Source organism: Alphaproteobacteria bacterium (assembly GCA_035625915.1).
Classification (GTDB): Bacteria; Pseudomonadota; Alphaproteobacteria; order JACZXZ01; family JACZXZ01; genus DATDHA01.
This window is the reverse complement of sequence record DASPOR010000006.1, coordinates 1-51,118: the sequence shown is the minus strand read 5'-3', so window position 1 is coordinate 51,118 and position 51,118 is coordinate 1. Positions and strand designations below refer to the sequence as shown.

Sequence of the window (51,118 nt, the reverse complement as noted above, 5' to 3'; positions counted from 1 at the left end):
CGACGCAATCGGTTGCTTCGAGCGCGCCTTGGCCCTTCAACCTCACTCCGGTAATGCATTGCGGCTCTTGACCTATCTAGCCAAGCAAATCTGCGACTGGTCGGCATTCGCGGATTTGGACCGGCGGATCGTCGAAGCGGTTCGGCGCGACACAGCCGGTATTACGCCCTTCACGGTTGTGGTCGGACCGAGTACATCGGCCGATCAGCTGCGCGCCGCACGCACCCATCTGCGCGGGATGAAGATCGACAAGCTTTCACCGATCTATCGCGGCGAGCCGCGCCGGCACGAGCGGATTCGCCTTGGGTATCTCTCGGCGGATTTCCACGACCATGCAACCTCGTATCTGATGGCCGGCCTCTTCGAGCGTCACGACCGCGAGAAATTCGAGCTATTCGCGTACTCCTTCGGCCCCGATCAAAGGGACAGCTCGCGCGCCCGGCTCAGAAAAGCCTTCGATCGGTTCTTCGATCTCCGGCCGATGCGCGACGCCGAGGCGGCTCGGCTTCTGGCGGAGCACGAGATCGATATTGCGGTCGATCTGAAGGGTTACACGGGCGGGGCGAGGCCCGCCATACTGGCGCGCCGCCCAGCACCGATCCAGGTGAATTACCTTGGATATCCGGCAACGATGGGTGCTCATTTCATCGACTACGTCGTCGCCGACCCCATCGGCGTACCCATTGACGAGCAGCCCTATTTCACCGAGAGGATCGTGCACCTGCCGAATTGCTATCAGGCGAACGACCGTGAGCGACGGATCGCCGAGCGCACGCCGACGCGTGTGGCGTGTGGGCTGCCGGAGCGTGGTTTCGTTTTTGCCTCGTTCAATAGCGGCCTGAAGCTCACCCCGGTCTTCTTCGATATCTGGATGCGCCTTTTGAAAGCGGTGCCGGAGAGTGTGCTGTGGCTGCTCCGCGACAATCCGTGGGCGGAGGCGAACCTGCGCAAGGAAGCGGAGGCGAGGGGTGTGTCGGCCGGCCGCCTGGTGTTCGCACCTCGGGCACCGCTCGCGGAACATCTGGCGCGTCAACGCTGCGCCGATCTTTTCCTCGACACTCTTCCCTGCAACGCGCACACGACCGCGAGCGATGCGCTCTGGGTCGGACTGCCGGTCCTGACCTGCGTCGGCGGAACCTTTGCGGGCAGGGTCGCGGCAAGCCTGCTGAATGCCGTGGGGTTGCCCGAACTCGTGACGCGAAGCCTCGAGGAATACGAGGCGATAGCCTTCGGCCTGGCGAGCGATCCGGCGCATCTTGCGGGCATTCGCGCCAAACTCGCTCGCAATCGGCTGACGACACCGCTTTTCGACACGGGCCTGTTCCGGCGTCACCTGGAAGCGGCCTATTTCGAAATGTGGCGGGTTTGGCAACGGGGTGAGGTGCCACGCCCCTTCGCGGTCCGTGACGTCGATGGCTGAGGGATTACCACCGAGCCCGCTGCTGATCGAGGGCATGCGCCTTCACCAAGCGGGCCGTCTCGCCGAAGCGCTCGAGCGATACGAGCGAGTGGCCGGGAACGAGCCCGGCAATTTCGCGGCGTTCCATCTTTCCGGTGTCCTGCGTGCCCAGCAGCGGAATTACGAGGACGCGCGTCGCCGCCTCGAAATCGCGCTGCAGATCGGCCCGCGCTCGGCCGTGGCGCAGGGCGACCTGGGCCGGGTGCTTAGGGCTGAGCGGCGATACGGGGAGGCCGTCGAATCCTTCAAACGCGCATTGCAAATGATGCCGGAGCGCAAGGAGACCTACGTCGACCTCGGAGCCACGTTGACCTTGGCGGGCCGGCTTCAAGAGGCCATCGACTGCTATCGTGAGTCCTTGCGGCGTTGGCCCGATCTGCCGGCCGCGCACAACGCGATCGGCAAACTCTCCAAAGCGCTCGGTAAGCACAATGAAGCGATCGCCGCCTTTGCGTCCGCGTTGCGGCTGGCACCGGACAACGTCGAGGCGCACTTCCAAATGGGCATAACCTTCGCGGGGCTCGGCCAATATGACGCGGCGATCGCGTGCTACGGCCGCGTCGTGCGCTTGTCGCCGCGGTTCGCCCAAGCGTACGCCTACTTGGGCGGGGTGTTGATCGATGTCGGCCGTTGCGACGAAGCGATTTCTGCGTGCCGGGCGGCCGTCGTGATCAACCCGGACTTGGCGCCGGCGCACAACAACATGGGTATCGGATTCGCGAAACTGGGGAAGCGTCGCGAGGCGATTGAGTGTTACCGTCGCGCCTTGGAAATCAGCCCCGGGTGGGCTGCCGTGCACAAGAACCTCGGCAACACGCTGATGGAGCTTAAGCGGTTCGACGAGGCCATCGCGTGTTTTGGCCGTGTGCTCTCGCTCAAGCCAGGCGATGGTTACGCGTTGACCATGCGCACGCACCTCGAAATGCACATTTGCGATTGGTCCTCTTTCGACAAGACCGACCGCGATCTTGTCGAGGCGGTCAGGGAGGGGGTTGCGTCCATCTATCCCTTTCCGGTCCTCTACACGTCGAGTACGCCGGCGGATCAGTTGCGCGCGGCCCGGATGTATATCGACGAAAAACGCGACCTCTCGCTTCCCGCAATTTGGCGGGGCGAGCGATACCGCCACGAGAAAATCAGGATCGGGTACGTCTCCGCCGATTTTCACGAGCATGCGACCGCTTACCTGATGGCGGAGCTTTTTGAAAGTCATGACCGCGAGCGCTTTGAGCTGTTTGCGTTCTCGATCGGTCCCAATCAGCAGAGCCCCATGCGTGCAAGGCTGACCGCTGCGTTCGACCATTTCATCGATGTGAGGCTTCACAGCGATCGCGATGCCTGGCGGGCGATCGCGCGGAATCAAATCGACATTGCCGTCGATCTCAAGGGATTCACGAGGGACTCCCGCATCGCCATCCTGGCGGCTCGGCCCGCCCCAATCCAGGTGAATTACCTTGGCTATCCCGGCACGATGGGGGCGGATTTCATCGATTACATCATTGCCGACCGGTGGACGATCCCGGTTTGCGAAGCATCCTTGTATGCCGAAAAGGTCGTGCACCTCCCGGATTGCTATCAGGTGAACGATCGCAAGCGCATGATTGCCGAACGCACGCCGACCCGCGCTGAGTGCGGCTTGCCCGAGCGCGGGTTCGTCTTTTGCTGTTTCAACAACAGCCTCAAAATCACCCCGAGATTTTTCGACATCTGGATGCGCCTTTTGAACGCGGCACCGGGTAGCGTTCTCTGGCTGATGGGCAGCAATCCTTGGGCCGAGGCGAATATTCGCAAGGAAGCGGAGGCGAGAGGTGTACCGGCAGCACGTCTTGTGTTTGCACCCCACGTAGCACCCTCAGAGCATCTGGCGCGGTATCGCGTGGCAGACCTCTTCCTCGACACGCTCCCCTATAATGCCCATACCACGACGAGCGACGCCTTGTGGGCGGGCCTGCCGGTATTGACTTGCGAGGGGACCACCTTCGCCGGACGCGTGGCAGGCAGCTTGTTGCGCGCGATCGGCATGCCCGAACTCATCGCGCGAGACCTCTCGGAATACGAAGCCCTGGCGCTGCGCTTGGTGACCGACCCGGCACGACTTAGCGGGATCCGCGCCAAGCTCGCTCGCAACCGATTGACGACGCCGCTTTTCGACACGGATCGGTTCCGCCGGCACATCGAGGCAGCCTATCTCGAAATGTGGCGCACCTGGCAGCAGGGCGAAGCGTCGCGCTCCTTCGCGGTCAATACCGATCCGGCGGCCACCATTTCCAGGCTTGAGGAATAGAACGGTCTCAACAATCCAGTGTGCGTTCGCGCTCCCACGCGGTGATATGCGCGTTGTAGCTGCGCCAGTCCCTCAGCTTGAGCTTGACATAGCTCTCGACGAATTCAGCGCCCAGACCCTCCCGCACGGTCTTGCTCTTTTCGAAGAGGCGGACGGCATCGAGCAGGTTCCCGGGCAGGCGCCGGATGTGCGAAAGCTTGTGCCCATCCGTGTACATGTTGATGTCAAGCCGCTTGCCGGGATCGCGTTTCTCGGCAATTCCGTCGAGCCCGGCGAGCAATACCGCCGCCTGGAGAAGGTAGGGGTTGGCCGCACCGTCCATCAATCGCAGTTCGAAACGGTCCGCGTCGGGGATGCGGATCATGTGCGTGCGATTGTTGCCGGAATAGCTGATGGCGTTCGGCGACCAGGTCGCACCGGAGAGCGTTACCTGCGCGTCGATGCGTTTGTAGCTGTTCACGGTCGGGTTGAAGACGGCCGCGAGCGCGTCGGCGGAATGGAGAATGCCGCCGAGAAACCGGTAGGCGAGCGCGGACAATCCAAGCTCGCCCTTGGGGTCGTGAAAGAGGTTCTTCTTGCCCTCCTTGTTCCACAGCGATACGTGGGCGTGACAGCCATTGCCGGTCAGGGTTGGAAAAGGCTTTGGCATGAACGTGGCGCGCAGGCCGTGTCTTTCCGCGATCGCTTTCACCATGTATTTGAAGAAGGCGTGCCGGTCGGCGGTCACCAGGCAGTCGTCATAGTTCCAGTTCATCTCGAACTGGCCATTTGCGTCTTCGTGATCGGCCTGATAGGGCCCCCAGCCAAGCGTGATCATCGCGTCGGAAATATCGCGGATCACGTCGTAGCGGCGCATCAATGCGGCCTGATCGTAGCAAGGCTTTTCCTGAGTGTCGCGTACATCCGCGGGTGCGGAACCATCGGGTGCGAGGAGGAAAAACTCGCACTCCACACCGGTTCTCATGCGGTACCCGAGCTGCGCGGCTTTGGCGACCTGGCGCTTGAGGGCGGCCCGCGGCGAAGCCTCGACTTCCTTCCCGTCCATCCATAGATCGGCGGCCAGCCAGCCGACTTCCGGCTTCCACGGCAGGATCATGAGACTCTTGGGGTCGGGGATCGCGAACATGTCCGCGTTTGCGGGGGTCATGTCGAGCCATGTCGCGAAACCGGCAAAGCCTGCACCCGTGCCTTGCATGTCGCCGATGGCGCGCGCGGGCACGAGCTTTGCGCGCAACACGCCGAAGAGATCGACGAAGCTCACGAGGAAATATTGGATCTTCTTGGCCTTCGCGATTTCGGCCAGGTTCTCGGCCATGTTTGCCTCCCCCGAAACGTTCTTGCCGTGTCGCCGACATTCGCGTCGCGATGTGTCGCGACCTGTCGGGACTATCCTAATGGTTTTATCGACCCGGTATCCAATTCGTTCCCGCGAGCGGAACACCAGCCATCGCGGCTGCCTCGACCGTCAACGCAACCAGGTCCTCGGGTTCCAGATTCAGGAGGTGCGACTTGCCGCAGGCGCGCGCAAGCGTTTGGGCTTCGAGCACCATGGTCGTCAGATAATTCCGCACACGTTTGGCCGCGAGTGCCGGGTCGAGGCGCGCTTCGAGGACCGGGTCCTGGGTCGCGACACCGACCGGGCAGCGCCCGGTCTGGCAGTGATGGCAATAGCCGGGAGCCGTGCCGAGCTTTGCGTAATCGGCCTCGAAAAGCGGGGCGTTGCAGTTGAGGGCGATGAGGGCTGCGGTGCCGATCGCAACCGCATCGGCGCCGAGTGCCAATGCCTTCGCCACATCCGCGCCACTTCGAATACCTCCCGATACAATGAGCTGGACCTTGCGGTGCATGTCGAGCTCCTGTAGCGATTCAACCGCCTGCCGCACCGCCGGCAGGGTCGGAATACCCACGTGCTCGATGAACACGTCCTGGGTGGCGCCCGTTCCGCCTTGCATGCCGTCAACCACGATGGCATCGGCGCCCGATTTGACCGCGAGGGCCACGTCGTACTTCACGCGGGTGGCGCCGACCTTGACGTAGATCGGTTTTTCCCAATCGGTTATCTCGCGCAGCTCCCGGATCTTGATCTCGAGATCGTCGGGTCCCGTCCAATCCGGGTGCCGACAGGCGCTGCGCTGATCGATGCCGATGGGAAGCGTGCGCATGGCCGCGACGCGCTCGGTCACTTTGAGACCGAGCAGCATCCCGCCCCCTCCCGGCTTGGCCCCTTGTCCGACCACGACTTCGATCGCGTCGCATCGGCGCAGATCGTCCGGATTGAGACCGTAACGGGACGGCAGCACCTGATAGACGAGGATATCGGATGCGCGCCGCTCTTCCTCGGTCATGCCGCCGTCGCCTGTCGTCGTGCTGGTGCCCATCTCGCTCGCAGCACGGCCGAGGGCCTCCTTGGCATTGGCGCTCAGCGCACCGAAGCTCATGCCGGCGATCGTGATCGGGATCTTGAGTTCGATCGGTTTCCTGGCGAAGCGCGCGCCGATCACGACGTCGGTCGCGCATTTCTCACGATAACCCTCGAGCGGGTAGCGCGAGATCGAAGCGCCAAGCAGGAGGAGATCGTCGAAGGTCGGCAAATGCCGCTTGGCGCCGAGGCCGCGAATCTCATAGAGGCCCTCGCGTGCGGCGCGCTGGATTTCCGCGATGACGGCGGGCGGAAAGCCAGCGCTCGCCGAGAGGCCGGCGGAATCGCCGGCCGATCGCGCCGGGTTTGCCGGGCGCTTAGTACTGCGCGGCATGATCGACCTTGAAGTTATAAAGCTTGCGTGCCGAACCGTAGCGGCGAAACTCCGCCACGTCCGCGTCGATATTGGCGCTTTCGAGGAGTTGGGAGAGCTTCGTGCGATGCTTCTGCGTCAATTCCTTCTCGATGCAATCGGAGCCCAGGCTCGCCACTTTACCGCGCACGAAGATCGCCGCCTCATAGATCGAATCGCCGAGATGCGGGCCGGCGTCGCCGCAAACGACAAGGTGGCCGGCCTGCGCCATGAAGGCGCTCATGTGCCCGACCGAGCCGCCGACAACGATATCGACGCCCTTCATTGAGATGCCGCAGCGCGAACTCGCATCCCCTTGGATCACGACGAGGCCGCCGCGACCGGATGCGGCCGCCGATTGGGACGCGTTGCCGCTGACCCTGACGGTCCCCGACACGATGTTCTCGGCAAGGCCGGGCCCCGCGTGGCCCTTGATCGTGATGGTCGCCGCCTTGTTCATCCCGGCGCAATAGTAGCCGACATGGCCGGCAATCTCGATTTCAATCGGGCGGTCGAGGCCGACGGCCAGGGCATGGGCACCCTTGGGGTTGACGATGCGCCACAATCGTTCGTTGGTGTCGGGAGGAAGCTTGTGGAGCCGATCGTTGATCGCGCGCACGTCCACTTCATCGAGATCGATCTCGATCATCGGCTCAATGCTTTGTCCAACTATAGACGGTCGCGGGTGCCGGCTCCCAGATCGCCGCGCTATCGGCACCCGGCAAATGCGCGATCGCGCGATACTCCGAGGCCATCGCGACCCAGTCGTCGGTTTCCGCGAGCACAGCCGGCTTGCACGCGATCGAATCGCGCAGCACGGCGAAACCGTCGCGCGTGCCGATCGCAAACGTATAAAAGCCGTCGAGATCGACGAGACCCGCCTCCAGCGCTTCGGCAAGCGAGGCCCCCTGGCTCAATCGGTAGGTGAAATATCCGGCCGCTACCTCGGTGTCGTTGTCGGTTTGAAATTCGACACCCCGGCGGTTCAGCCACTGGCGCAGGCGATTGTGATTCGAGAGCGATCCGTTATGCACGAGGCAAAGATCGAGGCCAGTCGAAAAGGGGTGCGAATGTTGCGTCGTCACAGCGCTTTCGGTCGCCATGCGCGTGTGGCCGAGTGCATGGGAGCCGGAGAAGCCGTCAAGCTTGAAGCGGCGCACGACCTCGGCCGGCAGACCCTTCTCCTTGTAAAGCTCGATCGTCTGGCCGATGCCCATGATGCGAACGTCGGGGCGGTGGAGGGCGATCCAGCGCCGCGCGGTCTCGGTCGCCGTTGCGGCGATGAGGACAAAATGGCTCGCGCGCGGGGTACCTTTGATCTCCACGCCGAGGGAAGCGGCCATGGCACGGGTGAGTTCCGCCCAGTCGTAATCTTCGTCGGAATGGAAGAGCGTCAATTTGACCGCACCCTCGGGGACAGGATCGCGATAAATCGCGAAGCCTGCGCTGTCCGGGCCGCGGTCGCCGAGTGAGGCAAGCATCGCGGAAAGATGGCGGCCGAGCGAGGGCTCGAGCGCCGGATTTTTCAAGTAAAGCCCGACGATTCCACACATAAGATTGTCCACCACCCCAATGGTCCGATGCGATGAGCCTAACGGATAGGCTCACCCGCTTCAACGACGGCGAAGCAGGGGTGCCCTGTAAATCGAAAGACGAATCGTCCTGTGGTTGCACTCGACCTTTCGAGAGCCAGTGGTATCGATCTTGGCGAGTAGCTCGGCGCGCATGTCCTTGGATGCATTTCGTCCGGAACGCTCGTCTTTTGCGACCTTGGTGGAACGAGGTGGGGCAGGGATGTCCCGAAAAGAAGACGGGCCGGACTCATGTGTCCGGCCCGTCTCTTATGTCGTTCCCATTGGGACGACGTTTTCGCCTACTCAGCTTGCTGGTGTTGCCGGCGCCACGCCGATGTACTTGTATTGATGCAGCATGTCGTCGTCAGGAAAGTTCTTGTCGTGCTTGATCTGGAACACGCTGATGACCCGGTTGACGATGTCGCCATTTTCATCGAACGCGACCTCGCCCTGTAGGGTTTTCAGTTTGGTCGATTGGATTGCGTCGCGCACGTTCGCGTGATTGACCTCCTTGCCGCTCGCCGCGACACGCTTGATCGCGTCGATGACGACGAGTGCGGCGTCATAGGCGGTGATCGCGTAGTCGTCAGGTTGCGTGCCGTAGCGCTTCGCGTATTTCTCGACCCACGCCTTCATTGCGGGATCGTCGAGGACGTGCGGCGATGCGATCGTCGCATACCAGCCGTCCGCAGCCGGGAAGCCCGCTGCACCCAGATATTCGGGACCATAGACGCCGTCGCCACCGGCCCGAATCATCGCGGGCGGCATCACGTCGGCGGCCTGCTTGACGACCTTGACACCCGCTTGAGCGACGCCGCCGTAATAGATGGCGTCCGGATTGAGCGCCTTGATCTTGGTCAGGATCGTGGTGTAGTCGGCCTCTTTCGGATTGAGCTGGTCGTGGCCGAGCACGTTCATGCCGATCTTCTTCGCCTGCCCTTCGAAGGCGTTCGCGATGCCCACGCCATAAGCACCCGAATCGTCCAGAATGTAGACGGTCTTCACCTTCAAGTTGTCCCGCATGTAGTTGGCCATGTTCGGGCCTTGGAAGGCGTCGGTCGTGACGGTGCGGAAATATACGGCCTTGCCCTTCGGACGATATTGCCCGGAAAACTTCGGATCGGTGATGTCCGGGTTGGTCGAAGACGGTGTCACGGTTGCAAGATCGCCGGAAGAGAGGATCGGCGACATCGCCTTGCCCTCGCCGCTCATCTCGGGGCCGATTGCGGCCACGACCTTGGGGTCTGAGATGAACTTCTTGGCGTTCGTCGCGGCTTGCGCCGGATCGTATTGGCCCGCCGATGCCGTGCCGCTATCGAGGGTCATCATGTCGAGTTTGTATCCGGCCACGCCGCCCGCGGCGTTCGCTTCGTCGATGGCCATTTCGGCGCCGTATTTGATCCGGGTGGCGCCTTCGGCATCGGCACCCGTAAGCGGAAGCTCGATACCGATCGTCACGCTCTTATCGGCGGCCTGAATTGAAGGGATTCCGCCCAAGGCCAAGGCGGCAAGTACAAGAGTTGCGCCGACTGCGCCGGTCAGCGCCGCTCTGCGTTGAGTGTGGTTCATGTTCCAGCTCCCTGTACGTAAATGCCCCGCAGCGGTTTGCTGCTTATACCTATAGATTAGCGACCGCTAATGATGATGACCTTCCGGGGGAAAGTCCAGAAATACTGTGGGAAATTGGCTACCGGGCGCTTGTCCCCAAGGCCGGCCGGACCCTCATCGTAAGAGTGCGCTGAGATCGATTGAGGAATGAGCGATCAGGTCGAAGTTCCTGGATGAATTACTACGGACGAGACGGATCGTTTCGGGCCTTGGCGAATAAGTGAGCGCCTTGGCCCAATTCGGGGGCGTCCAGGTCGGGCGTCTTTTTGCTCCAATGGGCTTCTGCTTGCTGGGCCGGATATCGCGACAGCTTGCGATTATCGGCGCCGACAATCTCGACAATCCCCAGTTGAGATCAAGCCTTTTTGGCCCGCACCCGGTCGTCGATCGCCTTGACTGTCGCATGGGCCGAGAGGATGGCGCCCTCCTGCCATGCGGTCACATAGCTCATGTGCTCGCCCGCGAGGTAGACCGGCGGCTCGCCGCGGATGAGGGTTTCATAAGCGCTTGCGCGCGTTTCCTTGGTCCACTCGACCCAAGCACCGCGATTGAAGGGAATCTTGTGCCAAGCAACCGAGATGCCGCGGGCAAGATCGCGCGCATAGGCCGGATGAAGCTTTTCACCGCTCTTGAGCGATGCCGCGAGACGCTCGGCGGGGCTGAGTGCCCCCATGCGCTCCGCCCTCTCGTCGCTCCAGATATAGGCGCCGAGCAGAATTCCGCGCTTCGCGTGGAATCCGGTGGAGGGATACCAAATCTGGGTCACGTCGTCGTCGATCCAGGAGATACCGCCATAGATCTGCTCGTCCTCCTCCCAGAAGCGGCGCTTGGCCTCAAATCCGATCTTGACCACGGCACTGTAAGGGGGTGCGGCGATCGCCTCCCTGAACGCGCTCGAAAGATCGGTCTCGATTCCGCGAAGCACGCTCAACGGAATGGCGCAGATGCAATAGTCGGCCACGAGCGCCTCACGCGCCTTGTCGGCACCCCGTCGATAGTGGATGCGCACACCGTCGCCTTCCCGCCTGACGGCCAGCACCTCGGCACCGTAGTGGATCATGGGATGAACCCGCGCCTCGAAAGCCTTGGCGATTTGGTCCATGCCTCCCTTGGGCTGCAGCATCGTCGGCGCGAAATCGATAAGCTCGCTCCAATTAAGCTGGAAGTATGCGAACACCGGCTTCAACAGCTCCGGCAGCGGCAGGGGCTCGAGCTGCACGCCTTTCTGATCGCCGGCACCCGGCCATTCGCTATTGCCGAGGCGTGACGAGCCCTTGAACTCGTATGCGCGGTCGAGCGAGCCGAATTCGCGCAGCATTTCGAGAAATCGGTGCTGGTCCTCTTCGCTGAGCGCTTGATCGAGGGCGCGTTGATTGACCGCTTTCGCCAGCAACTCCGCGATATAGCCTCGGCTGCTGCTGATGAACTGGCGCTGGCGAATTGGTTTGCCGCCGAATGCCTGATCGCTTTGAAAAAAGGCGTTGCGGTTCTCGTTCACCATCGCCTCGAGGGCGACGCCAAAATGTCGGCAATAGCCGAGCAATGCTTGGTGATGTTGCGGAATCCGCGCGGGGCCGGGGTTGAGGTACATCTCTTCGCCTGGCGAAAACCCGCATCGTTGTCGGCTGTCGGCCTCCTCGACCAGGTCGCCCCGACGGAGGGTCCATGTGCGACCGCCCGCACGGTGCCGCGCCTCGAGAATGGTGCAGCGGTAACCAGCGCGCGACAGCTCGTAGGCGGCCGTCATTCCGGCAAGCCCAGCACCCAGGATCGCCACATGCGTCCCGCGTCCCGAATGCGGCGCTAGCGACGGTGGCCCCGCATAGGCCCCGGGCACGCGTAACAGCCCCATTGCCGACATGGTCTCGTAAACCGCGGCGGCACCCCCCATTCGCCCCACCAGATCGATAAATCCCCGCCGTGAGATGGACTGCGTCACTGTTGCACTCTTCGGTAAAAATTCCAGACAGCCCCGACTTGGCGGCCTTCGGGCCGCGATTTTGGCCTTCCTCGAGCCTTTGTCGCAAGCAGCTTCGCCCGCGAATGATTGGGATCGCGGGTATCCCAGGGCATAGCCGGCCGTGCAACCCTGGCATCTCCGCGCAAGACGCGATAGATAACGATTCGGGCTCGGGCGAGGCTTGCAATCTTTACCGTGTCTCCCAAGCCCGCGGCGAACGGGAGTATCGCGATGCAACAACGGAAATTCGGTGCCACGGGCGTGCAAGTCGCCGCGGTTGGCCAAGGGACTTGGAACATCGAAAGGGATCGCCGTCCGAGTGCCGTTGCAGCGCTCCGCCGCGGAATCGATCTTGGCATGACCCATATCGATACGGCCGAAATGTATGGTTCTGGCCGGGCGGAGGAGATCGTCGCCGAGGCCATCGCCGGCCGGCGCGACGGGTTGTTCATCGTCTCGAAGGTTCTGCCAAGCAACGCGTCGCGCAAGGGCACGATCGAGGCCTGCGAAAACTCTCTGAAGCGACTGAAGACGGACCGACTCGACTGTTACCTTCTCCATTGGCGGGGCAGCTATCCGCTTGCCGATACCGTCGCGGCACTCGAGACTTTGCAGGCCGACGGCAAGGTCCTCTCGTGGGGTGTGTCGAATTTCGACGTTTCCGACCTCGACGAGGTGCTTGCGATCGCGGGCCCCGGGAAGGTCGCCTGCAATCAGGTGCTGTACCATTTGCGCGAGCGCGCGATCGAGCACGGCGTCATCCCGTGGTGCGAAAAGCACGATGTTGCCGTCGTCGCCTATAGTCCCTTCGGCCAAGGAGACTTTCCCGCCCCTCGCTCGTCGGGTGGCAAAGTGCTCGCCGAAATCGCCAACGCCCGTGGCGCCACCCCGCGTCAGGTGGCGCTCGCCTTTCTTATCCGCCATAAGGGAACGTTTGCGATTCCAAAGGCAGCCAGCGTCGAGCACGTGGTCGAGAACGCGGGCGGCGACGGCTTAAAGCTCAGCGCCGCCGAGATTGCGCAAATCGACCGGGCTTTTCCGCGTGGCGCCCGCCAGGGCTTGCCGATGCTGTGATGTCCCGCACGGGCAGGCATCGGCGGCCGCGCGCCGATGCACTTGCCCGGAAAGGAACGACGAAGCGTTCACCCGCGCGCGGTCGGGAAAGAAGCAGAGGCTCAGGCGGCGAGGGCTTCCTCGAGGGAGCGCTCCATGATCTTGAGACCCTCTTCAACGATCGCGTCGCTTGCGGTGAGCGGCACCAGAACGCGGGCCACGTTTCCATAGACGCCGCACGTCAGGAGGATAAGCCCGTTCTTGAGGCTTTGCGTCGCCCAGCGTTTGGTGAGTGCCGCCGCGGGCGTCTTCGTCGTGCGGTCCTCGACAAGCTCGATTGCGACCATGCCGCCGAGGCCTCGTACTTCGCCGATGCACGGGAAACGGTTGGTCGCCGCAAGCTCGTTCATCCGTCGCACGACGCGCTCGCCGATCTTCGTACTGCGCTCGAGTAGTTTCTCCTCCTCGAAGACCTCGAGAACGGCGAGGGCCGCGGCACAAGCAACCGGATTTCCCGCGTAGGTGCCGCCGAGCCCGCCCGGCTCGACCGCATCCATGATCTCGGCACGGCCCGTGACCGCCGAGAGCGGCATGCCGCCGCCGAGGCTCTTGGCCATCGTGACGAGGTCCGCTTGCACGCCGGCATGCTCGATCGCGAACATCTTGCCCGTGCGGCCGAAGCCGCATTGGATTTCGTCCGCGACAAGCAGGATGCCGTGCCGGTCGCAGACCTTCCGCAGCTCGCGAAGGAACTCGAAGGGTGCGATGTAAAAGCCGCCTTCGCCCTGCACGGGCTCGATTAGCATCGCCGCGACGCGGCTCGGCTCCACATCGGCCTTGAAGAGAAACTCGAGCGCCCTCAAAGAGTCCTCGGCTGAGACGTCATGGAAGCGGTTGGGGTAGGGGAGGTGGTAAACCTCGCCCGGGAACGGCCCGAAGCCTTTCTTGTAGGGGTCGACCTTGCCGGTAAGCGCCATTGTCATGAGCGTGCGGCCGTGAAAGCCGCCGACGAAGGAGATGACGGCGGGACGTTTGGTGGCACCTCGTGCGATCTTGATCGCGTTCTCGATGGCCTCCGCACCCGTTGTCAGGAAGATCGTCTTGTTCGGGCCTTTGCAGGGCGCCAAGCGGTTCAATTTTTCCGCGAGCGCGATATAGGGCTCGTAAGGGGTGACCTGAAAGCATGGGTGCGTGAAGCGCTCAAGCTGCTTTTGAATGGCGTTCATGACCTTCGGGTGACGGTGCCCGGTATTGAGCACGGCAATGCCGCCTGCGAAGTCGATGTAGCGCTTACCCTCGACGTCCCAAACCTCGGCATTCTCCGCGCGCGCCGCGAACACGCCTGTCGCCGTTGCGACACCCCGCGGAACCGCATTATTGCGCCGCTCCAAAAGTTCGTGGTTCGTAGTCATGATCACCTCTCCTTGGCCCGACGCCGATTCCGCCGGATGAGAACTTGAAAAAGGCGAGCCGACGGCCCGTTGTCTTGCGCGGTAATGGAGCGCATCGATGCCGAGCAGGTCAAGAAAATCCCGCCTAAGGGTCTCCGCCGGTGCCGCGCCGGCAGGGAGGCCACATGTCCCAAAAGTTGCGGCTATCAGGGTATCTCGTAGATCGGTATCCGGTCGCTGATGCCGCGCAGCGGTCGCTTCTGCTCGAGTGGGGTGATCCCATTTGTGCGGAGCACCTGAGACGCTTTGGCGTTCTCGATCACTGGTTGGGTGGCGAGAATGGCATGAGAATCGGCAAGCCCCTGGACGCGCGAGGCGATATTGACGGTTTGCCCAAAGAAGTCCTGGCGCTCGTTGAGCACGACGGCAAGGCAGGGCCCCTCGTGAATCCCGATCTTGACCAATAAATCCTCATCGAGCTTGCGGATCTCGTTGCGCATGCGCAACGCCGCGGTAACGGCCCGGTCGGGCGTCGGGAAGGTCGCCATCATCGCGTCTCCGATCGTTTTGACGACGGCTCCGGACTCGTTCGAGACGATATCGTTGAGGACGCGGAAATGCTGGTTCACCAGATCGAATGCGGCGAGGTCGCCGACCCGATCGTAGAGTGCCGTGGAGTCCATCAAATCGGTGAAAAGGAAGGTGAGGCTCGTGATCTTGAGCCGCTGATCGACATCCAGGGTGTTGGTCCGGTAAAGGTCGCGGAAAGTCTGGTTGGTGAGAAGTTGCTTCGCCGTGAGGAAAGGCCGACGTGCCGACAAGAGCGCGTTCAGCGCCTCCCCGGCAATCCACACGGTCGGAATCGTGCGCTGGTTGGTCCGGTTTTCGATTGCGATGCGGACAGCGCCCGGATGAAGCTCCGCCTTACCGACGGGTCCCATTTCCTTGGTCAGGATGTAGCTCAAATTCTGCCGCTCTTTGGCCAAATCCCCCTTGACGGCGATGAATTGGCTTGTGTGCACGACCGGTTCGCACAAAATGACCGGCGCCTCGGGCAGTTGAAATGACAGGATCGCCTTCCCGCCCGCCGGCAGTTCGACCGCATCCAGGACGGCTTCGGCGATGACCTTGCTGAAATTTGCGTCGTCGGGAAGATCGATGCCGGAACTCCAGAAAATTTGCCGGTAATACTCCCAGACGGGGAGCAAGTGCGGATCATGAGCGGCAATCCGGCGCACGCGCGGGCTGACGCTGAACGTCACTTCGACGACCTCATCGAGCTTCGGCTCGTAGCTGGCATCGCAGAAGGCGCACATATATTCAGCGCGCTTGATGGCCTTTAGGGTAGCGGTAGACTCGAGTACCCCGCTGCAACTCGGACAAAAGACGTTCCAGGAAAGCTCGAAGATGCCGATATGCGCCGCATGAAGGAATGCCGCGATCACCTGATCGGCATCGAGGCCATGACTGGTCGCGAATGCCAGCGGATTGATGCGGCAAAGTTCGCGGTCGGATGCCTTCTGGACATGGGTTTCGATCGCCTGGGCCACATCCGGCCCGGCCGATTGACTTAGCGTCGCAAAAAGGGTCGCGACTTCAGGTGCATAGTTCATGATAGCTACCTTGTGGCTGGGCTCGCTGCAAAGCGGGCTGTTTTGCGAGAGACGGCTCCAAAGGCCCCGATGGCATTCATCTGGGGCCTTTTTGCAGGTGCGACAAGAGAGGGAAATCGAAGGAACATATCAAGAACATATCTCTGAAGAAAAAGCAAGGATTTTCTTCGACCTCCCCCGATAGGGGATGCGCGAAACCTCCTATGCGGTGTAACGACGATGGCGGTCTTATTGGATGCCTGCTGCGTCGACTGCCTCCTAAATTAGTCGACAGGCTTCGCCGTGATCAGTCATGCTTCCACCGGCCACATTGGCATCCGCCTGAAATGAGAGCGCCTGTCGAGGCGACGACCCGTCCGATGCAACAAACCCGCGAGGAGGGCCGACATGCGAACCAATCCCGTCCGCGAACGGCTCATGCGCGGCGAAGCGGCTTTCGGGCCGATGATCATGGAATGCGCGAGCCCGGGGCTCCCGCAAATCTTCGCCGGTGCCGGTGCGGACTTCATTATGTACGACCAGGAAGCCGGGTGCCTCGACATCGCGACAATCAAGGCACAAACAGCACTTTGCCGCGGCCTCGGTATCGTGCCGATGGTCAATGTGCCCTGGCACGATTATCACCTCCTGGTCCGCCCGCTCGATTGCGGCGCCATGGGCCTCCTGGTCCCGGTGGTCGAGACGCGCGCCCAGGCGGAGGCGATCGTTCGCGTCAGCCATTATCCGCCGAACGGCGTGCGCGGCGTTGCGTTCGGCATCGCCCATGACGATTACGCCGGCGTCGATATCGCCGAGGCGATGAAAATTGCCGATGAGCGCACGCTCATCGCGGTGAAGATCGAGACCGGGCGCGGGGTCGAGCACATTGAGGAGATCGCTTCGGCGCCGGGGGTCGACGTGGCGTTCGTCGGTCATATGGATCTCTCGGTGTCGCTCGGCGTGCCCGGTCAATATGACCATGAAATATTCGTCGCGGCGGTCGATCGGGTCATCGGCGCGTGCAAGGCACACGGCAAGACCGGTGGTTGCCTGGTCACGACCGTCGATGCGGCACGCCGATGGATGGCAAAGGGTTTTCGCTTCGTCATCTATTCGACGGACGTGATCTTGCTGTCGTCGTCCTTTCGGGCGGCGATGGATGGCCTCAAGTCGATTTGACACGCGGTCCGATTTTGAAACGAGCCGAGGTGCGCTATGCATGACGATAATTTCTCTCTCCGCGAAAAGGTTATTCTCGTGACGGGCGGGACACGCGGCCTCGGCAAGGCCATGGTGGCGGCGATGGCGCGTGCCGGTGGCCATGTCATCGTGAATGGGCGCACACCGGAAAATCTCGCCAAGGTGGCGACCGATCTGAGGCAGGCCGGGCACGAGGTCGATACGGCGTGCTTCGACGTTACCGACGAGAAGGCAGCGACCAAGGCCATCGGCGATATCGTCGCCCGCCACGGCCGGCTCGATGTCCTTGTCGGCAATGCCGGTATTCAGCACCGGCGACCGCTCTTGGAATTCGAAACCGAGGATTGGCGCCGCATCATCGACACCAACCTGACGGCGTGCTTCGTGCTCGCGCGTGAGGCGGCACGGTCGATGGTGGAGCGCGGCAGCGGGCGCATCATCCTGACCGCATCGGTCGCCGGGCCGGCGATCGCACGGCCCACCATCTCAGCTTATGCCGCTTCCAAGGGCGGGCTGGTTGCCCTCACGAAGGCGCTTGCCGCCGAGCTGGGCCCCAAGGGCATTACCTGCAATGCCATTGCCCCCGGCTTTTTCGCAACCGAGATGAATACGGCACTTCTCGAGAATGAGTCCTTCAACGCTTTCGTCAAGCAACGCACACCCTTGGGGCGCTGGGGCCGGGTCGAGGAGATCGGCGGCGTCGCCGTGTTTCTTGCATCGGCCGCCGCGTCCTACATCAATGGTCACACCATCTACGTGGATGGCGGCTTGATCGTCGGAACGTAAGTCGGGCGCAATTCGCCTGCCTGTCGGTCGGGGGGTCGATTGACATACCGAATGGCAAGCCCGATGATATTCGCCGTTCCGAAGGCACTGAATATGCGGTCGAGGCGCCGGGCGGTCAAAGCGGCTCGTCGGGAAATTAGTCGAATGTAAACGGCGCGGCCACTTTCACGTGGCAGGGAAGGAGAACCGCCGCGGGGGCGCTTCGCGGAGCCGGCGAGGTGACGAGGTACCGATCCAAGAACACACATTCAATCGGGGAGGACGAGGCTATGGGTATCGGAAAGTCCAGCAGTCAAAAGCTTAATCGTCGCACCGTTCTCAAGATGGCCGCGAGTGCGGGATTGGTCGGCGTCGGGGGTCTCGGTTACGGACGTAGGGCTAAGGCCGCGTCGGATGTCACGCTCGACATTTGGACCGGGTTTCCGGAGGTGCAGCCATTCTACCAGGCGGTCGCCGCGGACTATGCCAAAACGCATCCCAACGTCAAATTCACGTTTTTCACAACGTCGCTGCGCGAAACGGAGCAGAAATTATCGGCCTCCGTGCCGACCGGTACCGGTCCCGACATCTTCGATATCGGCACCAACATCAGCTACAATTTCATCGACAATAACCTGATCGAACCGAATCCGCCCGCCATCGACAAGTATCTCAAGAGCGGGGCGTGGAACAAGTTCGTGGTCGAGTTCTGCACCGTGAACGGCAAGACATACGGTCTGCCGATCTGGGAAGGCAGCAAGGCGTCGATGTTCTACAACAAGGCGATGTTCAAGGACGCCGGCATCGCCAATCCGCCGGCGACCTTCGAGGAACTCGTCGCCGCGGCGCAAAAGCTCGTCAAGACGGATTCCTCGGGCAAAATGACCCGCAGCGGCATCAGCCTGCGCCTCTCGGGCCAAGGCAGCGGCGTCACCGAGAAATTCCGCTATATGCTGGAAGGGGCCGGCGGGTCCGTCGTCGAGAGAACCGCGAGCGGCAAGTACCACAACAATTTCGATAACGACAAGGGCCGTGGTGCCCTCCAGTTCTACGTCGATGCGGTGCAAAAATATAAGATCGACGACCCGAAGGTACAGCACGATGCGGACGCCTTCGCCTCCGGCGCCACCGCCATGCTGTTCCGGGAAGCATGGGTGATCGGCGAGGTGCAGCAGAAGAATCCGTCGCTCGATTACGCTACGGCGCCGATTCCGAAATGGACCTCCTCGAGCCCGAACCGGATGTTGCTCCAGCCCTGGCCGATCTATGTCAACGGCAAGAGCAACAACAAGGACGCGGCGTGGGAGTTCGTCCAATATGTGACCAATCAAGAGAATTCACTGCGCCTGACCACGATGACGGGGTGGGTTTCCGAACGGCAGGATGTCGACTGGAAGCCGCTCCTCGACAAGGTCCCGCAGTTCGGCGTTTTCGTCTCGCCGCCCAAGGACATGGATTATTACGTGGAACCCATCCTCGGCCCGTGGGACGAGATTCAGACCAAGATGGCGGACCGGCTCGTCAAGGCTTACGTCGATCCAAGCCTGAACGGCAATCCGACCAAGGTCGCGGATACGATCCACGAGATGGCGGTCGAGGCAGACAACCTTCTGAAGGACGCCAACCTCTACGGAACGACGTAAGCGCGCTCGCCGGAACCTGACATAAGTCAGGTCGAGAGGGGTCGGCCGAGAGTCCGAACATGACCGCCTACGCCATCGAGGGTAAGCGAAGGAGGGTGTGGCGCCTGTCGCGCGGCGGTAACTGGCGCACCATCCTCTTTTGCTATGTCGCCTTGGCGCCGGTTCTCGCCATATTCGCCTACGCCCGGGTCTATCCGATCGTGTGGAGCGTCGTCCTCAGCTTCTACGACTGGAACCTCATTCGAGCGCGCAAGCCCTTCATCGGCCTTGCCAATTATTATCGTCTCTTCGAAGACCCGAACTTTCTGGTGGCGCTCAAGAATACGGCCATCTATTCGATCTCGACGGTCGTCCTCAGCACGCTGCTGGCGCTGCCGCTCGCCGTGTTCCTCGCACGCAAGAGCCGCTTGTCCGTGTTTTACCAGACGGTCTATTTCCTGCCGGTGATCACGCCGCTGGTTCCGATGGCTATCGCCTGGAAATGGATCTACGATTACAACTACGGCATCCTGAACTATGCGCTCTCGCTCTTCGGGATCAGCCCCATCGCCTGGCTCACCGATCCGAACATCGCCCTTTGGGCGCTCATCATCATGAGCGTGTGGAAGGTGCTCGGCTACAACCTCGTGCTGTTCATGGTCGGGATCCGCAATATTCCGGCGGTTTACATGGAAGCGGCCAATCTCGATGGTGCTTCCGCCTGGCAACGATTCCGTTTCGTGACCTTTCCGCTGCTCAAGCCGATCCTGCTTTACGTTCTCGTGACCGCTACGATCAACGCCTTCAACGTGTTCACGCAAGTCTATGTGATGACGCTCGGCTCGCAGGCCGCACCCGGCCACGCGGTGAGGGTTCTCGTCTTCGATATCTATCAGAACGCCTTTCAGTATTTCAAAATGGGCTATGCCTCCGCCGAGGCCGTGACGCTGACGCTCATCGTGCTCGGCTTCACGTTGATCCAGTTCCGCTTCGCCCGTTCGCAGGAGGTGTAAGACGAGACGCTCATCGGAACGGCCAATGCGAACGTCGCTCGGCATGCGGATACTCGTCCTGTGCGTGCACGCCGTGCTGCTCGTCGGCGCCCTCTTCATGGTGCTGCCGATGCTGTGGATGCTGGCGACTTCGTTCAAGCCGCCGACGGAGATTGCGGTCTGGCCGCCGCAGCTTTTGCCGCAAGCGCCCACGCTCGACAATTATACCGGCATGTTCGTCGTGGCCCCCTTCGGGCGGTTCTTCCTGAACAGCTTGGGCGTTTCCTCCGTCGCCACGTTAAGCGTGGCCGTGACCTCCGTGCTGGCGGGGGCCGTCTTCGCCAAGTACCGTTTCCCGGGTCGAACGTTCCTCTTCATGCTCATCATTGCAACGGCGATCGTGCCGTCCGAGAGCTACATGGTGCCGCTTTATATCCAGCTCATCCCGATCGGCTGGATAAATACCTATCAGGGCTTCATCCTGCCCTACCTGATCATGAGCTTCGGCATCTTCCTGCTCCGCCAGCACGTATCATCGGCGGTACCGACCGAGCTGCTCGAGGCGGCGCGCGTCGACGGTGCGTCGGAATGGTGGATTCTCGGTCGCGTGATTACCCCGCTCTCGGGACCGGCGTTGAGTGCCATCGGGATATTCGCGTTCATCCAGGCTTGGGGTGCGTTCATCTGGCCCCTCCTCGTCGTGAACAACCAGCTCTATTTCAACATGGAAGTGGGCTTGACCGCGTTCCAGTTCAAATTCAGCGCCGACTACGGCAAGCTCATGGCGGGATCGGTGATCAGCGTCCTGCCCATGCTGGTCGTCTTTCTCCTTCTGCGCCGGCGCATTGTCGATAGCATGGCATTGACTGGGTTAAAGGGCTGAGAGCGATAGAAATGGATTGGGTCCAAGGGTCGGAATGCGGACCGGCCCCCGTCGTGGCCCCGGGAAGTTTGGGGGTATTTCGGAGAAAGCGATATGGCATCGGTCGAGATCAATGGTGTGACGAAAACCTTCGGCAATGTCGAAGTCATTCATGGCGTCGACATTTCCATCGCGAACGAGGAATTCGTGGTGCTCGTCGGCCCGTCGGGTTGCGGAAAGACGACCCTCCTCCGCATGATCGCGGGTCTGGAGCAGATCACCGACGGCGAGATCGCGATCGGCGACAAGGTCGTGAACGACCTGCCGCCCAAGGATCGCGATATCGCCATGGTGTTCCAGAATTACGCGCTCTATCCCCACATGACGGTGTGGGAAAACATGGCCTTCAGCTTGAAAATGCGCCGCGCCAATCCGGGAACGATCACGAGCCGGGTCAATCAGGCGACGGGCATTCTCGAGCTGATGGGTTATCTCGATCGCTTTCCGCGCCAACTTTCAGGCGGCCAGCGCCAGCGCGTCGCCATGGGGCGGGCCATCGTGCGCGATCCACAGGCCTTTCTGTTCGACGAACCGCTCTCGAATCTCGATGCAAAACTCCGCGTCCAAATGCGCGTCGAGGTCAAAGCACTCCATCAGCGGCTTCGGACCACGTCGATCTACGTCACCCACGATCAGGTCGAGGCCATGACCATGGCCGACCGGATCGTCGTGATGCATGACGGTCGCGTCGAGCAAATCGGAACCCCGCTCGAGCTTTACGACAAGCCCGCCAATCTCTTTGTCGCGGGGTTCATAGGATCGCCGGCGATGAACTTCATCAAGGGGACGTTTCGTCGCGAGGGCGGGCAGGCCTGGGTCGAGGCAGCGGATGGCGTGCGCGTTCCCGCCAGCGCCGATGTCGCGGCCCGCAACGGCGAAGAGGTCGTCTATGGCGCGCGACCCGAACATCTCGACGTGGTCGCCGAAGGGGAGGGCATTCCGGCCGAGGTGGCCGTCGTCGAGCCAACGGGTGCCGAGACGTACATATACGGCAAGCTCGCGGGCGTCCAAGTCTGCGCCGTGTTCGCGGAGCGCTACGACTTCAAGCCGGGCGAGATCATTCATCTTCGGCCGAAGGTCGCAAAGGCCAATTTGTTCGACTCCGGTAGCGGGAAACTTCTCAACTGACGACGGGAGTCCGGCTCAACCGCAAGGCTCGAAAGCACAGCAGGGGATTCGATGGCGCAATATCCGGTCGAGTGCGTGCTCGATATCAGGGCGGCACTCGGCGAGTGCCCGGTTTGGTGCGGGCGCAGTCAAACGCTCTATTGGGTCGACATCTATGAGGGCAAGCTCAATCGCTTCGATCCGGCGAGCGGGGAAAATCGTGCGTGGCAGCTTGGCGAGCCCATTGGCTCCTTCGCCCTCTGCGAAGACGACGGGATCCTGGTCGCGTTGAAGTCGGGAATCTATCGCTTCGACCCGTCGAGCAGCGGCATGCGGCCCGTCGCCAGCCCCGAGCGGGATAAGCCGGACAACCGTATGAACGACGGGCGCTGCGATCCCGCGGGCCGATTTTGGGTCGGCACGATGCGCGATCCGTCCGACCCCCGGCGCAAGGAGGGCGCACTCTATCGCCTCGATCCGGATGGGCGCTGCGAGGCTGTCGTGGACGGCTTGGTGGTGTCGAACGGCCTCGCATTCAGCCCCGACGGCCGCACCCTCTACCACTCCGACTCCCATGTTTCGGTGCGAACGATCTGGGCCTGGGATTTCGACGTTGCCGAGGGCAGAATTGCCAACCGCCGGGTGTTCGTCGACACACGCGGAATGCCCGGACGGCCGGACGGGGGGTGCTGCGACGCCGATGGCTGCTACTGGATGGCCGGTAACGACGGATGGGAGCTTGTGCGATTCACGCCGGCGGGCAAGATCGATCTTCGTATCCCGCTGCCGATCGCGAAGCCGAGCATGCCGGCCTTCGGAGGGCGGGAGCTGGACACGATCTACGTCACTTCGATCCGGCCGCCGGCGGCCGATCTTACGGACCAGCCCCTCGCCGGCAGCCTCTTCGCCGTAAGGCCGGGGGTCAAGGGAATACCCGAGCCGCGCTATCGCGGTTGAAATCGCCGCCGGCCAGGCTCGGGCGTGGCTGGATATCATAGGAGGGAGCCGCCATGGCCGCATCATCCGCAAGCGTCGAACTTGGCTCGCCCGCTGCCGCGTTTCGCCTTCCCGCCACGGACGGCAGAACCTATGCGCTGAGCGATGTCGCGGGCGAAAAAGGTACGGTGATCGTCTTCATTTGCAATCACTGCCCCTATGTGAAGGCGGTGATCGACCGCTTGGTCGCGGATGCAAGCGTTCTCATGGCGGAGGGCATCGGCTTTGCCGCAATCTGCTCGAACGATGCGGCCGCCTACCCCGACGATTCCTTCGACAATATGAAGCGCTTCGCGCGGGCCCACCGCTTCACATTTCCATACCTTCACGATGAGGACCAATCGGCGGCGCGGGCTTATGGCGCCGTGTGCACGCCCGATTTCTTCGGGTACGACGCCGGGCGCAAGCTCAAATACCGCGGACGCTTGGATGAGGGCCGCATCGATCCACCGCCGGCGGGCGCGCGCCGGGAGCTGGTCGAGGCGATGCGGGCGATCGCCGGGAACGGTGCCGCACCCGCTCTGCAAATTCCGTCGACCGGTTGCTCCATCAAGTGGAAGACCGATTAGGGCCGGCCCAGATGGCGGGCAACCAAAATTACAGGAACTTCAAATCCACCACGCTAAGTCTCGGAAGTTGGGGGCAGCAACGTTCCTTCGCTTGGGAAGGTACGGAAGCGGGGAAGACCGTCGCGGATCTTGAGCCAGTTCACGCACTCGGTCGCGAACACGTGGACCTGGGGCTGGAAATCCTCGGGGCTTTCGAACGCGGCGACGTGAAGATGAACATCGCCGGGCCAGCGCTCGCCTTCGTAGCTCAGGCTGCTCCCGCATTTTGCGCAGAATCCGCGATGCACGCCGGGCGAGGATTGGTAGATCTGACGCGGCTCGCCTTCGAATTGCACGCGCTCGCGCGGGTAACCCGCGACCGCGGCCACGAATCCCCCCGTGGCGCGGCGGCAACTCTCGCAATGACAGATCGCGACCCAATCCGGCTTGCCTTGCGCGCCGAAGCGAACCGCGCCGCAGAGGCACCTGCCGCGACGAATGTCGGTCATGACCATCCCCCTCCGTCGAAAATCCATTGGCCCGCTCATGCTGCCCCCTATCGACGCGATAGGCAACCCGATGGGGAGCGTGTCGAGCGAAGGTGGATGACCGTGCGGCCGGCGCGCCCTACGGTCAGTCGTCCTTGTTACGCTCGGCCAATCGCCTGATCGCGTCGAGATCGAGGTGGCCGGCGGCACCCCAACCGGTTACGCCGGCCGGAACGCTCGGCCTGAATTTTTCATAAAGGCGGAAGGCGTCCGTGGCGAGGCGGCCGGGCGGTATGGATTTCGCGAGTTTCCGCATGGCATCGCGGGCCTCGGCGTAGGCTTCGCCGAACTTGCTCTCGAGATAGCGTTCCACGCTTGCCGGCGAAGTCGGCCGGTCCTTGCTTAGCGCGCGAATTCCGTCGGGCGTGTGTGCGGCAGGCACCGCACGCCCGAGGAGATCGATGTGCAGCTCCTTGCCGGGGGCCGCCTTGCGCTTCGCCTCCTTGACGTCCTTCGGCGTCGGCGTGAAAAGCCCCAACCGCACGCCCTTGGAATGTGCGTTGAGGCCGGCCACGGCCCGTCCGAGGGTAAGGGCCTCGTCCCAATCGAAGCCGAGACGCTCGGCGACGACAGCCGCCCAAAGGGTGAGCACCGGTGCGCGGTTGATCTTGATCCCGTGTCGCGTTTCGCTCATGGTGCCGGGCTCCTGGCGCACGAGGCGTTGGCGCGTCGCGGCCGCGAGACGACGTCATTCAGCGTGCAGCGCCATATGCTGATACAAGCTCACGGTCTCTCCGTTGATCGTCTGCACGAGTTCCCACTCGCGATGTATCTCCAACACGGTGCCCGGCACATCGAGCACAATGTCGCCTGACTCGAGGTTGACGCGCCGGCTTTGGCCTTTAGGTGTCGGAATCACCAAAAAGAATTTATTTTCCCTAAGCTCGATCCCGCCGGGCTCCGTAACGCTCCCAGGTCCAGGTCCAGGAACAGCATCGCCGACGGGCTTGACGGAAACATCGAGCAGTTCGACGACTTCCGGCCTGTCCAGTGCGATTTTCGGAATGAAGATGTGAAAGCGGGGCCAGTTTTTCTGATTCGAGATAAGCACAAGGGCACAACCACTGCCGTCTTTGGGGTCTCTCATCTTCAGCGCGGTAATGAATCGGCCCTCGAATGGAAAGCGAAAGACAGAACCCGGGGCCAAGTCTTCAAAGGTCGTTCCCCGCGCGTTATGTAGCATCTTCATGGCATGTCCTCGCGAGCTAGCAACCGTCTGCCGTGGCTTGCATCGTAGCCTATTGGAAAGCCCCTTTTGACCGAATGAGGGATTCTTGGCGCCTGGCGAATGATTTTGATGGTGCCGCCGGAGTGAATTGAACACTCGACCCCGTCCTTACCAAGGACGTGCTCTACCACTGAGCTACGGCGGCAGCAATCTGGTTATTCTTTCATTCTAAACCCGATCGGACACTCGCATATCCAAAATTCGCGAGGCCCGCGGTGAGCCCGGCCGAACAGGGCCGGCGGAGAGAAATAAAGTAACCCGCCGCGTCTGGCAAGCGCGCCTTCCACTTCATCGAAGGGGGGAAGGGTGGTTCAATCTTCTCCGGCCAAGTTTTAGGCTCCCGCGATTCCGCTCTTGGCCAGGGGAAGCTGGCGAATGCGCTTGCCGGTCGCCGCGAAAATCGCGTTCGTCACCGCCGGTGCAATCGGCGGCGTGCCCGGTTCTCCGATGCCGCCGATCTCGGCACCACTCTCGACGATATGGACATCGACCGCCGGCATCTGGGCCAGCTTCAGCATTTCATAGCTGTCGAAATTGGATTGCACGACGCGGCCGCCTTCGAGCGTGATTTCGCCATAGAGTGCCGCCGTCAGGCCGAAAACGATTCCGCTCTCCATCTGTGCCTCGATTGTGCTCGGGTTGATCGCAACCCCGCAGTCGAGCGCGCACGTCACTTTGTGAACGCGAAGCATCTTACCCTGTTCGACGGATATCTCGGCGATTTGTGCTACGATCGTGCCCGCCTCCTCATGGATCGCGACACCCTGAAACCGTCCCTGAGGGAGCGCTTTCCCCCATCCGGCCGCCGATGCCGCCTTGTCGAGAACGGCGCGATGGCGAGGCGAATCCGCGAGCAGTGCGCGTCGAAATTCGATGGGGTCGCGTCCTGCCGCGTGCGCAAGCTCGTCGACGAAGCATTCGACGAAAAAGGCATTGTGGCTATTTCCGACCGAGCGCCAGTACCCGACGGGCGCTCCCTCCCGCGCCATAGCGTATTCGACGAGGCGATTGGGCACCGCGTATGGCATGCTGGCGATGCCGTCGATCGCGACGGGGTCGACGCCTCCACTCACGGCCCCCGGAAACACCCGGGAAAGGATCGACTGAAGCGCCAGCTTCGCCTCGAACGCAATCGGGCGAGCGGCGTCATCGAGTCCCGCGCGAAGGCGCGCCATCGCCGTCGGGCGATAGAAATCGTGCTGCATGTCCTCCTCGCGCGACCAGATCAATTTGACCGGTCGCCCGCTGGCCTTCGCGGCGTGCGCGGCGTAGAGGACGAAATCGACCTCCGAACGGCGGCCGAAGCCGCCGCCTAGGAACGTCGTATGCACGCGGACCCGTGCAGGCTCAAGGCCGAACAAACCGGCCACGGAGTCTCGCGTCGCACTTTGGAACTGCGTCGGCGCCCAAACGTCGGCGCCATCCGATCCAAGGCGCACGGTCGCGTTCATCGGTTCCATCGTCGCGTGCGCGAGGTAGGGCACCTCGTAGACGGCCTCGACCTTTTGCGCCGCCGCCTGCATGGCGGCGCGCACGCTGCCGGAGCTGTGAGCGACCGCCCCATCTCCATCGAGCAGCGCGCGGAGATTGGCGCCGATGCGCTCGCTCGACATATCCGTCAGGGCGCTGCGATCCCATTGCGGGCTAAGCAAATCGATTGCCTTGCGCGCCGGCCAATAGCCGTCGGCGAGCACGATCACTGCGGCGTCGAGCTTGACGACGGAATGGACACCGCGAACTGCGAGAGCGGGCTTTTCATCGATTGATTTGAGCTTGCCGCCGAAATAAGGGCAAGCCGCGACGGTTCCGACGAGCATGTCGGGCACTTTCACGTCGACGCCAAAAGTCGCAGCACCCGTCACCTTGGGCGGTGTGTCGAGGCGAGGGCTGGACTTGCCGAGCAGGGTCCAGTCCCTCGGACTCTTGAGCGCGATGTGCCCGGGCGGTTCGAGTTTCGCCGCGGCTTCCGCAAGCGCGCCGTACTGGAGCCCCCGCCCGGTTGGCGTATGCGCGATCTGGCCGTTTCGGGCTACGCATTCGCCAATCGGCGCACGCCAGCGCGACGCGGCGGCAGCGCGGAGCATCTCGCGCGCTTGAGCGCCCGCCAGCCGCAAACCGTCGAAGGAGTCGGATACGCTCGTGCTGCCGCCGGTTCCTTGCGAGCCCAGAGCGCGGTCCGTGTAGACCGGGTCGACTGGCGCCATTTCGGTGCGCACTTTGCGCCAGTCGACTTCGAGTTCCTCGGCGATCAGCATGGGCAGGGACGTCAGAACCCCCTGGCCCATCTCCGAATGCGCCACGAGTATCGTAACCGTATCGTCGGGCGCAATCCTTAGCCAGGCATTCATCGAGGTTTCCGTTCCCTCCGCGGCCATTGCCCCGCGCCAGCCGAAAGCGACCCGACAGCCGAGAATGAGCCCACCCGCGGCGGCGGTCGACTTCAAAAACCGGCGGCGGGAAAGGGTTGTCGCGTCGGTCATGGCAATGCGTGCGCGCTCAGACGCCCGAGGCGCGCTTGATCGCGCGGCGGATGCGGTTATATGTGCCGCAGCGGCACACATTGGTGATCGCGTCGTCGATTTCCGCGTCGCTCGGTCTTGGCGACTTCGAGAGCAGTGCTGCAGCCGCCATGATCATGCCCGGCTGGCAGTAGCCGCATTGGGGTACGTCCTCCGCGATCCACGCGGCCTGCACGGGGTGCGAGCCGTCTGGCGAGAGCCCTTCGATCGTCGTGATCGATTTGCCTTCGATCGAGGAAACGGGTGTGACGCATGCCCGCGTCGCTTCCCCGTCTATGTGAACGGTGCACGCACCGCAATAGGCGACGCCGCAGCCGAATTTGGTTCCCGTCATTCCGAGCGTGTCGCGCAGAACCCAGAGGAGTGGCGTGCTCGGATCGACGTCGACTTCGCGATCCTGGCCGTTCACCTTGAGACGGAGGGCCACCGCGGCGTCTCCTGTAATACGATCGATCGAAGAGCTTAGACCCTTCGGCAGATCCGCGGCAATCGTCCGCGCAGTCTCCGATTTGCTTTCGCTGAGACGTGACCGACTCGCCTGCCGGCGGGGGCCGAAGGTCGATTTGGATCGCTAGTGTGGTGGATCTGAAGTTCCTATGATTTTGGTGGCGGCCGCGTCTAGGAACTTCAAATGCGAATACCACATTAGGCTGGTGCGGATGTACGTGGATGCCCGGGTCAAGCCCGGGCATGACGGTTTTGAGGTATTTTGCGCAGAGCGCTTAATCGCTGCCGATACGCCAAAATCTGACTAGAATCGCACAAGACGTCTCCCTTCGTCATGCCCGGGCTTGACCCGGGCATCCAGGCCTTTCAACGCCCGGAGCTTGATGAGCGGAGATGTCCGGAATCAATTGCCGGACACAACGCACTACCGTGTCTTGAGTCCGAAACTCGCTCACGGTCAGGCACCCAAATGTGACGAATTTCGGTTTCGCCACACTAGCCCGTGTGCCGCGGGCTATAGGGGGCGTTCGGCCGTGTTATTGTTGCCGCGTTTGCGCACCTGATAGAGATCGGGGGGTGGATCGGTCAGGCAATCGACGAGCTGATCCCGGAGGTCGCCGAGCGCATCGTCGTATACATCGCGATTGGGGCCCATTTTGCGCGCAAGGGTCAGCACGCTGGTATAAGCATAAAGTTCGGCCATGCAATCGCCATCGTCCGCTTGGTCGGGAGAGCCTGCGCCCACCGCCTTCGACGACGCTTGAATTGGTTTATCCGGCTCGACGGAGGTGCAACCGGTAACGGCAAGAAAAGCGAAAACCAAGAGAATGCGCTTCACGGACATGTGAAGGAACCTTCTGCTAAATCTCGCGGCTTGCCGCTCGCTACCATACGTTCCGAAGCGGGTCAACGACTGACTGCGTCGACGCAAGGCCGTGCGACTGACAAATCTCGCCCAAGCTCGATTAGATGGACCGATTCACGCTTCCCTATTGTCTATTTTGGTTGTTTTCACCGCCACGGCCGCCTCCACCCCACCGGCCATGCCTCCGTCCTCCCATAGGACGGTCGAGTACCGCCTTCTGTTCGGGTGTAAGCGACTTATAGAGGGTCTCGAGCGCGGGCTGGGCCGCTTTAAGGCTTTCAGCCTTTGTCGCGAGAACTTGCTCGTAGTGCGCCAGCCGGTCGACAGCCGTCCGAGGCTGGCCGGCAGTCGAAGCATCTTGCCGACAGACGTCACGATTCTTTGCAGCACCTGCCGTCATCGCCTGGGACCATTTATCCCAAAGCGGCTGCTGTTCGGCGGTGAGTTCCAGCCTTGCCCCTAAATAGGCCAAATGACCGACGACATGAGCGTATCGCTCCGTGCATTTTTGCTCCGGGGATAGACGAGGCACTGACCGTCGCCCCGCCGGGCCGGTCGATTGAGCCAAAGCCGACCCGATCGCCAGGACTGCAGCCGCCACGCCGACCAAAACGAATTTACGGTTAACGAATGTTCTATTCATCTCCATCTCCCCCGTGACCGATGTCGCCCGAATTGAAAGTCCCGTTATCCCCACCGCCTCGTCGATCGCGCACGTGGCGCGGCTCAAAATAAAACGCCAGTCATGAACCCCCCCCAGTATCCACGTAAACGCTATTGGGTAAGTGCCCAGGTTCCGTTCGGCCGAAGGCAGGCGACGCCCGAGACGAACGCGCGAGCCTCTGCGGATCCGGCTCCAAGCGCCATTGCAAAACGAACCGCCCAGCCCAAAGGCCAAGGGCGCATCCGCGCGCCAAGCGACGCCATGACGCTCCTCCTGAAACACGAGCGCTTGTCAGCCAGAAGAATGTACGGACGAATTTGGCCAGTCCTGCGCAGGTCCGATGCGCCTTTCGCGTATAAGCCTTCGCAATGCACGAAATTCTTGGCAGTGTTCGCCGCAACCGAGGAGAATCACCGCATGAAAATGACCCGTCGTGGAACGCTCGTCACCGCAGGAACGGTGGTACTTGGGGGATTGACGATCGCTGCCGGGCTTGCTGAAGCGCAGGAGCATCACCCCGAAATCCGCAGGGCGATCACGGCACTCGAGAAGGCCAAACAATACATGCAGAATGCGGCGCACGACTTTGGAGGACATCGGGAAGCCGCCCTAAAGGAGTGCGACGCCGCAATCGGCCAGCTTCGCGAAGCGCTCAAATACGACCAGAACTAGTGTGGCAAATCCGAAATTCGCCACATCTGGGTGCGACACCGTGAGCGAATTTCGGGTTCAAAGCCACACGAGGCTGCGGCTGCAGGGCGGCGTGCACCCGGCAACTTTTGCCCGAGGGTGAATAATGCCGACAGGGTGCTAGCCGCGCGCCGGACAAGGGCCGGAAATTCCAGGACATTTCGATGGCCTCGATTTTGCTTCGATGCGTGTCGGCATTCTTTTGCACCGGGAGTTTTGCGCGAGCTCGATGCGCGGCGGTAACGGCTTAACGGCTATCGGGCCGCACCGGTCGCGCGCTGGACGGACTGAACATGAAGATCCATTTTCTACCACCTCTGCCGCCGGCCCCGCCGGCGCCTCCGCCAAAGCCTCTCAAAACGGCCTTTGAGGTCGAGCTGGCCACGCAAGAGTTGATCCGAACAGCGCGGCAGCAGCGCGCACAAAGGTTGAATCGCCGGAAATTTCAGGCCGACGGGCGGCATGCGGGACCGGGAGATGCCGATGGCGTTGCGAAGCCGGTGCCGGGCGACGACGAAATCGATTTCACCGTATGACGATTTAGCGCTTCACTTCGAATGATATTCTGCGCGAAACTTCGGGATCGACGCAGGGTTAGCCAGTCGCGTGCGTACAATTTTGCGGTGGTTCTAGCCGTGCGACCGTGGATGTAGACGGTTTTCGGTCACCCGGGTCGTGCCGTTTCATGACGACGCCAACGCACAAAGACTGGATCGATCGCCTGGGGGAACTTCATCCGCTACTCAAGGCGCGACCGGCTGCGTCGAAATGGGCGGCGCGGCAGGCGGAAATCGACGCTGCGATCAAGATCGACGAAGAAGCAGCACGCCTCGCGCGAGACGATCGGGTCCGCGAGAAAGAACGCCGATATAACAACAGAACGTCGTTTTGGGCCTCTTTCGTTATCGTTGTCGTCGTCGCGATTCTCGGCATTTACGTCGTCTTCCGCTTGATCGAAGAAACCCAGATCGAAAACTGCCTCCTCGCCCATCGTCACAACTGCGACAGCCTGCTCGATCGCTGAAGCAATAATTGCAGGATTTGTGGGCAACCGCGCTTGCGCCGCCGCAAGAATCGATCCCGCTTGGACATGGCGGAACGCTCCCGGGGGCAAAAGGGAAGTGGGGATTCGATCCTCAGGGAGCGCAATCCAACCCTCGGTGTGCGATCAAAGCCTCTGTTTCGACGACTTCGCTCACGGAGCCGTCGACCGCATAAGTCGCCATGAGTTCGCGCACCTGGCTCGCCAGCAACTCGGCACGCGCGCCGAGCCTGCCGGGTGCGGTACTGGACATTGAAAAAGCCCGATCTACGAAGGCTTCGATAGAGGTGCTTTGCCGATCGATCGCCGCAACCCGCTCCAGGCGGCAAAAGGTGGACGCAAGCAGGACCGCCTCATGTGCTGGAAATTCGGGCGGACGATGGCGTATTCGCGGTGTATCGCCCGCGGCGAATTCTTCGAGAATGTCCTTATAGGGCTGCCGCCAGGCATTATCGGGAACATCGGGATAGCGGTCGCGGAAGAGAGCCACCGCGCCGTCGTCCTCTAACCGGTCGTCGAGCCGAGCGAGGGTGCGTTCCCGATCCATCCAGTGAAAGGCCCGGCCGATGGCGACCATACGGAAGGTGCCGAGTTCCGGACCGAGATCGTTGGAACTGCCTTCGACGAAACGAATCGCGGCACCCGCCTGCGCGGCATGATCGGCGGCAACCCTGAGCATCGACGGCTCGGGATCGAGCGCCACGACCTCCCCGACATATGGCGAAAGAGCAACAGCGAGCTGACCCGGCCCGCAGCCGAGGTCCATGACCCGGTGCGCCTTGTTTAAGCCGCAAATGCGTGCAACTCGCTCGATCAGACGCGGCGAATAGGGTGGCCGTCCCTTGAGATAATGGGGTGCGGCCGTGCGAAAACGGACTGCAGTGGGAATGGGCGGCTCAACCATGGGGTTCCAATCGATGGCGAGTGACCGCCGCGGCAACCCTGCCTCGTCCCTCAAAACGGCGACAATCAAGCGCCTTTGCATTGAAAATCATGAACTCACCTTTTGCGTGTATGACCGCATGAATCTGTTCGCCAAAAGAAGCCCCGCCGCAGAGGGGTTCAGAGGCGGGGCGAATTTTGGGGTTCAAAGAGGTTCGCGGCGTCTTTTGACGTCGCAGAGAATGGTACGGCCGAGCTCGACTTTTCCGGTGGCGTTCAGACGAAAAATATCGGGAGCGTCGCGGAGGGGAAGGAACGGCTGCGTGCCCTGGGTTGACCAGGGCCGCACCGTCACGCCACCGGTTCGTAGAGCCTTGCGTTCGCAAGGGCGTGCTCTGAAACCAGTTTCGTGTTCGTCGGGTCTTTGACATCTCGAAGGCGAAAATGCCGGAGCCTGTCTCGATCCACGAACTCCTCCACCACTACCCACACAGTCCAGGAGGCTCCGGTTTTTTTGTAGTGCTGTCCCACTTCAATCTTCCGCACAGAGCCTCCAAGGGGGTGGTCTATACGATCCCGCGCTAACTCGGTGAACGTCGTGGCGCGGGAAACCCGCCGAATTGAAGCGTGCATCGCTCGCCTGACCTCCCGCGCCGAAAAGCGTGAAAGGTACCGCGCATTGCGCCCTTCGATAGCCTGGGGCTGCGCCCGGGACGTCGGTGTGGTTCAGGCGACGTAGTGCAGGACCGCCTTGTACAACCGCGAGATAGCGCCCTTCGCCTTCGAGCCGTCCTCAACGTGAACGTGGGCTTCCGCCTTGGCTTTAAGGCGTCTGTCGAGATGCTCCTCTAGCTGCTCGATGCGCACGGAGGAGACCGCGGCGACCCGATCCTCAGCGCCCACGTCGCACATCCGATCCAGGATCTCGAGGCCCTTCAGCCAAAACCACCGTTTTGACGTCCGGCTCTGGCTGCATCGCGACAGGATTGGAAGAATATTTCCCACCAATGTCGCCATGGTCAGATAGGACATCTTGGTATGCGCTTGCCTGATATTTGCCGCCAGGATGGCGTGCGCCTCGCGCGGGTCCACGAGCGCGCCTGGACCGTAGGGGGCGGTAAATTCGAGGGTGTGGCTCCAGCAGTTCGCCCGGCCCTCAGGGCCGAATTCAGCCTGGGCCCTCGGCAGGATTTCCTGGATGACCGCTTTGAACAAGATGTCGGCGCGTTCCTGCTCGCGGCCGTCGTTCGTTCCGATGATTTTCGGCGCAAATGGCTTCAGTTCCTGCCGCCAGGCGTCAACCGCGCCGTCGTTCAACTGGATGGCGAATGTCCGGACAAGAGGCGACGCCGTTCTCGGGCGGTCGGTATGGCGCTCTCCGGCCAAGTAGGCGACAAACGACATTATGCAAAGAGTTCCGCCCCTGATACTGCCTGCCCCACGCCCGAGTTCGATGCGCTCGTAGAGCCGCTCAAGCTGTAGATTGACGGCCATTGACGCCTCCGTTGATGCATTTTTCCCGTCGGTCCTTCAATGGGACCGAGCTCACTTTATTCATATGGTTACCGGGTCGGCGGTAGGGAAGGCTTCAAAGCGTCTTATTCCTCGATGTTAGGGCGCGCAAGTCGGCTGTTCCACGAGTTGAGGGCGGGGTGGCATGGCCGCGGCACCTCCGTGACCTGCCGGTGGACTGCCTTAGCGATTATCTCCCAGGGGCCGTTTTTCGCCCGATAAGAAATGAAGGACGGACATCCCCAATGGTTTGATGAAGGTGCGCCGCAAATTCGCAAACGTCGCCACGAGGACCCCGAAGGAGGCGGGGGTCAGCGGGTCACCAAACCATGTACCGCTTCGCAATGCCGCACGAGGTTTGGATGCGCTGTGACGAATTCCTTGAGCGGTGTGTCGATGTCGTAGAAATGTATGTTGGCGATGAAGCCGTATAATCCGGCATCGCCGCTGCTCGGCTCAGATCCGTAAAGATAGCCGCCAGCGCCAATCAAACTTGCCAGTACATGCAAGTCGGCAAGACCTCTCGCATAGGCCTCATTGGGCTCGTAACGCCCGATCCCTTGATAATGGTACCTCTCGAAGTTGTATTTCTGTGCACGCTCCAATGCCTCGATCGTGATTTCGGAATGGGTGCCGAGCAACGCATCCCTGAACAGCGGCCAGAACCGCGGATCGCGCCAGCGCGAATACGACATCACCCAATAGAGGTCGTCGAGCGTCCTTCTTATCAGGAGATCGGCGTCCCGTTGCGACGGTGTCAAGCGGGCGTCTATCGTCAAGCCGTACTTCGCGATCAGATGCGCGATGATCGTGTCGCTGTCGCCGACCGCGTCGTCCTCGTCGACGATGTAGGGCAGCTGGCCGCGCGGCGCCGACTTCGGATCCAGGATATGTTCGTGGCGAAAGGCGAGCTTGCAGAGTTTCAGAAACGCGAAAATCTTCAGGCCGTAGGGATTGTTGTCCGCGACCCCAAACAGCTCAGGATAGGAATAGAGCGTGATCATCCGGCACTCTCCAGCGAAGAGCAAAGCAGGTGTTGGAACCAATCCGCTTGGCGAAAATAGCACGTTCACGATTCTGTTGCCCTCTTGGCAAAGGGCGGCTTACGGTCAAACCTGTAAGGGCATTGGTTGCCACGCGTCAGGGAGAGCAGCCCTGACGCTGCTCGGTAGAGGCTGGAGCCCGCCGCCATGAACGAGCGTGCCATCGCCATTCCCGATGTCGGCACGGCGGAGACGACGCTCTACCACGTCCTGGCCCGGCGATTGTCCGACAGCGCGGACAAGCCGTGGGTCGTTGGCGAGGAGAGGGCATTCAGCTACCGAGAGGTCGACCGGCTGGCGAACCGACTTGCCAATGGCCTCGCCCGGCTGGGCGTCGGGCGGGGCGACACCGTGCTCCTGATGCTCGACAATTCGATCGATTTCATCGCACTCTGGTGCGCGCTCGGCAAACTCGGGGCGATCGAGGTCTCGATAAATTGCGGCTACAAGGGCCAACTCCTCGCGCGGGTCATGAAGGATTCGCTGGCGCGGATCGTGATCGCCGAGGAGACTTACCTCTCCCGTTTTGCAGAAATTGCCCCCGAGCTTAGCGCAATCACGACGATCGTCGCACGCAGCGCTTCAAGCGGCGCCGATGCTGCACCACCGCTTGCGCATGCGCGGATGGCGCCGTTTTCCGACATCCTCGACACGAACGATCGCTACGACGCGGCTCCGCTTTCGCCCTGGGACCACGCGGCAATAATGTACACTTCCGGCACGACCGGGCCATCGAAGGGTGTCATCGTCACCCACGGGCACGCCTACGAATATGCGCGCGGCGTCATCGATATGCTCGAGATCGAGCCTCGCGACGTCTATTACGCGCCGTTGCCCCTTTTCCACATCGCCGGCCAGTGGGCGGTGATCTATGCGGCGGCAATCGCGGGGGCCACGGCCGTACTCCCCGACGCCTTCAGCGTCTCGCGTTTCTGGTCCACGGTCCGGCGTCATCGCGCCACCTGTTCCTTTCTATTGGGTGCGATGGCCAACCTCCTTTACCGGCAGGCGCCCGGTACCGACGATGCAGCGAATCCGCTCGAGCGCGTGCTCGTGGTGCCGCTCATCCCCGAGGTCGAGGCATTCAAGGCGCGCTTCGGCTGCCGCGTCTCGACCACGTGGGGAGGCACGGAAATGAACTGCCCGACCCGGTCGGGTTTCACATTGCCAAACAACAAGACCTGCGGTCGCGTGGACGAGCGGCTTTACGAAGTGCGTATCGTCGATGAGCATGACAATGAAACGGCCGCGGGCGTTCCCGGCGAGGCCGTGGTCCGCCCCAAGCTGCCGTGGATCGTCATGGCCGGCTATTGGAACCGGCCAGACTGGACGGCGGAAGCCTGGCGCAATCTCTGGCTTCACACGGGCGATATGCTGATGCGGGACGAAGCCGGTAATTTCTATTTCGTCGATCGCACCAAGGACGCGATCCGCCGGCGTGGCGAGAACATTTCCTCGATGGAGGTCGAGCAGGAGATCAACGCACATCCGGACGTGCTCGAGTGCGCGGTGATTCCCGTCTCCTCCGATGAGACCGAGCAGGAGGTGATGGCGGTCGTCGTCCCGAAGCCCGGGCATCGGATGACGCCCGAGGCGCTGATCGATTTTCTGGCGCCGCGCATGGCTTATTTCATGGTGCCGCGCTATATCGAATTGGCACTCGAGCTGCCGAAGACCCCGACCGGCAAGATCCAGAAGTACGGTTTGCGCGCGCGCGGCGTGACACCGGCGACCTGGGACCGTGTCGCCGCGGGGATCGTGCTCAAGCGCTGATTGCGATTTGGCATTCACGGAGCCCGGCCGGCACGGCCCTTCGGCGCCAGGGCCATGAAGCTCATGACGCTATCGAGAAAGGGATGGAGGAAATCATGGACGACCGCATCATCGTCAGGCGCGACGGCCACGTCGCTTGGCTCGTGTTCAACCGCCCGGAGCGGCTGAACGCGATGACGATCGAGACCTGGCAACTTATGGACCGTCACCTGATCGCACTCTCGGCGGAACGCGATGTGCGCTGCCTTGTCCTTGCGGGCGAGGGCCGCGCCTTCCTCGCCGGACACGACGTGGCAGAAATTCGCGAGCATAACGAACTTATCGGCAGCGGAAGGCTTTCCCCTGCACAACTTCGGGAATGGCAGAAGGCGCTCCAGAACACCACGCGCCATATGCGCCAAGCGCCATTCCCCGTGATCGCGGCGGTCCAAGGTTACGCCGTCGGCGCGGGGTGCGAGGTGACGTTCGCCTGCGATCTGATCGTCGCCGCGCGGAGTGCGAAATTTGGCTTCCCCGAGGTGAATATCGGCGTCACCATCACCAACGGCGGATGCTTCTTCGCACCGCGCAAAGTCGGCCTCGCCAAGGCGCGGGAGCTTGCCTATACCGGCGAGTTCATCGACGCCGTCGAGGCGCATCGCCTCGGCCTCGTCAATCGCGTCGTTCCCGACGGCAAGGAGCGTGCGGAGGCCGATGCTCTCGCTCGCCGGATCGCGAGCCGCGCCCCCGTGGCCGTGCAGCTCCACAAGACCATGATCGATCGCGGGCTCGAATCCTCGCTCGAAGCGATCCTCGCCTTCGAGACCGAGTGCCTGGTGCAGACCGCGATGACCAAGGACAATCTCGAAGGTACCAACGCATTTTTCGAAAAGCGGGAGCCGCGGTTCACGGGCGATTGAGCGGTATAATCGGTCGGCGCCACAGTAACGGCATCGCGGATTGGGAGTCGGATATTCGGAGGTAAAATTCATGGGCAAGCTTGACGGCAAGGTTGCGATCGTCACTGGCGCTACCAGCGGCATCGGTCTCAGGACGGCGGAGCTATTCGTGGCGGAGGGTGCGCGGGTGGCGATCGCGGGTCGTCGTCGCGCCGAAGGCGACGCAATCGCGAAGCGCTTGGGTGCTGCCTGCATTTTCCAGCAGACCGACGTCACCAAGGAAGATCAGTTCAAGACCCTCATCGGCCGCGCGGTCACGGCGTTCGGCCGGGTCGATTGTCTCTTCAACAATGCGGGTGGGCCCGCGCCGACCGGAAGCGTCGAAGACATTCCGACCGACGGGTTCGATGCGGCGTTCGCACTCCTGGTTCGGAGCGTGATGCTCGGCATGAAGCACGTGGCGCCGATCATGCGCCGTCAGCGCGCCGGCAGCATCATTAACAACGGCAGCATCGCCGGTATTCAGGCGGGCTATTCATCCTCGCTCGTCTATGGGGCGGCCAAGGCGGCGGTGATCCACCTGACGCGCTGCGTCGCGATGGAACTCGGCGAGAGCAACGTCCGCGTCAACAGCATTTCGCCGGGCGGCATCGCCACGGGCATTCTGGGCAAGGCGCTGGGCCTCTCCGTGGAAGCGGCCGAGCGCAACATAAGCGTCATAGAGGGACGCCTCGCCAAGATGCAGCCGATCCCGCGTGCTGGCGTGCCGGACGACATCGCAAATGCCGCACTTTTCCTCGCGAGCGATGACTCCTCATTCATCAACGGCCACGACCTCGTCGTCGATGGCGGGGTCCTCGGCGGGCGCAACTGGACGGTCCAGCAGGAGGGACTGAAGGCTTTGCGCGCCGAGCTTCACAAGGTGGCGAGCTGAATAGCCGAGGTCCGTACTGGATCCAAGGCTATTGCGCGACGCGCGACCAAACCTGACTGCCGCCGTCCGTCATCACCGGAAGGGTCAGTTGGTTGCCTTTGATCTCGTACCTGCGAACGGAGTCGAGTTCGTGGGCGATACGGGTATCGAGCGATCCCGGTGGACATGCCGCACGCGTCATGGCCAGCGTCGTAAACACGATTTCGCCTTCCGCCGGGCCCGTTGCCGACCACACCCATCGACCGTTCGCGCGATTGCAGTCGAGCCGCAGTGAAACGCTTCCGTCATTCGCGAGCGTCATTTCATATTTCGCGGGATCGTCGGGCCGCGCACTGCCGATGCTGGGGCTTGCAGAGAGCAACTCGACAAGACGCCACGACCCTGTCGGCGCCACGTCGTTCGCCGGTGGCGGCGTGTCGCATGCCGCCAACAGCAGAAGTGCTATCGGCATTAACCGGATAGGCAATCGCGCCACCACCCCCCTTATCGCGATTGCCGGTCGGAGGGACTTGTGCTTACGCACACCGCAACCCCTTGCACCTTGCGACGGCGAGAGCCCGGCCACGGGCGGACCGGTTCCCCTGCCAGAACTGGAACGACTTGAATATGCCCCGCCGAGGCGCACCTTCTCGGGAGCGTCCGGAGCGTCACGGCATTCTTGCGCGAAACGAGATTTTTTCCAATTAATGTGACTCAACCGATGACGGTGCTCACCGACGGCTTGACGATCTCTGGGCTTGTCGCGAGGATGCGGTTCGTGACCAGGAACACGCAAAAGGGCAAGGATCGCAGCACGGGGCGACCGGCCCTCACGCCCGAGGGCGAAGCGTCCGCGCGTCTACGCAAAGCGCGGTTGGCGGCGGCCCTGCGCGAAAATCTTCGCCGACGCAGGACCGATCTCGCCGGTCGGTCCGACGTGGAAACGCCTCCCTCGGCTGCCGGCCGACCGCCGAAGCGGGACGGCGTGGACTGACCACGGCGTCAGAGGAAACCGTCTGTTCGGATGCAGCCGTCACGAGTGGCCGTTCGGGTTTACTCGAGCTTCGCCCAAAGAAGGTCTTGCGACGGTCGGCGTTCATTTGCAGGCGTGCGCAAGATCATGCGTCCGTCGCCCGCTGGGATCACAAGACGCTCAAGGTCCTTTCCCTCCCAGTTCGGGATCCAGCACACCTCGACATGGTGCCGCACCCGATCGCCCAAGTCCGTATAGCGGCCTGCATAGGCAATAATCTTGTCGTAATTGGCTGCCTTGTCGGTGGCGGGGATCGCATCCCACGCACCCTTCAACCGTGGACGCGCCGCGGCACCGACCATCACCATCATGCGCCCGTCGGCCAGGTAGCATAGATAGCCTCGTGGATCGGGCCCGAGAATGTCTACACGGCCGCCGTCGGGCTGCACTTCGGTGTAGCTCAAAAGTCGCCACGTGCCTACGAGGCGAGAAGCGGGGGGCATGCGCCACTCCTTCTCCAAAGCCTCATCGCCACCCCGTCTTCCGCCATGTGTTATGAGCGCGTCTTCAGGATGTCGCGAATTTCGGTCAGAAGCTCGACGTCGGGCGGCACCGCAGGTGCCTCGGCCTTTTTCGGGAACAGGCGGTTGATTTCCCGGATGACGATGAATATCGCGAAGGCGACGATCACGAAATCGATGATATTGTTGATAAAGACGCCGTAGTTGAGCGTTGGCGCTCCCGCGGCCTTCGCGGCGGCGAGGGTCGGGTAGCTCTTGCTGGAAAGGTCGATGAACAGATTTGCGAAATCCAGGTTGCCAAGGATGAGCCCGATGGGTGGCATGATGATGTCGGCCACGAGGGAGCTCACGATCCTTCCGAACGCGGCCCCGATGACAACGCCGATGGCAAGGTCGATGACATTGCCGCGCATCGCGAATTCCCTGAATTCCTTGAGCATCTACCCCTCCTTTGTCCTAACCCCAGCTCGGCCCGCTTCGGCGCATTGCCCTCGCCGGCGAGGACCGTGCGATTAGCCTCGCCCCTGGCACTGCCATTCTAGTTGAGTTAAGGGACGGGGGAAGGGCGGATTACCGCGCGTGACCATGATCGGTTTCCCTCACCCACCCCCTAGCTTTTGTGCGGATCGGCCCGCTATAACGGGCGACTGAGGGGGGAGGGTTTTCGCCCGGCCGAATCGTATTTCGGCGCGGCGGAGCAAAGGATATTCGATGGACCGAATTCTCATTCGCGGCGGCGCCAAGCTCAAAGGCACCATTCGCATCGGTGGCGCCAAGAACGCGGCACTTCCGCTTCTTGCCGCGAGCCTGTTGACGGACGATACTCTGACGCTCGCCAACTTGCCTCATCTCGTCGACATCACGATGCTTGCGAGCCTCTTGGGTCAGTTGGGCGTTGAGCTCGAGATGAACGGCCATGCGCCGAACGGACACGCGGGCCGCGCGCTATCGCTCAGTGCCCGGCGAATCACGAACACAACGGCGCCCTACGATCTCGTGCGCAAGATGCGCGCATCGGTCCTTGTCCTCGGGCCACTCGTCGCACGCTGCGGCGTGGCACGCGTGTCGCTCCCTGGCGGCTGCGCGATTGGCACGCGCCCGGTCGACCTCCACCTCAAGGGGCTCACGCAGCTGGGCGCTGAAATCGAGCTCGATTCGGGCTACATCAACGCCAAGGCGCCGCACGGACTCAAAGGTGCGCACGTCACCTTCCCGATGATTTCGGTCGGGGCCACGGAGAACGTGCTCATGGCCGCGACCTTGGCGAAGGGCGAGACGATCATCGAGAATGCAGCCCGCGAGCCTGAAATTGCCGATCTCGCCCGTTGCCTCGTCGCCATGGGTGCGGAGATCGACGGGATCGGCACGGAAACGTTGCGCGTGCAGGGAAGTGCGCGACTCCACGGCGCCCATCACGAGATCGTTCCCGACCGGATCGAGACGGGCACTTACGCGATGGCGGCCGCGATCACCGATGGCGAGCTGGAGCTTGCGGGCGCGCGGCTCTCCATGATCGGTGCCGTGGCCGAGACCCTGCAGGCCGCCGGTGTCGCACTCACCGAGACAAATCACGGCCTCAAGGTCGGACGCGCGAACGGGGCGGTCAAGGGCGTCGATATGATGACGGAGCCGTTTCCCGGTTTCCCGACCGACCTCCAGGCGCAATACATGGCGCTCATGTCGACCGCCGAAGGGGCATCGATGATCACCGAAACGATTTTCGAGAATCGCTTCATGCATGTGCCTGAGCTGATGCGCATGGGGGCCAACATCAATCTTCATGGCACCTCCGCGATCGTGCGCGGGGTCGGCAGACTTTCCGGAGCACCCGTGATGGCGACCGACCTGCGCGCCTCGGTCTCGCTTGTTCTCGCCGGCCTCGCTGCCGAAGGCGAGACCGTGCTGAACCGCGTCTATCATCTCGATCGCGGATATGAGCGCCTCGAGGAAAAACTTGCCGCCTGCGGCGCTTCGATCGAGCGGCTCAAGGAGTAGCGGGCACCCGGGCGACGGGTCGAGGCCGGAAATAGGCAAGCGAAGGGGAAAGGGGAATGGCGGAAATCTTGCACTTGCGTGCCGAGGACGCGGAGGATATGGCCGTGATTTCGAGCTGCCTGCAGGACGCGCTCGTTCCGCTGCACGATATGCAATTCGACCGCGCTAATCACCGCTTCATCGTCGTCGCCAATCGCTTCCGCTGGGAAGGCTGCGAGCCGTGCATCGAGGCGGCGGCACTCGGACCTGAGGCCGTCTTCGAGCGGATTGCGTGCGCCGTCACGTTTGAGGGTGTAACGAAGGTAAGCGTGCTGGGGATCGATCAGGGTAAACGCGACACACCGCTCGAACTCCTCGCGATCGTGGTGGGGGAGGCGGGCGGGGCCAATGCCGGCGCGTTCGCCCCCGAGAGCCGGACGACGATCCGCCTCATCTTCGCGGGCGGCGGCGTGATCCGGCTCGACGCCGGCGGCATTCGCTGCCGCCTCGTGGATTTCGGCGAACCGTGGCCGACCCAGTGGCGCCCGCGACACCGCCTCGATGTCGAGAGCGCTTAGTGTGGCGAATCCAAAATTCGCCGCATCCGGGTGCGGAACCGTGAGCGAATTTCGGATTCAAGGCACGGTGGTGTGTTGTGTCCGGCAATTGATTCCGGACTTCTCCGCTCATCAGGCCCCGAGCGTTGAAAGGCGTGGATGCCCGGGTCAAGCCCGGGCATGACGAATGGAGACGTCTTGTGCAATTCGGGTCAGATTTTGGCGCATCGGCGGCGATTAAGCGCTCTGCGCAAAATACCTCAAAACCGTCATGCCCGGGCTTGACCCGGGCATCCACATGCATCTGCACTAGCCACGCTTGCCTGGGACGACACTAGGGTCCGGACTTATTAGAGCCACCGCACGAGCCGCCCACGACACGCCGCGCGCGGCCGCGCGCGCAACGGGCCCATGGAAAACCGCATTTTTTGACGTTTGGGGCGGATATCTGTAATCAAACGACTATATGAGCAGGGCCGTCGGATGGACGGCTCGTGCAATCGGTACGGAGATCGGTCTTGGCCAGCGATGAAGCTCTTGTGCTTGCCGTCCCCAAGGGGCGCATTTCGGGTGAGCTTGCCCCGCTCTTCGAGCGCGCCGGAATTGCGCCCGAACCGGCATTCGCGGACGGCGAATCGCGCCAGCTTCGCTTCGCCACGGGCGATCCGCTGCTATCGATCATTCGTGTGCGAAGTTTCGATGTGGCGACGTTCGTCGCCTTCAATGCCGCTCAACTTGGCGTGTGCGGCAAGGACGTCTTGATGGAATTCGATTATCCCGAGATTTACGCGCCCCTCGATCTCGGCATCGGAAAGTGCCGGCTCGCCGTCGCCGAGCCTGTGGCCCTCGTCGAGCGCGACGATCCGCGGCGATGGAGCCATGTGCGCGTGGCAACCAAATACCCCGAGGTCACAAAACGCCACTTTGCATCGCGCGGGGTGCAGGCCGAGTGCGTGAAGCTCTCGGGTGCGATCGAACTTGCACCCGGCCTCGGCCTGTGTCGGCGCATCGTCGATCTCGTCTCGACGGGCGCCACGCTCAAAGCAAACGGTCTCGTCGAGGTCGAGCGAATCGCCGACATTACCTCGCGGCTCATCGTCAATCGAGCCGCGCTCAAGACCAGGCCCGAGGAAATCCAGCGATGGGTCGAGCGCTTCCGCACCGCTGCCGAGGAACTCTCCCGTGCCGCTTAGGCTCAACGCAGAGGAGTCCGGCTTCGAGAAGCGATTTGCGAAGTTTCTCGCCGTGAAGCGCGAGGCCGCTGCCGACGTGAAGGCGTCCGTGAGCGCGATCCTGGACGACGTGAGAAAACGCGGCAATCGTGCGGTTGTTGAGCATACAGAACGCCTCGACAAACTTGCACTGACGCCGAAGACGCTGCGCATTTCCCAATCGGAGATCGACGCCGCCGAGCGCGAATGCGAGGGACGCACGCTCACAGCACTTCGCTTCGCCGCCCGCCGGATCGAGGCTTATCATCGCCGGCAAAAGCCGACGGACACCGACTATCGCGACCGCTCCGGCGTTCGTCTCGGTGCGCGCTGGCGCGCCGTGGCTTCCGTCGGGCTCTATGTGCCGGGTGGGAAGGCGGCCTATCCAAGTTCTGTCCTGATGAATGCGATTCCTGCGCGCGTCGCAGGGGTCGAGCGCGTCGCGATTGCCGTCCCCGCACCGAGCGGCGTGGTCAATCCGCTGGTCCTCGCCGCGGCAAAACTCGCTGGCATCGAGGAAATCTATCGCATCGGCGGCGCTCAGGCGATCGCGGCGCTTGCCTACGGCACCGAGACGATTTCCGCCGTCGACAAGATCGTGGGACCCGGCAATGCCTACGTCGCTGAAGCCAAGCGCCAGGTTTTCGGCACCGTCGGCATCGACATGATCGCCGGCCCGTCGGAGATCCTCGTCATCGCAGACAAGGCGAACGATCCGTCGTGGATCGCGGCGGACCTTCTGTCCCAGGCTGAGCATGACGAAGCCGCGCAAGCGATCCTCGTCACCGACGACGAAAACTTTGCCGATGCCGTTGCCGAGGCCGTTGAAGCCCATCTGCGCACATTGCCGCGCGCCCGGATAGCACGCGAAAGCTGGCGCAAGCACGGTGCCGTGATCGTGGTCGGAACGCTCGCCACGGCGGCGGCAGTCGCGGATCGGATCGCACCGGAGCACATGGAGCTTGCCGTCGCCGAACCCGAACCGCTCTTGGCGGCGATCCGGAATGTGGGCGCTGTGTTCCTCGGCGCCTATACGCCGGAAGCTATTGGCGATTATGTCGGAGGACCCAATCACGTATTGCCGACCGGGCGCAGCGCGCGCTTTGCTTCCGGCCTCGGGGTGCTCGACTTCATGAAGCGCACCAGCGTGCTCGGGGTCGACAGGGCGGCACTCACTTCGCTCGGCCCCGCGGCGATCGCACTCGCCGAAGCGGAGGGGCTTGGCGCGCATGCGCTCTCGGTCCGGTTGCGTCTCGCCGAGCGCCGAAGCTAGGGGCGGGGATGGCGGAGGATCGCAGCAAAGAGAAATCGCGCTGCCGGATCGCCCAGATCCATCTCGATGAACGGAGCATCGTTCGTTGGAATGCCGACGTGGAGCATGAGCGCGCTGTCGCGATCTTCGACTTGCTCGAAGGCAATCACTTCATACCGGTCGGCGATTATGACGGGCCGTACAACTTGCGCCTCTCGATCGAGGAGAACCGCCTTATCATGGACATCCAGGACGAAAGGGATGCTCCGCTCACCAAGGTCGCATTATCGATGCTACCCTTCCGCAAGCTCATCAAGGATTACTTTACCGTTTGCGAGAGCTACTTCCAGGCGATCCGCAAGTCAACGCCATCTCAAATCGAGGCCATCGACATGGGTCGGCGCGGACTCCACAACGAAGGCTCCGAACTCCTCCGGGAGCGCCTGGCCGGGAAGATCGAGGTCGATTTCGACACCGCACGCCGGCTCTTCACACTCCTTTGCGTCCTCCATATCCGGAGCTGATGCAGTGGCGGATCTCCCCTCGAGCGTACTTTTCGCGTGCTCGCGAAACGCCATCCGTTCGCCGATGGCGGAGGCGATGCTGAAGCATTTTCACCACCGGAGGATTTTCGTCGATTCGGTCGGTGTGCGCGCGGGCGAGCTCGATCCTTTCGCGGTCGCAGTCATGGAGGAAATCGGTATTCAGATCGGCAAGCATCGACCAAAAGGCTTCGAAGAGCTTCACGACAGTTCCTTCGACGTGATCGTTTCCCTCTCGCCGGAGGCGCAGCACTCCGCCGTCGAACTCACGCGCACAATGGCGTGCGATGTCGAATTTTGGCCGACCCTCGATCCGAGTGTCATCGAGGGCAGCCGGGAGACGCGTCTCGATGCTTTTCGTGCGGTTCGCGACCAGCTTTTGCGACGGATAGAGGCGCGCTTTCCCCCGCCCTTGCGACCGGTGGTTTGAGGAGCGCTGCAAGACGAAAATGCAAGCTGCAATCTGGGTCACGATCGGGGCTGCAATCGGCGGAATGGCGCGCTTCTGGATATCGGGATTTGTCGCACGCCGCATGGGCGAGACATTTCCGTGGGGTACCCTTCTCGTAAACATTTCCGGCTCGTTCGTCATCGGGCTCGCAACCACCTTGGGCGGACCAGGTGCCGACGTCATGGGTGGACCGACGGTTCGGCTCTTCCTCACGACGGGCATTTGCGGCGGCTACACCACTTTTTCCTCCTTCTCGCTTCAAACGCTGAACCTCGCGCGCGAAGGAGAATGGGGGGCGGTGGCGGGCAATGTGCTATTCTCGGTCGTACTTTGCATCCTCGCGGCCTATCTTGGCGTTCTCGCGGGGACTGCATTGACGCCGCGCTGAGTTGGGGGGAGAGGCTGTCTTGCAAGTTCCGAAGAATGCCGTTCTTCTCCGAATTTTCCTCGGCGAGAACGACCGATTCGAGGGCAAGCCTCTTTACGAGGCGATCGTACTCAAGGCGCGCGAGGCGCACCTTGCGGGGGCCACGGTCATCCGAGGGCCGATGGGCTTCGGACATTCGAGCCGCCTCCACACATCGAAGATACTTCGCCTCTCCGAGGATCTTCCGCTCGTCATCGAGATCGTCGATGCGCCGGAGAAGATCGACGCCTTTCTCCCCGTGCTCGACGGAATGATGGTAAGCGGCCTTGTGACCCTTGAAAAAGTCCAGGTGCTGGTCTACGGCGGCACGAAGGGCTGGGAAGGTTAGCACGCTTTGCCGCTCGCCCCGTCTTCTCGGCCTTGGTGAGGCGAAAAGCAATCACGGGCCGTTCGCAGCACTCCGCAGGACGCGAAAATGCTTGACCGGCACGGGGGGTACGTCCCATTTTCTCCCCGCTAAGCGCAAAACCGGTGAGGGGTGATGGCGAAAGAGGATCTGATCGAAGTTTCCGGTACGGTAACGGAGTTGCTTCCGAATGCGATGTTCCGCGTAAAACTCGATAATGAACACGAGATTTTGGCGCATACCTCCGGCAAGATGCGCAAGAACCGAATTCGCGTGCTGGCGGGGGACCGGGTCAATGTCGAGATGACCCCCTACGATCTGACCAAGGGGCGCATCACCTTTCGGTTCAAATAAAGGTTTGGTCCGGCTATATCCATCGCCCGATCCAAGGAACCTCGCGCTCGATCGGGCGTGTTTTCCATCGAATTCGCTTCAATCACGGGAGACAGGGGCGGTGGGACATTTGATCCTGGCCTCCGCGTCGCCGCGACGGCTCGAACTTCTGCGCCAAATCGGCGTGACACCCGAGCGGGTGGAGCCTTCCGCGATCGACGAGCGTGCATTGGCGCGCGAATTGCCGCGTGCGCATGCCCTTCGCCTCGCGGAGGCGAAGGCGCGCGTCGTGGCCGGCGGCCATCCCGGCAAATTCGTGCTAGGGGCTGACACCGTTGTCGCCCTGGGACGACGCATACTTCCGAAAGCACTCGACGAGAAAACCGCGCGAAGTTGCCTTGCAATGCTTTCGGGGCGGCGCCATCGCGTTATTGGCGGTGTGGCACTTCTCAACCCCGGCGGGCGTGCCGTCACACGCGCGGTCACGACGATCGTCGCCTTCAAGCAACTGGAGCCGGGGGAAATCGACGCCTATATCGAGGCGGGCGAGTGGCACGACAAGGCCGGCGGCTATGCGATCCAGGGGCGGGCTGCGGCGTTCGTTCGGTTTCTCTCCGGCTCCTACTCGAATGTGGTGGGCCTCCCGCTCTACGAGACGATGGCGTTGATGAAGGGATTGGGTCTTTGATGCAGGGAAGGAGTCCCGCGGAAGGGGTTCCGACCGGACGCGTGGCAAGATGCGCATCGACGAGATATTGATGGCCACCTCCCCTGGCGAAACGCGGGCAGCGCTTGTGTCCGAAGGCCGCCTCGTTGAACTCGTGGTCGAGCGTCAGAACGCGGCGAGCCTCGTTGGCAACGTCTATCTCGGTCGCGTGAACAAGGTCGTCCCCAGCATGGATGCATCGTTCGTCGAACTCGGGACGGCCCGCGCGGGCTTTCTCGCCGGGGCCGACGTTCGACGCGCATTGAACGCGCAAGGAGACCCGACACGGGGCCGCAGGGGGGACACCGGTCCCATTGCAAGTGCGGTGACGGAAGGCGAAGCGCTCCTCGTCCAGGTGACCAAGGATGCGTTCGCCCAGAAAGGCCCGCGGCTTTCGACCGAGATCGCACTTCCTGGGCATTGGCTCGTTTACACGCCAAACCGGCCGGGCCTCTCGCTCTCGCGTCGGATTTCGTCGGCCGAGGAACGCGCACGGCTCGAAGCCGCGATCGCACCCCATCTCGGCACGGGCGAGGGCGTGATCCTGCGCACCGCGGCCGAAGGTGTCGAAGATCGCAAGCTGCTCGACGATCTCATTCCACTCCGCAAGGCATGGGGCGATCTCCTCGCGCGCGCCAAGGATACGAAGGCGCCGGCACTCCTTTTCTCGGAGCCGGATCCCGTGAATCGCGTGCTGCGCGATCATGCGGGGCCGGGCCTTCGCCGCGTCTTTTGCGACACGCGTGAGGTGCGAGAGCGTGCTGCGGCATACCTTGCGCGAGAGGGCGAGGATGTCGAGGCGCATTTCCACCGGGGACCCGAGCCGCTCTTTGCGCGCCACGATGTGGAGGACCAGCTCGCGCACGCCCTCGACCCGGTCGTGGAGCTGCCGTCCGGCGGCAGCCTCGCGATCGGCGCGCTCGAAGCCCTGACGGCAATCGACGTCAATTCCGGTCGACATACGGGTGCCGGGCGCTTCGCGGACGCGATCCTCGCGGTCAACCTCGAGGCAGCGCCGGAGATCGCGCGGCAAATCCGCCTGCGCAATCTTGCGGGGCTCATCGTCATCGATTTCGTTCACATGGAGGACGCTTCGCAACGCATGCGCGTGACAAACGCCTTGCGCGCGGCACTCGCGGGCGACCCGGTGCCGACGCAGCTTGCCGGCATGACCTCGCTTGGACTCTTCGAAATGACGCGAAAGCGCGTGCGCGAGTCCTTGCGCGACGCGCTCATGGCGCCGTGCGCTACGTGCGGCGGTGCTGGCTGGCTCAAGAGCCCCGAAACCATCGCTTACGAGATACTGCGTGCCGCCGAGCGGGCCGCCGCGACAAGCGGGGGGCGGGCGGTCTCCGCCATCGCCGGTGCCGACGTGGTGATGGCGCTCGAGGAAGGTGCCAAAGCGGCCCGCGCGCAGCTTGAATCCCGGCTCGGCCGGCCGCTCGGCTTGCGTGTCGAGCCCCGCTATGGGCGCGAGCAATTCGACATCGTCGTGGACTAAGGTAATATCGGTTGACATGCCGATGCTGGAGCGATGCGATGGCGGAGATCGCCAAGTTCGAGTCTCGCAGGAAGAAAGCCGCCAAGTGCCCGATCTGCGGCAGGCCGCCCGAGGGAAAATACAAGCCCTTCTGCTCCCGTCGGTGCGCCGATGTCGATCTCAGCCGCTGGCTCGGCGAAGTCTACCGCGTTCCGACGGACGAGAGGCCCGAAGACGGCGTCATGGTCGATCGGGAGCCCGATGCGGAGTAATGGCTTACGCATTCGCGCGAGAGTGCGGATGCTGGACAGGGCGCGCGAAAGTTACTATAAGCGGCGTTCGCCGAAGCCGATCCCGAGGGCGCCCCACGCTCGTAGGGTTGTCGCAAGGTGCTGTCTGCCGCATGGACCAAACCATGCTTTCAACGACGCCCAGGTAGCTCAGTTGGTAGAGCAGCGGACTGAAAATCCGCGTGTCGGTGGTTCAAATCCGCCCCTGGGCACCATTTAATTCGAGGACTTAGCGTCCCCTGGGGTCTTCCATGCAGCATCAAGTTGCATCCTCGGTGCATGGATTCTCAGCCAAGAATTTTTTGCTCCATCCGCTCCATGATCGCCGCGTCGCTCCCTGGCGATTCAAGCCGGTGCGGATAGACATCAAGAGTCGGCCGCGACGCGCTGTGACCGAGAAGCTCCTGCGCGCGTTTCACGTTGCCTTCGGCGAGCACGATGGACGCGAAGAAATGCGGTAGAGAGTGCATCGAATATTTCGGCCGCTGGAAGCCGATAAATTCAACGCGCGGCGTGCGCAGGCTGATCTGCGAGGGCGAGAAGCCCATGGCGCTAGAGCGGCTACTATCGGTCTGGTCTCCCTGGTCAGATCAACGCGCAAAGCTTTTTCAAAGAGTGCATGGTTGCACACGGCTGGACCGAGAGTAGGGCACAGCCATGAGCTGTAACTAACTGAGCGCGTCGCATGGTGAGCGCCGGCACTTCTCGGAAGAGCAGCGCGCGGTCGTCGCGGCAAAGATTGCAAATATGCGACAGGGTGAACGAACGGATTTGGCACCTTCGGCAAATTTGCCGAAAGTTTCTCAAGCCGACGCCGCGAAGCTCATGGGGATTTCAGGGCGCTCACTTCGAAGCGCCAAGACCGTCTCAGAGAGCGACACGGCCACGCCAGAGCTTGTGAAGGCGATGGAGCAGGGAAAGATTGCGCCGACCAAGATGCAAATTTTCACCTTGATTCGAGGTGAGCGCTCGGCGTCCGTCAAAACTGCTTGGGAAGGCCGGCTTCTTTCAGAATCGCATTCGCGGTATGACGAGATTTGATTTTGGTCGGCACCGCGAAGTTGCGATTGCTCTTCGGGCTTTACCAAATCTCGTGGCTGCCCTTGCCCTGTCTGACGAATCTACAGCCGCTGAGTTTGAGAACGTTTCGAAGAGAGCGGGCGTAGTCGGGCATCAACGCGCCACGGGCACTCTCTCGGACTTTCGC

Annotated in this window: 51 protein-coding genes, 2 tRNA genes and 1 pseudogene; 30 read left to right on the top strand and 24 right to left on the bottom strand. The window is 62.2% G+C overall.

Annotated elements, in window-relative coordinates:
- The coding region (locus VEJ16_00775) for a hypothetical protein (GenBank protein ID HYB08185.1) at positions 1 to 1,420 on the top strand (1,420 nt) is incomplete at its 5' end.
- Positions 1,413 to 3,743, top strand: coding sequence for a tetratricopeptide repeat protein (locus VEJ16_00770; protein HYB08184.1), 2,331 nt, complete (start codon positions 1,413 to 1,415; stop codon positions 3,741 to 3,743). The genes VEJ16_00775 and VEJ16_00770, both read left to right, overlap by 8 nt.
- A 7-nt stretch (positions 3,744 to 3,750) precedes the next feature.
- Here VEJ16_00770 and glnT read toward each other — a convergent pair whose 3' ends face one another.
- The 6 genes from glnT to VEJ16_00740 form a co-directional block, all read right to left on the bottom strand.
- Complete coding sequence (gene glnT, locus VEJ16_00765) at positions 3,751 to 5,058, bottom strand: type III glutamate--ammonia ligase (GenBank protein HYB08183.1); 1,308 nt, start codon at positions 5,056 to 5,058, stop codon at positions 3,751 to 3,753.
- Positions 5,059 to 5,143: 85 nt separating this feature from the next.
- On the bottom strand, positions 5,144 to 6,496 hold the full coding sequence (locus VEJ16_00760) for an FMN-binding glutamate synthase family protein (protein HYB08182.1): 1,353 nt from the start codon (positions 6,494 to 6,496) through the stop codon (positions 5,144 to 5,146).
- Positions 6,480 to 7,163, bottom strand: coding sequence for a protein glxC (locus VEJ16_00755; protein HYB08181.1), 684 nt, complete (start codon positions 7,161 to 7,163; stop codon positions 6,480 to 6,482). Before VEJ16_00755 ends, VEJ16_00760 begins: the two co-directional genes overlap by 17 nt.
- A 4-nt stretch (positions 7,164 to 7,167) precedes the next feature.
- Complete coding sequence (locus tag VEJ16_00750) at positions 7,168 to 8,067, bottom strand: glutamine amidotransferase family protein (protein HYB08180.1); 900 nt, start codon at positions 8,065 to 8,067, stop codon at positions 7,168 to 7,170.
- Between the two features lie 324 nt (positions 8,068 to 8,391).
- Positions 8,392 to 9,657 (bottom strand): branched-chain amino acid ABC transporter substrate-binding protein, encoded by a 1,266-nt coding sequence (locus tag VEJ16_00745; protein ID HYB08179.1) that lies wholly within the window; start codon positions 9,655 to 9,657, stop codon positions 8,392 to 8,394.
- A gap of 394 nt (positions 9,658 to 10,051) precedes the next feature.
- Positions 10,052 to 11,635, bottom strand: a complete 1,584-nt coding sequence (locus tag VEJ16_00740) for a flavin monoamine oxidase family protein (protein ID HYB08178.1) — start codon at positions 11,633 to 11,635, stop codon at positions 10,052 to 10,054.
- 252 nt (positions 11,636 to 11,887) lie between these two features.
- Between VEJ16_00740 and VEJ16_00735 the strand changes: the two genes are divergently transcribed.
- Positions 11,888 to 12,730 carry an aldo/keto reductase gene (locus VEJ16_00735; GenBank protein HYB08177.1) on the top strand — a complete coding sequence of 281 codons (843 nt, stop codon included), beginning with the start codon at positions 11,888 to 11,890 and terminating at the stop codon, positions 12,728 to 12,730.
- 101 nt (positions 12,731 to 12,831) lie between these two features.
- On the opposite strand, the gene gabT is transcribed toward VEJ16_00735, so the two are convergent.
- Together gabT and VEJ16_00725 are read right to left on the bottom strand one after the other, a co-directional pair.
- Entirely contained in the window at positions 12,832 to 14,121 is a 1,290-nt protein-coding gene (gene gabT, locus VEJ16_00730) for a 4-aminobutyrate--2-oxoglutarate transaminase (GenBank protein ID HYB08176.1), read from the bottom strand.
- A 185-nt stretch (positions 14,122 to 14,306) separates the two neighbouring features.
- A complete protein-coding gene (locus tag VEJ16_00725; GenBank protein ID HYB08175.1) occupies positions 14,307 to 15,713 on the bottom strand; it encodes a DUF5939 domain-containing protein in 1,407 nt (468 codons plus the stop codon).
- Between the two features lie 387 nt (positions 15,714 to 16,100).
- Here VEJ16_00725 and VEJ16_00720 point away from each other — a divergent pair, with 387 nt between their 5' ends.
- From VEJ16_00720 to VEJ16_00685, 8 genes are all read left to right on the top strand, one after another.
- Complete coding sequence (locus tag VEJ16_00720) at positions 16,101 to 16,871, top strand: aldolase/citrate lyase family protein (GenBank protein HYB08174.1); 771 nt, start codon at positions 16,101 to 16,103, stop codon at positions 16,869 to 16,871.
- Positions 16,872 to 16,907: 36 nt separating this feature from the next.
- Positions 16,908 to 17,678, top strand: a complete 771-nt coding sequence (locus tag VEJ16_00715; GenBank protein HYB08173.1) for an SDR family oxidoreductase — start codon at positions 16,908 to 16,910, stop codon at positions 17,676 to 17,678.
- A gap of 269 nt (positions 17,679 to 17,947) precedes the next feature.
- Positions 17,948 to 19,300 (top strand): extracellular solute-binding protein, encoded by a 1,353-nt coding sequence (locus VEJ16_00710; GenBank protein ID HYB08172.1) that lies wholly within the window; start codon positions 17,948 to 17,950, stop codon positions 19,298 to 19,300.
- A 59-nt stretch (positions 19,301 to 19,359) separates the two neighbouring features.
- Positions 19,360 to 20,292, top strand: coding sequence for a sugar ABC transporter permease (locus VEJ16_00705; GenBank protein HYB08171.1), 933 nt, complete (start codon positions 19,360 to 19,362; stop codon positions 20,290 to 20,292).
- A gap of 25 nt (positions 20,293 to 20,317) precedes the next feature.
- A complete protein-coding gene (locus VEJ16_00700; GenBank protein HYB08170.1) occupies positions 20,318 to 21,154 on the top strand; it encodes a carbohydrate ABC transporter permease in 837 nt (278 codons plus the stop codon).
- Positions 21,155 to 21,247: 93 nt separating this feature from the next.
- Positions 21,248 to 22,321, top strand: coding sequence for a sn-glycerol-3-phosphate ABC transporter ATP-binding protein UgpC (gene ugpC, locus VEJ16_00695; GenBank protein ID HYB08169.1), 1,074 nt, complete (start codon positions 21,248 to 21,250; stop codon positions 22,319 to 22,321).
- A gap of 51 nt (positions 22,322 to 22,372) precedes the next feature.
- Positions 22,373 to 23,257, top strand: coding sequence for an SMP-30/gluconolactonase/LRE family protein (locus VEJ16_00690; GenBank protein ID HYB08168.1), 885 nt, complete (start codon positions 22,373 to 22,375; stop codon positions 23,255 to 23,257).
- Between the two features lie 53 nt (positions 23,258 to 23,310).
- Positions 23,311 to 23,865: a thioredoxin family protein gene (locus VEJ16_00685; GenBank protein ID HYB08167.1), complete on the top strand. Its 555-nt coding sequence runs from the start codon at positions 23,311 to 23,313 to the stop codon at positions 23,863 to 23,865.
- A gap of 53 nt (positions 23,866 to 23,918) precedes the next feature.
- Here the strand turns inward: VEJ16_00685 and VEJ16_00680 are convergent, their stop codons facing one another.
- From VEJ16_00680 to VEJ16_00645, 8 genes are all read right to left on the bottom strand, one after another.
- A complete protein-coding gene (locus tag VEJ16_00680; GenBank protein ID HYB08166.1) occupies positions 23,919 to 24,353 on the bottom strand; it encodes a GFA family protein in 435 nt (144 codons plus the stop codon).
- Positions 24,354 to 24,477: 124 nt separating this feature from the next.
- On the bottom strand, positions 24,478 to 25,026 hold the full coding sequence (locus tag VEJ16_00675; GenBank protein HYB08165.1) for a hypothetical protein: 549 nt from the start codon (positions 25,024 to 25,026) through the stop codon (positions 24,478 to 24,480).
- 54 nt (positions 25,027 to 25,080) lie between these two features.
- Complete coding sequence (locus tag VEJ16_00670) at positions 25,081 to 25,581, bottom strand: hypothetical protein (protein ID HYB08164.1); 501 nt, start codon at positions 25,579 to 25,581, stop codon at positions 25,081 to 25,083.
- Positions 25,582 to 25,690: 109 nt separating this feature from the next.
- Positions 25,691 to 25,765 (bottom strand) — tRNA-Thr (locus VEJ16_00665).
- A 187-nt stretch (positions 25,766 to 25,952) separates the two neighbouring features.
- The gene (locus VEJ16_00660) at positions 25,953 to 28,100 is read right to left on the bottom strand and encodes a xanthine dehydrogenase family protein molybdopterin-binding subunit (protein HYB08163.1); all 2,148 of its coding nucleotides are present in this window, start codon (positions 28,098 to 28,100) and stop codon (positions 25,953 to 25,955) included.
- Between the two features lie 16 nt (positions 28,101 to 28,116).
- Complete coding sequence (locus VEJ16_00655) at positions 28,117 to 28,566, bottom strand: (2Fe-2S)-binding protein (protein ID HYB08162.1); 450 nt, start codon at positions 28,564 to 28,566, stop codon at positions 28,117 to 28,119.
- Between the two features lie 534 nt (positions 28,567 to 29,100).
- Positions 29,101 to 29,430: a hypothetical protein gene (locus VEJ16_00650; GenBank protein ID HYB08161.1), complete on the bottom strand. Its 330-nt coding sequence runs from the start codon at positions 29,428 to 29,430 to the stop codon at positions 29,101 to 29,103.
- A gap of 145 nt (positions 29,431 to 29,575) precedes the next feature.
- Complete coding sequence (locus VEJ16_00645; protein ID HYB08160.1) at positions 29,576 to 30,094, bottom strand: Spy/CpxP family protein refolding chaperone; 519 nt, start codon at positions 30,092 to 30,094, stop codon at positions 29,576 to 29,578.
- Positions 30,095 to 30,532: 438 nt separating this feature from the next.
- Here VEJ16_00645 and VEJ16_00640 point away from each other — a divergent pair, with 438 nt between their 5' ends.
- Both VEJ16_00640 and VEJ16_00635 read left to right on the top strand, forming a co-directional pair.
- Complete coding sequence (locus tag VEJ16_00640; GenBank protein HYB08159.1) at positions 30,533 to 30,787, top strand: hypothetical protein; 255 nt, start codon at positions 30,533 to 30,535, stop codon at positions 30,785 to 30,787.
- Between the two features lie 703 nt (positions 30,788 to 31,490).
- Positions 31,491 to 31,829, top strand: coding sequence for a hypothetical protein (locus VEJ16_00635; GenBank protein HYB08158.1), 339 nt, complete (start codon positions 31,491 to 31,493; stop codon positions 31,827 to 31,829).
- 112 nt (positions 31,830 to 31,941) lie between these two features.
- Here the strand turns inward: VEJ16_00635 and VEJ16_00630 are convergent, their stop codons facing one another.
- From VEJ16_00630 to VEJ16_00620, 3 genes are all read right to left on the bottom strand, one after another.
- Positions 31,942 to 32,751, bottom strand: a complete 810-nt coding sequence (locus tag VEJ16_00630) for a class I SAM-dependent methyltransferase (protein HYB08157.1) — start codon at positions 32,749 to 32,751, stop codon at positions 31,942 to 31,944.
- Between the two features lie 704 nt (positions 32,752 to 33,455).
- Positions 33,456 to 34,223 (bottom strand): hypothetical protein, encoded by a 768-nt coding sequence (locus VEJ16_00625; GenBank protein HYB08156.1) that lies wholly within the window; start codon positions 34,221 to 34,223, stop codon positions 33,456 to 33,458.
- Positions 34,224 to 34,552: 329 nt separating this feature from the next.
- Positions 34,553 to 35,245, bottom strand: a complete 693-nt coding sequence (locus VEJ16_00620; GenBank protein ID HYB08155.1) for a glutathione S-transferase C-terminal domain-containing protein — start codon at positions 35,243 to 35,245, stop codon at positions 34,553 to 34,555.
- Positions 35,246 to 35,431: 186 nt separating this feature from the next.
- On the opposite strand from VEJ16_00620, the gene VEJ16_00615 reads away from it, so the two are divergent.
- The 3 genes from VEJ16_00615 to VEJ16_00605 all read left to right on the top strand — a co-directional run bounded on the left by VEJ16_00615 (position 35,432) and on the right by VEJ16_00605 (position 38,869).
- Positions 35,432 to 37,057 carry an AMP-binding protein gene (locus VEJ16_00615; protein ID HYB08154.1) on the top strand — a complete coding sequence of 542 codons (1,626 nt, stop codon included), beginning with the start codon at positions 35,432 to 35,434 and terminating at the stop codon, positions 37,055 to 37,057.
- A 95-nt stretch (positions 37,058 to 37,152) separates the two neighbouring features.
- A complete protein-coding gene (locus tag VEJ16_00610) occupies positions 37,153 to 37,956 on the top strand; it encodes an enoyl-CoA hydratase/isomerase family protein (protein ID HYB08153.1) in 804 nt (267 codons plus the stop codon).
- A 70-nt stretch (positions 37,957 to 38,026) separates the two neighbouring features.
- The gene (locus tag VEJ16_00605; GenBank protein HYB08152.1) at positions 38,027 to 38,869 is read left to right on the top strand and encodes an SDR family oxidoreductase; all 843 of its coding nucleotides are present in this window, start codon (positions 38,027 to 38,029) and stop codon (positions 38,867 to 38,869) included.
- A gap of 28 nt (positions 38,870 to 38,897) precedes the next feature.
- Here VEJ16_00605 and VEJ16_00600 read toward each other — a convergent pair whose 3' ends face one another.
- Complete coding sequence (locus tag VEJ16_00600; protein HYB08151.1) at positions 38,898 to 39,320, bottom strand: META domain-containing protein; 423 nt, start codon at positions 39,318 to 39,320, stop codon at positions 38,898 to 38,900.
- A 306-nt stretch (positions 39,321 to 39,626) separates the two neighbouring features.
- Here VEJ16_00600 and VEJ16_00595 point away from each other — a divergent pair, with 306 nt between their 5' ends.
- Positions 39,627 to 39,842: a hypothetical protein gene (locus tag VEJ16_00595; protein HYB08150.1), complete on the top strand. Its 216-nt coding sequence runs from the start codon at positions 39,627 to 39,629 to the stop codon at positions 39,840 to 39,842.
- A 59-nt stretch (positions 39,843 to 39,901) separates the two neighbouring features.
- Here the strand turns inward: VEJ16_00595 and VEJ16_00590 are convergent, their stop codons facing one another.
- Both VEJ16_00590 and mscL read right to left on the bottom strand, forming a co-directional pair.
- The gene (locus VEJ16_00590) at positions 39,902 to 40,324 is read right to left on the bottom strand and encodes a lipocalin-like domain-containing protein (GenBank protein HYB08149.1); all 423 of its coding nucleotides are present in this window, start codon (positions 40,322 to 40,324) and stop codon (positions 39,902 to 39,904) included.
- A 50-nt stretch (positions 40,325 to 40,374) separates the two neighbouring features.
- Positions 40,375 to 40,782 (bottom strand): large conductance mechanosensitive channel protein MscL, encoded by a 408-nt coding sequence (gene mscL, locus VEJ16_00585; GenBank protein ID HYB08148.1) that lies wholly within the window; start codon positions 40,780 to 40,782, stop codon positions 40,375 to 40,377.
- A gap of 271 nt (positions 40,783 to 41,053) precedes the next feature.
- Here mscL and murA point away from each other — a divergent pair, with 271 nt between their 5' ends.
- From murA to VEJ16_00520, 13 genes are all read left to right on the top strand, one after another.
- Positions 41,054 to 42,337 carry a UDP-N-acetylglucosamine 1-carboxyvinyltransferase gene (murA, locus tag VEJ16_00580; GenBank protein HYB08147.1) on the top strand — a complete coding sequence of 428 codons (1,284 nt, stop codon included), beginning with the start codon at positions 41,054 to 41,056 and terminating at the stop codon, positions 42,335 to 42,337.
- Positions 42,338 to 42,393: 56 nt separating this feature from the next.
- Positions 42,394 to 42,894 (top strand): DUF2948 family protein, encoded by a 501-nt coding sequence (locus VEJ16_00575; protein HYB08146.1) that lies wholly within the window; start codon positions 42,394 to 42,396, stop codon positions 42,892 to 42,894.
- A 497-nt stretch (positions 42,895 to 43,391) separates the two neighbouring features.
- Positions 43,392 to 44,066, top strand: a complete 675-nt coding sequence (hisG, locus tag VEJ16_00570) for an ATP phosphoribosyltransferase (protein ID HYB08145.1) — start codon at positions 43,392 to 43,394, stop codon at positions 44,064 to 44,066.
- Positions 44,056 to 45,357: a histidinol dehydrogenase gene (gene hisD / locus VEJ16_00565; protein HYB08144.1), complete on the top strand. Its 1,302-nt coding sequence runs from the start codon at positions 44,056 to 44,058 to the stop codon at positions 45,355 to 45,357. The genes hisG and hisD overlap by 11 nt, the downstream gene beginning before the upstream one ends.
- 8 nt (positions 45,358 to 45,365) lie before the next feature.
- A complete protein-coding gene (locus tag VEJ16_00560; GenBank protein ID HYB08143.1) occupies positions 45,366 to 45,860 on the top strand; it encodes a UPF0262 family protein in 495 nt (164 codons plus the stop codon).
- Positions 45,861 to 45,864: 4 nt separating this feature from the next.
- Positions 45,865 to 46,308 (top strand): arsenate reductase ArsC, encoded by a 444-nt coding sequence (locus tag VEJ16_00555; GenBank protein HYB08142.1) that lies wholly within the window; start codon positions 45,865 to 45,867, stop codon positions 46,306 to 46,308.
- A gap of 19 nt (positions 46,309 to 46,327) precedes the next feature.
- On the top strand, positions 46,328 to 46,717 hold the full coding sequence (gene crcB / locus VEJ16_00550) for a fluoride efflux transporter CrcB (protein ID HYB08141.1): 390 nt from the start codon (positions 46,328 to 46,330) through the stop codon (positions 46,715 to 46,717).
- Between the two features lie 19 nt (positions 46,718 to 46,736).
- A complete protein-coding gene (locus VEJ16_00545; protein ID HYB08140.1) occupies positions 46,737 to 47,084 on the top strand; it encodes a DUF190 domain-containing protein in 348 nt (115 codons plus the stop codon).
- A gap of 153 nt (positions 47,085 to 47,237) precedes the next feature.
- A complete protein-coding gene (gene infA, locus VEJ16_00540; GenBank protein ID HYB08139.1) occupies positions 47,238 to 47,456 on the top strand; it encodes a translation initiation factor IF-1 in 219 nt (72 codons plus the stop codon).
- 100 nt (positions 47,457 to 47,556) lie between these two features.
- On the top strand, positions 47,557 to 48,123 hold the full coding sequence (locus tag VEJ16_00535) for a Maf family protein (GenBank protein ID HYB08138.1): 567 nt from the start codon (positions 47,557 to 47,559) through the stop codon (positions 48,121 to 48,123).
- Positions 48,124 to 48,193: 70 nt separating this feature from the next.
- Positions 48,194 to 49,642, top strand: a complete 1,449-nt coding sequence (locus VEJ16_00530) for an Rne/Rng family ribonuclease (protein HYB08137.1) — start codon at positions 48,194 to 48,196, stop codon at positions 49,640 to 49,642.
- 38 nt (positions 49,643 to 49,680) lie between these two features.
- On the top strand, positions 49,681 to 49,893 hold the full coding sequence (yacG, locus tag VEJ16_00525; protein HYB08136.1) for a DNA gyrase inhibitor YacG: 213 nt from the start codon (positions 49,681 to 49,683) through the stop codon (positions 49,891 to 49,893).
- Between the two features lie 157 nt (positions 49,894 to 50,050).
- Positions 50,051 to 50,126: transfer RNA gene (locus VEJ16_00520), tRNA-Phe, on the top strand.
- A gap of 72 nt (positions 50,127 to 50,198) precedes the next feature.
- On the opposite strand, the gene VEJ16_00515 is transcribed toward VEJ16_00520, so the two are convergent.
- Entirely contained in the window at positions 50,199 to 50,459 is a 261-nt protein-coding gene (locus VEJ16_00515; GenBank protein HYB08135.1) for a site-specific integrase, read from the bottom strand.
- Positions 50,460 to 50,890: 431 nt separating this feature from the next.
- A pseudogene (locus tag VEJ16_00510) lies at positions 50,891 to 51,085 on the bottom strand (type II toxin-antitoxin system HicA family toxin).
- Positions 51,086 to 51,118: the final 33 nt, after the last annotated feature.

What these genes read in the sequence shown, in the direction of transcription:
- VEJ16_00770 (HYB08184.1), top strand. Translation starts at nt 1,413, where the DNA reads ATGGCTGAGGGATTACCACCGAGCCCGCTGCTGATCGAGGGCATGCGC.
- glnT (HYB08183.1), bottom strand. Translation starts at nt 5,058, where the DNA reads ATGGCCGAGAACCTGGCCGAAATCGCGAAGGCCAAGAAGATCCAATAT.
- VEJ16_00760 (HYB08182.1), bottom strand. Translation starts at nt 6,496, where the DNA reads ATGCCGCGCAGTACTAAGCGCCCGGCAAACCCGGCGCGATCGGCCGGC.
- VEJ16_00755 (HYB08181.1), bottom strand. Translation starts at nt 7,163, where the DNA reads ATGATCGAGATCGATCTCGATGAAGTGGACGTGCGCGCGATCAACGAT.
- VEJ16_00750 (HYB08180.1), bottom strand. Translation starts at nt 8,067, where the DNA reads ATGTGTGGAATCGTCGGGCTTTACTTGAAAAATCCGGCGCTCGAGCCC.
- VEJ16_00745 (HYB08179.1), bottom strand. Translation starts at nt 9,657, where the DNA reads ATGAACCACACTCAACGCAGAGCGGCGCTGACCGGCGCAGTCGGCGCA.
- VEJ16_00735 (HYB08177.1), top strand. Translation starts at nt 11,888, where the DNA reads ATGCAACAACGGAAATTCGGTGCCACGGGCGTGCAAGTCGCCGCGGTT.
- gabT (HYB08176.1), bottom strand. Translation starts at nt 14,121, where the DNA reads ATGACTACGAACCACGAACTTTTGGAGCGGCGCAATAATGCGGTTCCG.
- VEJ16_00725 (HYB08175.1), bottom strand. Translation starts at nt 15,713, where the DNA reads ATGAACTATGCACCTGAAGTCGCGACCCTTTTTGCGACGCTAAGTCAA.
- VEJ16_00720 (HYB08174.1), top strand. Translation starts at nt 16,101, where the DNA reads ATGCGAACCAATCCCGTCCGCGAACGGCTCATGCGCGGCGAAGCGGCT.
- VEJ16_00715 (HYB08173.1), top strand. Translation starts at nt 16,908, where the DNA reads ATGCATGACGATAATTTCTCTCTCCGCGAAAAGGTTATTCTCGTGACG.
- VEJ16_00710 (HYB08172.1), top strand. Translation starts at nt 17,948, where the DNA reads ATGGGTATCGGAAAGTCCAGCAGTCAAAAGCTTAATCGTCGCACCGTT.
- VEJ16_00705 (HYB08171.1), top strand. Translation starts at nt 19,360, where the DNA reads ATGACCGCCTACGCCATCGAGGGTAAGCGAAGGAGGGTGTGGCGCCTG.
- VEJ16_00700 (HYB08170.1), top strand. Translation starts at nt 20,318, where the DNA reads ATGCGAACGTCGCTCGGCATGCGGATACTCGTCCTGTGCGTGCACGCC.
- ugpC (HYB08169.1), top strand. Translation starts at nt 21,248, where the DNA reads ATGGCATCGGTCGAGATCAATGGTGTGACGAAAACCTTCGGCAATGTC.
- VEJ16_00690 (HYB08168.1), top strand. Translation starts at nt 22,373, where the DNA reads ATGGCGCAATATCCGGTCGAGTGCGTGCTCGATATCAGGGCGGCACTC.
- VEJ16_00685 (HYB08167.1), top strand. Translation starts at nt 23,311, where the DNA reads ATGGCCGCATCATCCGCAAGCGTCGAACTTGGCTCGCCCGCTGCCGCG.
- VEJ16_00680 (HYB08166.1), bottom strand. Translation starts at nt 24,353, where the DNA reads ATGACCGACATTCGTCGCGGCAGGTGCCTCTGCGGCGCGGTTCGCTTC.
- VEJ16_00675 (HYB08165.1), bottom strand. Translation starts at nt 25,026, where the DNA reads ATGAGCGAAACGCGACACGGGATCAAGATCAACCGCGCACCGGTGCTC.
- VEJ16_00670 (HYB08164.1), bottom strand. Translation starts at nt 25,581, where the DNA reads ATGAAGATGCTACATAACGCGCGGGGAACGACCTTTGAAGACTTGGCC.
- VEJ16_00660 (HYB08163.1), bottom strand. Translation starts at nt 28,100, where the DNA reads ATGACCGACGCGACAACCCTTTCCCGCCGCCGGTTTTTGAAGTCGACC.
- VEJ16_00650 (HYB08161.1), bottom strand. Translation starts at nt 29,430, where the DNA reads ATGTCCGTGAAGCGCATTCTCTTGGTTTTCGCTTTTCTTGCCGTTACC.
- VEJ16_00645 (HYB08160.1), bottom strand. Translation starts at nt 30,094, where the DNA reads ATGAATAGAACATTCGTTAACCGTAAATTCGTTTTGGTCGGCGTGGCG.
- VEJ16_00640 (HYB08159.1), top strand. Translation starts at nt 30,533, where the DNA reads ATGAAAATGACCCGTCGTGGAACGCTCGTCACCGCAGGAACGGTGGTA.
- VEJ16_00635 (HYB08158.1), top strand. Translation starts at nt 31,491, where the DNA reads ATGACGACGCCAACGCACAAAGACTGGATCGATCGCCTGGGGGAACTT.
- VEJ16_00630 (HYB08157.1), bottom strand. Translation starts at nt 32,751, where the DNA reads ATGGTTGAGCCGCCCATTCCCACTGCAGTCCGTTTTCGCACGGCCGCA.
- VEJ16_00625 (HYB08156.1), bottom strand. Translation starts at nt 34,223, where the DNA reads ATGGCCGTCAATCTACAGCTTGAGCGGCTCTACGAGCGCATCGAACTC.
- VEJ16_00620 (HYB08155.1), bottom strand. Translation starts at nt 35,245, where the DNA reads ATGATCACGCTCTATTCCTATCCTGAGCTGTTTGGGGTCGCGGACAAC.
- VEJ16_00615 (HYB08154.1), top strand. Translation starts at nt 35,432, where the DNA reads ATGAACGAGCGTGCCATCGCCATTCCCGATGTCGGCACGGCGGAGACG.
- VEJ16_00610 (HYB08153.1), top strand. Translation starts at nt 37,153, where the DNA reads ATGGACGACCGCATCATCGTCAGGCGCGACGGCCACGTCGCTTGGCTC.
- VEJ16_00605 (HYB08152.1), top strand. Translation starts at nt 38,027, where the DNA reads ATGGGCAAGCTTGACGGCAAGGTTGCGATCGTCACTGGCGCTACCAGC.
- VEJ16_00600 (HYB08151.1), bottom strand. Translation starts at nt 39,320, where the DNA reads ATGCCGATAGCACTTCTGCTGTTGGCGGCATGCGACACGCCGCCACCG.
- VEJ16_00590 (HYB08149.1), bottom strand. Translation starts at nt 40,324, where the DNA reads ATGCCCCCCGCTTCTCGCCTCGTAGGCACGTGGCGACTTTTGAGCTAC.
- mscL (HYB08148.1), bottom strand. Translation starts at nt 40,782, where the DNA reads ATGCTCAAGGAATTCAGGGAATTCGCGATGCGCGGCAATGTCATCGAC.
- murA (HYB08147.1), top strand. Translation starts at nt 41,054, where the DNA reads ATGGACCGAATTCTCATTCGCGGCGGCGCCAAGCTCAAAGGCACCATT.
- VEJ16_00575 (HYB08146.1), top strand. Translation starts at nt 42,394, where the DNA reads ATGGCGGAAATCTTGCACTTGCGTGCCGAGGACGCGGAGGATATGGCC.
- VEJ16_00560 (HYB08143.1), top strand. Translation starts at nt 45,366, where the DNA reads ATGGCGGAGGATCGCAGCAAAGAGAAATCGCGCTGCCGGATCGCCCAG.
- crcB (HYB08141.1), top strand. Translation starts at nt 46,328, where the DNA reads ATGCAAGCTGCAATCTGGGTCACGATCGGGGCTGCAATCGGCGGAATG.
- infA (HYB08139.1), top strand. Translation starts at nt 47,238, where the DNA reads ATGGCGAAAGAGGATCTGATCGAAGTTTCCGGTACGGTAACGGAGTTG.
- VEJ16_00530 (HYB08137.1), top strand. Translation starts at nt 48,194, where the DNA reads ATGGCCACCTCCCCTGGCGAAACGCGGGCAGCGCTTGTGTCCGAAGGC.
- yacG (HYB08136.1), top strand. Translation starts at nt 49,681, where the DNA reads ATGGCGGAGATCGCCAAGTTCGAGTCTCGCAGGAAGAAAGCCGCCAAG.
- VEJ16_00515 (HYB08135.1), bottom strand. Translation starts at nt 50,459, where the DNA reads ATGGGCTTCTCGCCCTCGCAGATCAGCCTGCGCACGCCGCGCGTTGAA.